The organism is Sphingobacterium haloxyli (assembly GCF_002980525.1).
GTDB classification, from domain to species: Bacteria; Bacteroidota; Bacteroidia; order Sphingobacteriales; family Sphingobacteriaceae; genus Sphingobacterium; species Sphingobacterium haloxyli.
The window spans coordinates 173014-229747 of the sequence record NZ_PVBQ01000006.1 but is presented as its reverse complement, the minus strand read 5'-3'; the positions used below and the strand labels follow the sequence as shown (position 1 = coordinate 229747).

At 39.9% G+C, this 56734-nt stretch carries 69 protein-coding genes (2 of these 69 running past the window's edge); 45 read left to right on the top strand and 24 right to left on the bottom strand.

What is annotated here, in order from left to right:
• The 4 genes in view from C5745_RS09945 to dndC are tightly spaced (at most 29 nt apart) and all read right to left on the bottom strand, a layout consistent with a single transcriptional unit that may run on beyond the window.
• Positions 1–356 carry the beginning of a hypothetical protein gene (locus C5745_RS09945; protein ID WP_105716842.1) on the bottom strand. The gene continues 2446 nt to the left of window position 1, outside the view, so the window shows 356 of its 2802 coding nt (coding positions 1–356); the start codon lies at positions 354–356; its stop codon lies off the left edge, out of view.
• A 29-nt stretch (positions 357–385) separates the two neighbouring features.
• Complete coding sequence (locus C5745_RS09940; RefSeq protein WP_105716841.1) at positions 386–787, bottom strand: DndE family protein; 402 nt, start codon at positions 785–787, stop codon at positions 386–388.
• Positions 771–2858 (bottom strand): DNA sulfur modification protein DndD, encoded by a 2088-nt coding sequence (gene dndD, locus C5745_RS09935; protein WP_105716840.1) that lies wholly within the window; start codon positions 2856–2858, stop codon positions 771–773. Before dndD ends, C5745_RS09940 begins: the two co-directional genes overlap by 17 nt.
• An 8-nt stretch (positions 2859–2866) precedes the next feature.
• Positions 2867–4231, bottom strand: a complete 1365-nt coding sequence (gene dndC, locus C5745_RS09930) for a DNA phosphorothioation system sulfurtransferase DndC (RefSeq protein WP_187444081.1) — start codon at positions 4229–4231, stop codon at positions 2867–2869.
• A gap of 335 nt (positions 4232–4566) precedes the next feature.
• Between dndC and C5745_RS09925 the strand changes: the two genes are divergently transcribed.
• Together C5745_RS09925 and C5745_RS09920 are read left to right on the top strand one after the other, a co-directional pair.
• A complete protein-coding gene (locus C5745_RS09925) occupies positions 4567–5205 on the top strand; it encodes a DUF1281 family ferredoxin-like fold protein (RefSeq protein ID WP_105716839.1) in 639 nt (212 codons plus the stop codon).
• A 30-nt stretch (positions 5206–5235) separates the two neighbouring features.
• Positions 5236–5631 carry a (deoxy)nucleoside triphosphate pyrophosphohydrolase gene (locus C5745_RS09920; RefSeq protein ID WP_105716838.1) on the top strand — a complete coding sequence of 132 codons (396 nt, stop codon included), beginning with the start codon at positions 5236–5238 and terminating at the stop codon, positions 5629–5631.
• A gap of 132 nt (positions 5632–5763) precedes the next feature.
• Here C5745_RS09920 and C5745_RS20225 read toward each other — a convergent pair whose 3' ends face one another.
• Positions 5764–5919 (bottom strand): hypothetical protein, encoded by a 156-nt coding sequence (locus tag C5745_RS20225; protein ID WP_165793061.1) that lies wholly within the window; start codon positions 5917–5919, stop codon positions 5764–5766.
• A 62-nt stretch (positions 5920–5981) separates the two neighbouring features.
• On the opposite strand from C5745_RS20225, the gene C5745_RS20465 reads away from it, so the two are divergent.
• Positions 5982–6269, top strand: a complete 288-nt coding sequence (locus tag C5745_RS20465; protein WP_105716837.1) for a hypothetical protein — start codon at positions 5982–5984, stop codon at positions 6267–6269.
• Positions 6270–6842: 573 nt separating this feature from the next.
• Here the strand turns inward: C5745_RS20465 and C5745_RS09905 are convergent.
• Positions 6843–7184, bottom strand: a complete 342-nt coding sequence (locus C5745_RS09905; protein ID WP_105716835.1) for a hypothetical protein — start codon at positions 7182–7184, stop codon at positions 6843–6845.
• Positions 7185–7323: 139 nt separating this feature from the next.
• On the opposite strand from C5745_RS09905, the gene C5745_RS09900 reads away from it, so the two are divergent.
• From C5745_RS09900 to C5745_RS09890, 3 genes are all read left to right on the top strand, one after another.
• Positions 7324–7665 carry a hypothetical protein gene (locus tag C5745_RS09900; RefSeq protein ID WP_105716834.1) on the top strand — a complete coding sequence of 114 codons (342 nt, stop codon included), beginning with the start codon at positions 7324–7326 and terminating at the stop codon, positions 7663–7665.
• Between the two features lie 82 nt (positions 7666–7747).
• Complete coding sequence (locus tag C5745_RS09895) at positions 7748–8230, top strand: very short patch repair endonuclease (RefSeq protein WP_105716833.1); 483 nt, start codon at positions 7748–7750, stop codon at positions 8228–8230.
• A 68-nt stretch (positions 8231–8298) separates the two neighbouring features.
• Complete coding sequence (locus C5745_RS09890; protein WP_243403302.1) at positions 8299–8481, top strand: NUDIX hydrolase; 183 nt, start codon at positions 8299–8301, stop codon at positions 8479–8481.
• Positions 8482–8494: 13 nt separating this feature from the next.
• Here C5745_RS09890 and C5745_RS09885 read toward each other — a convergent pair whose 3' ends face one another.
• From C5745_RS09885 to C5745_RS09865, 4 genes are all read right to left on the bottom strand, one after another.
• Positions 8495–9409 carry a DNA-directed RNA polymerase subunit alpha C-terminal domain-containing protein gene (locus C5745_RS09885; RefSeq protein WP_133166333.1) on the bottom strand — a complete coding sequence of 305 codons (915 nt, stop codon included), beginning with the start codon at positions 9407–9409 and terminating at the stop codon, positions 8495–8497.
• Between the two features lie 238 nt (positions 9410–9647).
• Positions 9648–10025, bottom strand: coding sequence for a nuclear transport factor 2 family protein (locus C5745_RS09880; RefSeq protein ID WP_105716830.1), 378 nt, complete (start codon positions 10023–10025; stop codon positions 9648–9650).
• 337 nt (positions 10026–10362) lie between these two features.
• Positions 10363–11037, bottom strand: a complete 675-nt coding sequence (locus tag C5745_RS09875) for a DUF2490 domain-containing protein (protein ID WP_105716829.1) — start codon at positions 11035–11037, stop codon at positions 10363–10365.
• Positions 11038–11298: 261 nt separating this feature from the next.
• Positions 11299–11499, bottom strand: coding sequence for a DUF6965 family protein (locus C5745_RS09865; RefSeq protein WP_105716828.1), 201 nt, complete (start codon positions 11497–11499; stop codon positions 11299–11301).
• Between the two features lie 25 nt (positions 11500–11524).
• On the opposite strand from C5745_RS09865, the gene C5745_RS09860 reads away from it, so the two are divergent.
• Together C5745_RS09860 and C5745_RS09855 are read left to right on the top strand one after the other, a co-directional pair.
• A complete protein-coding gene (locus tag C5745_RS09860) occupies positions 11525–11782 on the top strand; it encodes a hypothetical protein (protein ID WP_105716827.1) in 258 nt (85 codons plus the stop codon).
• Positions 11783–11986: 204 nt separating this feature from the next.
• Positions 11987–12625 (top strand): hypothetical protein, encoded by a 639-nt coding sequence (locus tag C5745_RS09855; protein WP_105716826.1) that lies wholly within the window; start codon positions 11987–11989, stop codon positions 12623–12625.
• Between the two features lie 318 nt (positions 12626–12943).
• Here the strand turns inward: C5745_RS09855 and darG are convergent, their stop codons facing one another.
• Both darG and darT read right to left on the bottom strand, forming a co-directional pair.
• Positions 12944–14011 (bottom strand): type II toxin-antitoxin system antitoxin DNA ADP-ribosyl glycohydrolase DarG, encoded by a 1068-nt coding sequence (gene darG / locus C5745_RS09850; RefSeq protein WP_243403301.1) that lies wholly within the window; start codon positions 14009–14011, stop codon positions 12944–12946.
• The gene (gene darT, locus C5745_RS09845; protein WP_105716825.1) at positions 13992–14630 is read right to left on the bottom strand and encodes a type II toxin-antitoxin system toxin DNA ADP-ribosyl transferase DarT; all 639 of its coding nucleotides are present in this window, start codon (positions 14628–14630) and stop codon (positions 13992–13994) included. Before darT ends, darG begins: the two co-directional genes overlap by 20 nt.
• Before the next feature lie 317 nt (positions 14631–14947).
• Between darT and C5745_RS09840 the strand changes: the two genes are divergently transcribed.
• The 6 genes from C5745_RS09840 to C5745_RS09810 all read left to right on the top strand — a co-directional run bounded on the left by C5745_RS09840 (position 14948) and on the right by C5745_RS09810 (position 19923).
• Positions 14948–15094, top strand: coding sequence for a DUF559 domain-containing protein (locus C5745_RS09840; RefSeq protein WP_105716824.1), 147 nt, complete (start codon positions 14948–14950; stop codon positions 15092–15094).
• A gap of 1043 nt (positions 15095–16137) precedes the next feature.
• Positions 16138–16821 carry a 2'-5' RNA ligase family protein gene (locus C5745_RS09830; protein ID WP_105716823.1) on the top strand — a complete coding sequence of 228 codons (684 nt, stop codon included), beginning with the start codon at positions 16138–16140 and terminating at the stop codon, positions 16819–16821.
• Between the two features lie 369 nt (positions 16822–17190).
• A complete protein-coding gene (locus C5745_RS09825) occupies positions 17191–17643 on the top strand; it encodes a hypothetical protein (RefSeq protein WP_105716822.1) in 453 nt (150 codons plus the stop codon).
• Between the two features lie 504 nt (positions 17644–18147).
• Positions 18148–18747: a DUF6088 family protein gene (locus tag C5745_RS09820; protein WP_105716821.1), complete on the top strand. Its 600-nt coding sequence runs from the start codon at positions 18148–18150 to the stop codon at positions 18745–18747.
• Positions 18737–19093, top strand: a complete 357-nt coding sequence (locus C5745_RS09815; RefSeq protein WP_105716820.1) for a nucleotidyl transferase AbiEii/AbiGii toxin family protein — start codon at positions 18737–18739, stop codon at positions 19091–19093. The genes C5745_RS09820 and C5745_RS09815 overlap by 11 nt, the downstream gene beginning before the upstream one ends.
• Positions 19094–19377: 284 nt before the next feature.
• Positions 19378–19923, top strand: coding sequence for a very short patch repair endonuclease (locus C5745_RS09810; RefSeq protein WP_105716819.1), 546 nt, complete (start codon positions 19378–19380; stop codon positions 19921–19923).
• A 150-nt stretch (positions 19924–20073) separates the two neighbouring features.
• On the opposite strand, the gene C5745_RS09805 is transcribed toward C5745_RS09810, so the two are convergent.
• Complete coding sequence (locus tag C5745_RS09805) at positions 20074–20964, bottom strand: Rpn family recombination-promoting nuclease/putative transposase (RefSeq protein ID WP_105716926.1); 891 nt, start codon at positions 20962–20964, stop codon at positions 20074–20076.
• A gap of 465 nt (positions 20965–21429) precedes the next feature.
• Here C5745_RS09805 and C5745_RS09800 point away from each other — a divergent pair, with 465 nt between their 5' ends.
• Positions 21430–22263, top strand: coding sequence for a hypothetical protein (locus tag C5745_RS09800; RefSeq protein WP_105716818.1), 834 nt, complete (start codon positions 21430–21432; stop codon positions 22261–22263).
• 348 nt (positions 22264–22611) lie between these two features.
• Here C5745_RS09800 and C5745_RS09795 read toward each other — a convergent pair whose 3' ends face one another.
• Positions 22612–22791: a hypothetical protein gene (locus C5745_RS09795; RefSeq protein WP_207795765.1), complete on the bottom strand. Its 180-nt coding sequence runs from the start codon at positions 22789–22791 to the stop codon at positions 22612–22614.
• On the bottom strand, positions 22782–23456 hold the full coding sequence (locus tag C5745_RS09790) for a DUF2490 domain-containing protein (RefSeq protein ID WP_105716817.1): 675 nt from the start codon (positions 23454–23456) through the stop codon (positions 22782–22784). Before C5745_RS09790 ends, C5745_RS09795 begins: the two co-directional genes overlap by 10 nt.
• 131 nt (positions 23457–23587) lie before the next feature.
• Between C5745_RS09790 and C5745_RS09785 the strand changes: the two genes are divergently transcribed.
• The 3 genes from C5745_RS09785 (at position 23588) to C5745_RS09770 (ending at position 24972) form a co-directional block, all read left to right on the top strand.
• Positions 23588–23734 carry a DUF559 domain-containing protein gene (locus C5745_RS09785; protein ID WP_105716816.1) on the top strand — a complete coding sequence of 49 codons (147 nt, stop codon included), beginning with the start codon at positions 23588–23590 and terminating at the stop codon, positions 23732–23734.
• 68 nt (positions 23735–23802) lie between these two features.
• Positions 23803–23988 carry an NUDIX hydrolase gene (locus C5745_RS09780; protein ID WP_243403300.1) on the top strand — a complete coding sequence of 62 codons (186 nt, stop codon included), beginning with the start codon at positions 23803–23805 and terminating at the stop codon, positions 23986–23988.
• Between the two features lie 384 nt (positions 23989–24372).
• Positions 24373–24972 (top strand): KilA-N domain-containing protein, encoded by a 600-nt coding sequence (locus C5745_RS09770; protein ID WP_207795764.1) that lies wholly within the window; start codon positions 24373–24375, stop codon positions 24970–24972.
• 96 nt (positions 24973–25068) lie between these two features.
• Here C5745_RS09770 and C5745_RS09765 read toward each other — a convergent pair whose 3' ends face one another.
• Both C5745_RS09765 and C5745_RS20215 read right to left on the bottom strand, forming a co-directional pair.
• Positions 25069–26397, bottom strand: a complete 1329-nt coding sequence (locus tag C5745_RS09765) for a MutS-related protein (RefSeq protein WP_105716813.1) — start codon at positions 26395–26397, stop codon at positions 25069–25071.
• A gap of 77 nt (positions 26398–26474) precedes the next feature.
• Entirely contained in the window at positions 26475–26636 is a 162-nt protein-coding gene (locus C5745_RS20215) for a DUF6965 family protein (RefSeq protein ID WP_165793059.1), read from the bottom strand.
• A gap of 25 nt (positions 26637–26661) precedes the next feature.
• On the opposite strand from C5745_RS20215, the gene C5745_RS09760 reads away from it, so the two are divergent.
• Together C5745_RS09760 and C5745_RS09755 are read left to right on the top strand one after the other, a co-directional pair.
• Entirely contained in the window at positions 26662–26919 is a 258-nt protein-coding gene (locus tag C5745_RS09760; protein WP_105716812.1) for a hypothetical protein, read from the top strand.
• A 279-nt stretch (positions 26920–27198) separates the two neighbouring features.
• Entirely contained in the window at positions 27199–27717 is a 519-nt protein-coding gene (locus C5745_RS09755; RefSeq protein WP_105716811.1) for a DUF4269 domain-containing protein, read from the top strand.
• A 61-nt stretch (positions 27718–27778) separates the two neighbouring features.
• Here C5745_RS09755 and C5745_RS09750 read toward each other — a convergent pair whose 3' ends face one another.
• On the bottom strand, positions 27779–28270 hold the full coding sequence (locus tag C5745_RS09750) for a PD-(D/E)XK nuclease family transposase (RefSeq protein WP_105716810.1): 492 nt from the start codon (positions 28268–28270) through the stop codon (positions 27779–27781).
• A 150-nt stretch (positions 28271–28420) separates the two neighbouring features.
• On the opposite strand from C5745_RS09750, the gene C5745_RS09745 reads away from it, so the two are divergent.
• Together C5745_RS09745 and C5745_RS09740 are read left to right on the top strand one after the other, a co-directional pair.
• Positions 28421–28858 carry a nuclear transport factor 2 family protein gene (locus C5745_RS09745; protein ID WP_243403299.1) on the top strand — a complete coding sequence of 146 codons (438 nt, stop codon included), beginning with the start codon at positions 28421–28423 and terminating at the stop codon, positions 28856–28858.
• Positions 28859–29251: 393 nt separating this feature from the next.
• Positions 29252–29869 carry a potassium channel family protein gene (locus C5745_RS09740; RefSeq protein ID WP_207795763.1) on the top strand — a complete coding sequence of 206 codons (618 nt, stop codon included), beginning with the start codon at positions 29252–29254 and terminating at the stop codon, positions 29867–29869.
• 33 nt (positions 29870–29902) lie between these two features.
• On the opposite strand, the gene C5745_RS09735 is transcribed toward C5745_RS09740, so the two are convergent.
• The 4 genes from C5745_RS09735 to C5745_RS09720 form a co-directional block, all read right to left on the bottom strand.
• Entirely contained in the window at positions 29903–30367 is a 465-nt protein-coding gene (locus C5745_RS09735; RefSeq protein ID WP_105716808.1) for a PD-(D/E)XK nuclease family transposase, read from the bottom strand.
• On the bottom strand, positions 30324–31514 hold the full coding sequence (locus C5745_RS09730; protein ID WP_105716807.1) for an ATP-binding protein: 1191 nt from the start codon (positions 31512–31514) through the stop codon (positions 30324–30326). Before C5745_RS09730 ends, C5745_RS09735 begins: the two co-directional genes overlap by 44 nt.
• A gap of 222 nt (positions 31515–31736) precedes the next feature.
• Positions 31737–32045 carry a nuclear transport factor 2 family protein gene (locus C5745_RS09725; RefSeq protein ID WP_262508126.1) on the bottom strand — a complete coding sequence of 103 codons (309 nt, stop codon included), beginning with the start codon at positions 32043–32045 and terminating at the stop codon, positions 31737–31739.
• Between the two features lie 369 nt (positions 32046–32414).
• A complete protein-coding gene (locus C5745_RS09720; protein WP_105716924.1) occupies positions 32415–33329 on the bottom strand; it encodes an Rpn family recombination-promoting nuclease/putative transposase in 915 nt (304 codons plus the stop codon).
• Between the two features lie 262 nt (positions 33330–33591).
• On the opposite strand from C5745_RS09720, the gene C5745_RS09715 reads away from it, so the two are divergent.
• The 8 genes from C5745_RS09715 (at position 33592) to C5745_RS09680 (ending at position 40221) form a co-directional block, all read left to right on the top strand.
• Complete coding sequence (locus C5745_RS09715; protein ID WP_105716805.1) at positions 33592–34092, top strand: DinB family protein; 501 nt, start codon at positions 33592–33594, stop codon at positions 34090–34092.
• A 150-nt stretch (positions 34093–34242) separates the two neighbouring features.
• Positions 34243–34446: a DUF1304 domain-containing protein gene (locus C5745_RS20615; RefSeq protein ID WP_105716804.1), complete on the top strand. Its 204-nt coding sequence runs from the start codon at positions 34243–34245 to the stop codon at positions 34444–34446.
• A gap of 246 nt (positions 34447–34692) precedes the next feature.
• Positions 34693–35694 (top strand): BtrH N-terminal domain-containing protein, encoded by a 1002-nt coding sequence (locus tag C5745_RS09705; protein WP_105716803.1) that lies wholly within the window; start codon positions 34693–34695, stop codon positions 35692–35694.
• 191 nt (positions 35695–35885) lie between these two features.
• Complete coding sequence (locus C5745_RS09700; RefSeq protein WP_105716802.1) at positions 35886–36389, top strand: DinB family protein; 504 nt, start codon at positions 35886–35888, stop codon at positions 36387–36389.
• Positions 36390–36524: 135 nt separating this feature from the next.
• Positions 36525–37529 (top strand): aldo/keto reductase, encoded by a 1005-nt coding sequence (locus C5745_RS09695; protein ID WP_105716801.1) that lies wholly within the window; start codon positions 36525–36527, stop codon positions 37527–37529.
• A 24-nt stretch (positions 37530–37553) separates the two neighbouring features.
• Positions 37554–38453 (top strand): helix-turn-helix domain-containing protein, encoded by a 900-nt coding sequence (locus C5745_RS09690; RefSeq protein ID WP_105716800.1) that lies wholly within the window; start codon positions 37554–37556, stop codon positions 38451–38453.
• A 191-nt stretch (positions 38454–38644) separates the two neighbouring features.
• On the top strand, positions 38645–39262 hold the full coding sequence (locus tag C5745_RS09685; protein WP_105716799.1) for an alpha-ketoglutarate-dependent dioxygenase AlkB family protein: 618 nt from the start codon (positions 38645–38647) through the stop codon (positions 39260–39262).
• A gap of 530 nt (positions 39263–39792) precedes the next feature.
• Positions 39793–40221, top strand: coding sequence for a nuclear transport factor 2 family protein (locus tag C5745_RS09680; protein ID WP_105716923.1), 429 nt, complete (start codon positions 39793–39795; stop codon positions 40219–40221).
• A gap of 254 nt (positions 40222–40475) precedes the next feature.
• Here the strand turns inward: C5745_RS09680 and C5745_RS09675 are convergent, their stop codons facing one another.
• On the bottom strand, positions 40476–41114 hold the full coding sequence (locus tag C5745_RS09675; RefSeq protein ID WP_105716798.1) for a hypothetical protein: 639 nt from the start codon (positions 41112–41114) through the stop codon (positions 40476–40478).
• A 35-nt stretch (positions 41115–41149) separates the two neighbouring features.
• Positions 41150–41623 (bottom strand): YkvA family protein, encoded by a 474-nt coding sequence (locus tag C5745_RS09670; protein ID WP_105716797.1) that lies wholly within the window; start codon positions 41621–41623, stop codon positions 41150–41152.
• A 792-nt stretch (positions 41624–42415) separates the two neighbouring features.
• Here C5745_RS09670 and C5745_RS09665 point away from each other — a divergent pair.
• The 15 genes from C5745_RS09665 to C5745_RS20610 all read left to right on the top strand — a co-directional run.
• Complete coding sequence (locus C5745_RS09665) at positions 42416–42805, top strand: VOC family protein (protein ID WP_105716796.1); 390 nt, start codon at positions 42416–42418, stop codon at positions 42803–42805.
• Positions 42806–42981: 176 nt separating this feature from the next.
• Complete coding sequence (locus C5745_RS09660) at positions 42982–44610, top strand: hypothetical protein (RefSeq protein ID WP_133166332.1); 1629 nt, start codon at positions 42982–42984, stop codon at positions 44608–44610.
• A gap of 26 nt (positions 44611–44636) precedes the next feature.
• Positions 44637–44792 (top strand): hypothetical protein, encoded by a 156-nt coding sequence (locus C5745_RS20210; RefSeq protein WP_165793053.1) that lies wholly within the window; start codon positions 44637–44639, stop codon positions 44790–44792.
• Positions 44793–45294: 502 nt separating this feature from the next.
• Positions 45295–45870 carry a Crp/Fnr family transcriptional regulator gene (locus tag C5745_RS09655; RefSeq protein ID WP_105716794.1) on the top strand — a complete coding sequence of 192 codons (576 nt, stop codon included), beginning with the start codon at positions 45295–45297 and terminating at the stop codon, positions 45868–45870.
• Positions 45871–45990: 120 nt separating this feature from the next.
• Positions 45991–46566: a Crp/Fnr family transcriptional regulator gene (locus C5745_RS09650; RefSeq protein WP_105716793.1), complete on the top strand. Its 576-nt coding sequence runs from the start codon at positions 45991–45993 to the stop codon at positions 46564–46566.
• A gap of 118 nt (positions 46567–46684) precedes the next feature.
• Complete coding sequence (locus C5745_RS09645; protein WP_105716792.1) at positions 46685–47338, top strand: hydrolase; 654 nt, start codon at positions 46685–46687, stop codon at positions 47336–47338.
• 280 nt (positions 47339–47618) lie between these two features.
• Positions 47619–49922: a cation:proton antiporter domain-containing protein gene (locus C5745_RS09640; RefSeq protein WP_105716791.1), complete on the top strand. Its 2304-nt coding sequence runs from the start codon at positions 47619–47621 to the stop codon at positions 49920–49922.
• Between the two features lie 31 nt (positions 49923–49953).
• Positions 49954–50532 carry a Crp/Fnr family transcriptional regulator gene (locus C5745_RS09635; RefSeq protein ID WP_105716790.1) on the top strand — a complete coding sequence of 193 codons (579 nt, stop codon included), beginning with the start codon at positions 49954–49956 and terminating at the stop codon, positions 50530–50532.
• A gap of 225 nt (positions 50533–50757) precedes the next feature.
• Positions 50758–51288 (top strand): YceI family protein, encoded by a 531-nt coding sequence (locus C5745_RS09630; protein ID WP_105716789.1) that lies wholly within the window; start codon positions 50758–50760, stop codon positions 51286–51288.
• A gap of 27 nt (positions 51289–51315) precedes the next feature.
• Positions 51316–52005 (top strand): hydrolase, encoded by a 690-nt coding sequence (locus C5745_RS09625; RefSeq protein WP_105716788.1) that lies wholly within the window; start codon positions 51316–51318, stop codon positions 52003–52005.
• 66 nt (positions 52006–52071) lie between these two features.
• A complete protein-coding gene (locus C5745_RS09620) occupies positions 52072–53841 on the top strand; it encodes an amidohydrolase (RefSeq protein WP_105716787.1) in 1770 nt (589 codons plus the stop codon).
• Between the two features lie 24 nt (positions 53842–53865).
• Positions 53866–53991 carry a hypothetical protein gene (locus C5745_RS20735; RefSeq protein WP_262508123.1) on the top strand — a complete coding sequence of 42 codons (126 nt, stop codon included), beginning with the start codon at positions 53866–53868 and terminating at the stop codon, positions 53989–53991.
• Positions 53992–54123: 132 nt separating this feature from the next.
• The gene (locus tag C5745_RS09615; RefSeq protein ID WP_105716786.1) at positions 54124–55491 is read left to right on the top strand and encodes an alginate export family protein; all 1368 of its coding nucleotides are present in this window, start codon (positions 54124–54126) and stop codon (positions 55489–55491) included.
• A gap of 627 nt (positions 55492–56118) precedes the next feature.
• Positions 56119–56445 carry an ArsR/SmtB family transcription factor gene (locus tag C5745_RS09610; RefSeq protein ID WP_105716785.1) on the top strand — a complete coding sequence of 109 codons (327 nt, stop codon included), beginning with the start codon at positions 56119–56121 and terminating at the stop codon, positions 56443–56445.
• Positions 56442–56734 carry the beginning of an SRPBCC domain-containing protein gene (locus C5745_RS20610; RefSeq protein ID WP_105716784.1) on the top strand. It continues 670 nt past the right edge of the window, so 293 of the gene's 963 nt are visible here — the first part of the coding sequence; the start codon lies at positions 56442–56444; the stop codon falls past the right edge of the window. The genes C5745_RS09610 and C5745_RS20610 overlap by 4 nt, the downstream gene beginning before the upstream one ends.

Here is a 56734-nt window from a genome sequence, read left to right as displayed (position 1 = left end):
TCAGTACAGAGTCTAATCAAATTGTGAGGATGATGGGAAAAAGAATCGGACCAAGAATTAATATGAGCATTATCTAACCGATGTCCGCTTCCACATCTTGCGCATTTTCCATTACTTTCAACCTTTAAATACTCTCGAATAGATAGGGGGATATCAGGTCTTTTCTCTCCTTTTTTTATCAAAGGGGTATGCAAAAAAGTATTCCACTCCTGAAGATCATTGATATCGAAGAAATTATTGCTTATGTCCGAATTTACTTTTAGCGTTCTTCCATTATAGCCTGATTTCACAAATGAGAATAGAAGCTCTTTCGAGATACCCAGATAAACAGCTGCCTCATTCTCGTTTATTAACATCTTTTACGTTTTTTTTAAAAGAGTTAGGATTATATAAAAGCGGAATAATCTAAAGCGCTATTAATTTTTTCCAGCAGAAAATCAAACCCATCAATATTATTAACCTTCTGAAAATCTTCATTCATCAGCCGGAGACCATCATCCAAATGAAGTTTAACATATTTAGCTAAATCCTTATCCGTCTTATAAATACCATAATGCACGCATAACATACCGATATAAACATCGTAATGATCTCCAAACAAAACAGAACGAGAGTATTCCTTACCGCCTGAATCAGACAACTCATTCAGATCTAACTTGCGATCTAAGGACAATGAATAAGTAAAAGCCATTCTCGCAATGATATTCTCCGTACCCAGATTAAGCTTACGGGTAAGCTGTGCCACTACATCTTTGTTTTCTTTGCTCGTCTTAACCTGCGTAAACATGCTGCTCACTTTCTATTTCATTAAACAATTTATCTACCGGCACTGCCCTAAACTGTGAATGCCCCTCCATATTGTCAATAACATACACATTATTTACATTGTCTTTCAAACTGTCATATTCAATCTCAGAAAGCTCTTTTTCGAGGAGTGGAAATAACACAACTTGCTCAGAAATAGAGGGGTAAAACTCTTTGATGATATTTTGCGAGTGAAATTTATCGAATTTCTGCAGAGGACTATCAATAAACACTGGGAACTGGATACCAGATTCGTCCACCAGTGCTTTTAATAGAGCCGTTGCATAAAGTTGCTGTTCGCCCTTGGATAGCGATTCTTTATCAATAACATGACCATTCTTATCCAGCAAATCAATATCCATCACATCACCTTCGACATTAACCTTAACATCTTTGACGAAATCATTCTTATGCATGATCCTTCGTAAACCCAATAGAATAGATTTTTGCAAAGAATATTTTTTGTCTTCCTTGATTCGCTGTATAATCAGGTTGATCCGAGCCAAGAGCTGTTGCGTGACTTCACTCTTGGCTCGATCAGCATCAATCAGTTCAAACTTCTTTTCATATTCGGAAAGAACCCTATGATTGACAGCCAACTGTATTTCAAGGTTATTCGACTCTTCTTCAAGCTTACCTTTGTCAGTAGCCAACTGAAATATGCGTTGATCTATCTTTTCTTTATCCTCTCGAAGTTTTTGAGCCAAAGGATTGTCCTTTCTAGCCTCCGCTTGCTTAAGCTTGTAATAAACTCTAGATATAGCTAAGCGGTTGTTTTTATCCTCCTGTACAATATTGGTAAACTGGCTCCTAAAACCATTCTGAATATTGAATAGAATTGCTTTGAACTCTCGATATTGTTCGGGGCTATAGTCTAACAGTATCTCAGCTTTATCACCCTCTTTATGACCTATTCCCTCCGTCAAAACTTGTTTGAATAGGTTACCAATACTTTCACTTTTTTCATTGGGAATTTCAAGTAACCTTAATCTTTCGATAAACTTCCTCTGGAAGTCATCCAATTGTGCCGGACTCACATAATAATCTGTAGAGGCCTGTTTTTCTATATCTAGTTGCCTATCCAGTTCAATCAGTTTTTTCCCTGCCATCACCAACGGTACGAGATCAAACATTTTCTTTAACCTAGACCGAATGCCATCACCAATATTTCGGAGTTCAGCATGTTCTTCTTTAAGCTCTTTTAATTCCTCTAAAGTTATACCATTGCCCTCGCGAATCAACTTTTCTTGCAACGCATCAGACAGCATCGTTAGCTTTAAGAACTCTTCCTTTACGTGTAATTGCTCTTCTAAATTATGCGCTATCAAAGAATTTATCTCTTGATCCTTATCAAGTAATTCTTTTAACTTCTTCTCTTCGTCTGGCTTAGCACCATTACGACGAAGTTTTATCAGGAGGGTTTCGAGATTCTTTTTTAAATCTTCGTATTTCTTAATCCCTAAAACTTCAGCATATGCACGGCTTAAATTTTTTAGCTCGGCTTTCGATTTGGCTTCAGCTAATGTGACGATCTTCTCTGCATCAAAGAAAAAGAATTTGGCAATTTCCCTAGGTAGTATAAAATCATTTATAAAAACTTCATAGCCTACCTCTTTTGTTAACTCGTTTTCTAAGCCATCAATCAAAACGATGAGATTTTCTGACTCTGTACCCAAATCATAGGATCTTCTGATAGTAACCGAGTTACAAGGAATTGAGGGGATCGATAGATTCTCAATATCAATTTCTACAGAGAATTTAGCAGACAAAGCAGGATCATTCTCGAATGCCGCCTTCACGTCGCGATTTAACAACGTAATCAAAAACTTCTCATATCCTCCTACATTCTTAATATCTCTTCTGTATTTATCTTCGACCTCTGCCATCATCTTTCCATAAAACACCCAGATAAGTGAAGTGAGAAAAGTGGTTTTACCAAAACCATTTCTTCCCGCAATGATACTGATGTTCTTTTCAGATGAGGGATTGAATTGGACTTGGTTTTCTCCCTTGTAAATTCTGAAATTATGGAATTTGATTCTTCTAATCTTCATGTTAAAATTTATTCCGCTGTTTCTTTCGCGAACTTTTCTATCCTATTTTCTATGTCATTATGCAGACCATATTTACTAATGAGCAAAGTTTTAGTCTCTTGTAACGATATGAGATTATCAATGAGGTTAAAGTATTTCATATCATCCTCACACACTTCACGCATAATGCGTTTCTCGGTATTATCTAATGACTTAATATTATTTGTACTGAAATCTCGATCATAGATTGTCCGATATAACTCACCCACGGTATGGTCAAAATACATATCGCGATTCCATATCACCTGAATAGCTATCAATTCTTGATTGTTAATTAGCGTGACATCAGGTCTTTCTTTTTGAATCTCTTTCTGAACCTCAAGCAATCGCTTTAATATTTTATATCTGTAGCCGGCTGTATATGTTCCGTTGTTTTCGCCGTCCTCGTTAACGGCTTTCATTCCATTTCTACGTTGATCCATCCTATTTTCCGGAAGGTTTCTTTCCTCAACCAACCAGTTTCTAAAATCCAAAAGAGGCTGCATCCAATCACGGCCATTATTGACTAAAGAAGTCATGGATTTATCGTTCTTAACTACAGTACACGTCCAACAACCGAATCGGCTCTGCCCACATGAAGTATGATTTTTGTCCGTCACCACTGTTGGGCACTCGTAATCATCTGAACTGGCGTCAGCATAAATTTGGAACAACACATTATTGTCGAATCCCCATGGAGAAGGTACCGCGTTAATAATATACCATACCTCTTCTAGCATCAGTTCTTTAATCGGCGCGTAGGTATACGTATTTGGCGACGTTTGGTGTTTGGATAATCGTCTTCCAGTGACCTCATGTCTTCTGATAGAACGTTCGCGCGTTGCACTCTCGTCATATCTTGTACCAAGAAGTACAATGGCCTCTCCCATTTCGTCTATTTGCTCTAACAGAAAGTTAGATGTTGGTTTAATTTTCAACTTATCGGTGCACCAGCGAAATGAATTATTAGGAACAGGATACCCCTTGCCAATGACATTAATCCAAAATGTTTCTTCTAACTTTGGAGTGGTCTTCTTCACAAAAATTGGAAGATCCTGGTTTCTCGCTTCGGCTTCTATCTTCTTTAAAACTCCTTCCACATAAAAAGCTATAATCGGATTTTCAACCATAGTATCATTACAAACTACATAGACCTTTCTCCGTAACTGGAATGGATATGGCATTTTTTCTCTAATTCGCAATAACGCTATCCAAACTAATGTAAGTACAACCGTAGAATCTTTTCCACCACTAAATCCGATAATCCAAGGTTTATCTGATCTATCAGCGTAAGCGTACTGATCTATAATATCATCGATAATAGCTTCTATTCTTTTGCTTTTTATTGTGTACATACTACCCTATAGAGATGAAAATAATTTTTATTCAAAATTAGCTATTTATTATCGTTAAAAATAGGAAAAATACGACTATTACCTTAACATGATCAATTAAAAAGTTATAGACACTGACAGCTTTTTTCAACAAATATCTCTCTGAATTTGAAACAAGAAATAAGACCATAGATTAAAAATCAAACAATTAGCACGCAAACTATCATTGCGCCATTATTTGCATTCTTTAATATTTCATTTAACTTTGCAAGAACAGTACACGCCACGTTACCCATCAGAACAGCGTCCCAGGGCGTGTCCTTTGCTTTTAACCAACCCAAAATATGAGAATTGACATGGCTAACTACTGTTACAACCACATTATTTTTGATGGAACTGCCGAGAGCCTCTATGAACTAATAAAGTTCATCAACGAATCGATTAAGCAACACGGATATGACGATACAAGTCGCCTCGACTTAAAACGCCTAAGCCTATCACAGGTGAACGATGACCTGATAGCGGTATTTGGCGCACGAAATTTTGAGGTCTGTATCCTAGAATACAATAGTGGCGAAGGAAACCGAGTCAACGTCTTGCACAGCATTCCTACCGACACAGATAGTCTAGCGACTTGCGGCCAGCTAATCCTCACGGGAGAATCGCCGTGGTCACCGATTCATGGCCTGATAAGCATCTTATGTAAAAAATTCAGCCTTCGAGCCGAATATGATTATGAAGAAGGGCGCAACTACCTGGGGCGCGCTTTCTTCGATACAGATGGCTCGCTACGCGAACGTGAATACGATAACTATTGGGAGGCATTGGCTGCACTTGAACCAGACTGCTATCAAGATACCGCCATGGAGGATTTTGAACAATTCGAAGATGCTGCGGAGTTTTCGGATTCGGAGATATTTCTTTATGCTCCGATTGCGATAAAAGATAAATTGCTACACGATTATGAGCAGTACTATAGCTTTGTTGATAGGTAGCACGACGATTTTTGCTACATTTAATGCATTATGCTTCACGTAACCTGTGCCATCATAGAACATGATAACAAAATCTTAATCTGTCAACGATCCGAGCAGATGAAACTTCCACTGAAATGGGAATTTCCCGGTGGAAAGATCGAGGATGGAGAAAGCAAAGAGGATTGCCTAAAAAGAGAAGTCTTCGAGGAACTCGGATTGGAAATTGAAGTCGGAACCGAGCTTACTGTAGTAGAACACCACTATCCTGAATTTTCGCTCCGCCTCTACCCTTTTATTTGTAAATGGACAGGTGGTTCGCTGGCTATTGCCGAGCACGTGCAAGCTATCTGGGTTGATAAAAGTGAAATACAAGATTACGATTGGGCGGAAGCGGATGTGCCGATTGTCAGGGAATTATTAGATATTGGGCCAGGCGCTTGTTAACATCTGTTAAATGCACACTTAATAAAAACGAAATGGATGCTTCAGTCGTTATATTTGTAATTCATAAATTAGGTTTATAATTGGTTAGTTAGTAAAAATCCTGAAGCTCCCCGCTTCAGGATTTTTTTGTTATTATTTCAATTTTTCTATTTCTTCAGCCGATAAACCAGTAGCTTGGACGATATCTTCCACAGCCATATCCATGTTTTTCAATTTTAAAGCAATGGCAAGAGCGCGTTCTTCTCGGCCCTCTGCTCGGCCCTTCTCTCTCGCCTTTTTCTGTTCCAAAATGGCTGTCTGGCGGATTGACTCCGCATCCCACTTATTCTTCTAATGTGGATAGTTCTAATATGGATAGTTCCAATGTGGATAGTCCTAATGTGGATAGTTCCAATGTGGATAGTTCTTCTACAAGCGACTTAAATACATCGAAACGAATGCATTATAACCAACTAGCAGAAGAAATTATCCGGTTTTGCTCACTAGAATATAAATCTTCGGAGCAAATCGCTACGCACATCAAGCGATCCGAAAAATATTTAAAAAATAATATTCTAACTAAAATGATCAGGGATGGAAAACTATTAAAATTGTACGCTGACAATCATCCTAACCAAAAATACACAGCAAAGAAATAACCTTTTAATAGAAAAAGCCTTACTATTTTACCTTAAACACTTCCCTTCTATGCCACTGCAGATTCTCCTGCGCAGGTTGATATTAAATTTATTTTTGCAAAATAATTAGCTTTACAGAAAGCATGTTTAAACTATAAGGATGTTCGATATCTTATTCAATATGCGAAGAAACCAAAACCCTATAATTTTCATCGACGCTCACCAATCCACTATCAGCGCGCGGTGCACCTATATTAGGATTAAAATTCGTTGGTCGTTGTTTTAAAGATAGGTAATCTTACCCGAGATTTCTCATAATACGTCTTGCACATAAATATGCCCTCCTTTGGTACTGCATAAAGGCCACTGTTCCAAAAAATCCCACCAAACATAAAATTATCGCAAAAACTTTTGGTAATAAGTTTGCATCCTTTTCTAGCATGACCGAAGCGATCATCAGACTAAACAGAGTCAAAAATAATAAAGCAGGGACCGCGAAAACTATATGAAGGAAAAAATCCTGCAATCTGTCCCATTTACTTATAGAAACCCTATATCCTTGCTCCGTCAATTTAATATAGGACATAGCTGTCTTTATATGGGGCCATAGAAAGCACCATTGGATTTATTCCATAGCACAGTCAGTGCATCTATTCTATCAGGATGCAGATAAATTCCAGTAAGTTCCTTAAACTGTTGTTGTCTCTCTATGTTTTTAGCGGTGGAATGGAGCACTGGATCTGCAAAGCTACTAGTTGTGATTATAGATTTTCCTTTTAGTCTTTTTCCTAAAATCCATCTTCGCAATTGATGTTGTAAGTCAAAATACTTAACTACACCAAAAAGGGTGGATGCCAATGCAGCGGCTAACACAATGATTTCAGAAATTCTCTCGATACCGAGGAGATCGAGCGTTTGCTTTAAAAGGTTCATCATAACTAATGTATTAAAATGTCAATTATATGCGGCTTGAATTACTATATAAATATTCGTAAAGGTAGAGAAATGCATTGTTTTGAACTAATATTTTTAGTATATTTATATTATAAAACAAGTTACTTAATTATGATTCGTTATGACTAAACACTACTACGCCCACCGCCCCTATCCTATCGTACCCGAAGACCAGCGGGACAACGACTGGCGGTACCAACTGATGGAATTGTCGGAAGACGCGTTATTGGAGAAAGTAAACGCTATGCCTCGGGAGCAACTTATCGAATGGCTTGCTTGGAACGATGTGCATGGTGTCTTCCGTGATGAAGACAGCATCGCAGAAGGTTACGAACCGCTCTCAAAAGAGCATGCAGCCATCTGCGTTTTTGTGGTGGTGATGCGGAGTCGTGAGGGCTGGGATGGCAATATGGGCGAGATTTACGTAAAAGATATGTCGTTAGCGGTGAGTACGGAGGTTTAACGGCAACAGATTTTAGCGAAAAACAAAATAAGCGTTAGGTCCGTTCTTCCATTACATACTAGTTTTTACATAAATTTACGTCATGCAAAGCTACGATGAGAAGGAACATAGAATAAAGGTTCCGCGTTTTGAGGAATCGGCCGGCTTCTATACCAGTAAGCAGCGTAGCCATATCATGTCCCGCATCAAGGGTAAAAACTCGAAGCCCGAAATGATCCTACGACGTGCGCTGTGGGCAAAGAATATCCGCTTCCGCCTGCACGACAAGAACCTACCGGGTTCTCCTGACATCATTATCAAGAAATACAAGCTTGCCATCTTTGTGGATGGCGAATTCTGGCATGGTTTCGAATGGAAGAAAAGACAGGCACAAATCAAATCCAACCGCCAGTTCTGGATTCCAAAAATTGAACGCAACATGCAGAAGGATGAGTTGGCGAACCGTGCCCTGCGGAACATGGGGTACACGGTGTTCCGCTTCTGGTCGCAGGACATCCTGAAAAACCTACCGAAAGTGATCAACCAGATTGAGCTGTTCTTGGAGACGAGGAGGGTGTATAGGTAATGCTCCACGTAACCTGTGCCATCATAGAACATGATAATAAGATTTTGATCTGCCAACGTTCCAAGCGGATGAAGCTTCCGCTAAAATGGGAGTTTCCGCTCTGCCTCTACCCTTTCCTTTGCAAATGGACAGACGGTTCGCTTGCTATTACCGAACACGCGCAGGCCGCCTGGGTTGATAAAAGCGAATTACAAAATTACGACTGGGCTGAAGCAGATTTGCCGATAGTAAAGGAAATTACCTCCTTCTAGTTAGTTTATACACTCACTGCGCATCCTTAAACTTGATGTTATATTTGGAAGCTATCTTCAGTACTTCCTCGAAAGAGTACTTGCCCAGATTGCGCGCCCTTAAAAGCTCCATAATGGTTAGATTTTGAAGATCTGAAAAATAATACACGCCAAGCGTGTCTAGAACGTTCAGCGCGCGTACGGATATCGGAATATCTTTAAACGCAATTTTAGGTACAGTATCTGCATATTTAACGAGCCGTGCATCCAATAATTTTTTGCTAACCTTCTTATGCTTTAATGTAAGGCGATCCAACTTTTTTTCCAATGCACTAACGCTCCGCTCGTAATCTGCTATTTTATCCTCGAATTGCTTGTATTTATACCTCATGGAGTTTAAACCGTTTCGGAGCTTTCTGATGGCTTCGGTGACTAGCTGAATATCTTCTCTATTTTCAAGTTTCGGATAAATGCCATTTGAATCTTTGCTAAAAAAACGCTTAACCAACTCCATTTGATCTTCGTCTAATAGCTCGCTGCAGAGTCCAAAGATTACGCCCATCAGACGCAACATACTGGAGTTGTTGTACGATATTACTTCCAGGTTTTCGTGCATAACCAGTTCATTGTACACATCTACCGGAAAGATATATATCTTACCGTCTCTTTTATCTCGGAATGAATAAATGGATTGCCTGTCAATTAGCTGCTGGACAACGTCCGGCGAAAAGCCGTATTCCTCACAAAACCGGTCTAAGGAAATTACTGGTTCCCGCATGATCTTATCCGTAAGGACGGGATCGGTGTGTAATGCCTGGATTTCCCAAGGTTCTCGCCCCATATAGCGGGCTAACTGGACCATGGTGTAACTTAAATTTTCTTGCAGTGTTTCGCGTAGTTGTTTACTACTAATTTCAAATGGCTGAATGGATTTCTTAGTCTTTTTCACAAACTTAAGTAGTTATTTATTAGTGCTTATATTAGTTTAATATTCCTAAGATAAGGATTTAATTTCGAAAAAAAGACACGGCAATGGGGTAACTGAAGGTTTATAACTGGTTAGTTAGTTAAAAATCCTGAAGCTCCCCGCTTCAGGATTTTTTTGTTCATAACCGGCGCAAGTTGTCGCGCTAGCGAACAGCTCTCATTAAAGACAAAGCAGTACGCTGATCGACCTCTGTCCCATTCTATATTTCGATCACATAAGAAGTCATGCTCTTAATGATTATGCCCGTCGTATTTTTAAATTCATAAAAATCTGCAAAAGCATATTGTTTGCCGTCGTTCATTTTCATGATACCGTTCACGGCACCCTCCTTGCCGTGTGTTACTACGTTCTCGATGGTTATTTCGGCAACCTCTTTCTCTTTCATCTCGTTGATCGCTTTGGAGAAGCTGTCTTTTCCTTCGATAATTCGTTCACCTATCAACTCCCAAACGATATCATCTGTCACGTGGGCAATAATAAAATTAGCATCTCCCTTTCCGAAAGCTATATTAAAATCTCGTAGAAACATGCGTTTCGGAGAATGTCCACAGTCTGTTTTTACATTTATTTTAAGCATCGTTCATATAGTTTACATATTCTAAGATCGACCCCAAATTAACGATTTCTGCGGCTGTATAACTTTTCATAGGTCAAGAAATTTGTCTCAATACGGAACATTTGGTGAGATCCACCCCGAATGAAGGACGTTACCAATTTAACATAATTGGTACTTCTACCACTGAATCTTTCTTAGATAAAACACCTTTATTGACCAAACCTGTAGTATCACGCAGAGCCGTATCGGCAGAAACTTTTGTCATCTTTGCCCATTTTGATGAAGTGAGGTTTCCTTCAAAATTATCTATCAATTTATAAGGCAAGGAGGGCTGGGTATATTTGGTCCGCAGGGATCCTTATTTCCATTTGAGCTGGTGATGCGCCGACAACATCGCGTGATTCGTTCCCCTTGCTTTTCCTATGTTTTGGTACATATATCCCATCTGCACTCCTACAGCATCAGATATTCTATAACCTATACCAAGATATGCTCGGTTTCTGTCAAAAAAATCCATAGTGCCATCGTCCGATAGGTTTAGGAAGATCTCATTGTATAGTGCAGCGTACCATCCCTTTGCCCCCATCCCATACTGTGTAAATGGAATATCAGCAAAGAGGCAATAGCGAAAACGTCCTGAGAAATCCTTATTTTCTACAAAACGTTCCTCCAGCCGAATCCGATGTCTGATGTTACTGCGCATCAAATTATGTGAAAAAAGCGCTTCCTGATAAATTCTGTTTTCATGAAAAGGTTCATTCGGGCTTCCAGGCAGTTCGCTATATATAAACCCGTAGCCAATTGTCGTTAATAGGTAGGGTTTGACTCGATACTGGAGTCCCACACGAAGAAGCGTCTGGTTGTGATCCCCCATCAACTGATGATCCCGTAACTGGAGTTCATGATGGATCGCAAATTTAGTCGCTTTTATTTTAGTTTGGCCAAAATACATAAGCCAGCCCTGTGGGTCTTTTTGTGCAAAAGAGAACGATGTTAGAAATACACCGATTAAGGTTAAGAATAATAATCTCATCCAATAAAAATAGTGGATATACTCAAGAAACCTGTCCACTGTAGAGTAACAAAAACGTGAAGATCTAACTGGAAAATAGTGAATTTATTAAATCTAACCGTCAGCTTTGGATTCCGAAAATTGAACGCAACATGCAGAAGGACGAACTGGTGAACCGCGCACTACGGAATATGGGCTACACGGTGTTCCCCTTCTGGTCGCAGGACATAGCCATATCAACAAAGTTTCCTGTATGCATAAAAATCCTGAAGAATCTTTGTATCATTTTTTCACCTCCTCGTAAAACTTAACCAGCCTCAAATAAGCCGGGCACTTTGTTATTTCTTTTTTCCAAAGGTCGACTTCGATAAACTGGATCTTAAGAAATGTATCCACATCGGTTACGGTCATATGCGAAGCAAGTTCAACCGGAGATGCGAAGGTCTTGCCAAGCAATGCGTTTCTTAATTCATCTACTGTCATTATGCAAATGTAGTATATTTGTAATGTGAAAGAAAAGCGAATATCGATACGCGGCAAATCCACAACAATACGATATATAGTCGTCGATAACGGCGGCTTGGTGTATGCTCGCGTAACGTGGGATAAAGGTACCGAAACGCTATTTTACAAAGGGATGTACAACAAACCCGAATGGTTTGCGAAGGGAATTCCAGCCGACCTTATCATGATGCTATCGCCTATATTTGACCTGGAGCAGCCACTAAAGATTGAGCCGGAAACAAATCACTGGCATGTGCCTTAATAGGCTGCTGAATTTCGGGTTTATTGGTATCTACTCCACGTGCGGAAAACGAAACGTAATCTCCACTATTTTGTAAATGGTATTGTGGTTTTGTTCTTTTTGCAATGCCATTGGCTGGTATATGGCTATTTTATTATCAATAGTTGAAATTGCAACATTTACATCTTAACTTTACTGCACCAGCGTACAAATAAGCCGAAATATATGCAAGAATTTATTCAACGAATTATACGGTCCTGGAAAGGCACCGAATTAAACCTAACAGAAGAAAGGAACGTTAGTAGTCTTGAAGATTACACCGAGAAAAAGGAAGAGATGATCAGATCTGCTGCTACTTTTTTACCAGAAAATTATCCAATTGATGAATCATTGCTGGTAGAGGCGATAAACGAGCCGATGTTTGCATCCGTCGTTAGCGCATACAGGTATCTGCTCTCTAGAGCTAAAAAAATAAAGTCTACACGAAGACCTCTGCCTATAAAAGAGAAATACAGTTATTTTTTATGGCAGACCTTTTGTGAAAACAAGAAAGGATTGATCGAGATGTTCTCGAAAGACAAACGTTTGACTGAGATAACAGAAGAAACAATGGAATTATCCGCCGCAAAAGCAGATATACTGATATTGTCCAGCGGAGGGGACGATTTCGATGTAAACGATCTACTTTCCAAAATCGATTTGACGGATAAATGTGTTATTATCTGTTCGATATTTTCAGAGAGCAAGATTAGGGAACATGTACTTTATCGAGTAGATAAAACAATTAACCCGTATAAAATTAAACGCGAACTAGCTAACTTTGATTTTATTGAAGAGATAATCAAAGAAGCACGCAAGGCCTAACCACCGCCATCACAGAACAGGATGTTAAATCTTAATCTGCTAAGGTTCGGCGTAGATAATTTACCTAATCGCCGCTGAAAATCTAGGATTAACTGTGAACCAGGTATTAGCGGATACACGCAGTACAACTGTAAATAAAATAAATGGAGATTGATTTTAAAGATATAAGCTATTTACCAAAGGGAATGCAAGACAACGTCGGGCCTGGTTAGTTAGTTAAAAATCCTGAAGCTCCCCGCTTCAGGATATTGTATTTGGCGGCTCCTGGTGCTCGCCTCTTAGATACATATTTGAATCCACTAGGCAGGTTAATAACAACTACACAAGCATCATTCGATAGTCATCTAAATGTTGACTAGCCAGCGCAATATGTTCCGGTTTAAAAAGATTTGCCTTCCGTTGATTCCATTGTTGGATGTGCTTCTGTATATCCTCAATCGATGCCACTCCTGGTTGTTTGGCTGCATAATCGACAGATGCTAAAAGTTCTAACGCGTATGTTGATTCGAAACCACGGATAAGGGCCAGTACAGACTCAACACGGTCGAGCTGGGCAGGATTCAGCTGCGTCTTCACAAAACGTTCGACTTCGTCGTACCGTTCGTAGTTGAGCCGAAGAGGTTCAAATGCCTTTGCTTGGTTCTGCTCTAACCCTTGGAGATAGGTACCGTTCAAGCTATACAGCACATGATTTAGCTGCACTGTATATGGCCCATAATGGTGGGCAGTAAAACGCAACCGTAAATTCTCGCCACTCTCTTGCAGAAAGTAAGCTAACTTATTTGCGGCAAACAAACTACTAATATCGCCTACTGACTCATAATGAAACATCAGATAAAGAAGCATAGCTTTAGCTGGCGTCAATTTCTGCTCTTGTTTTTTGCTATCTTCTGCTTGAAGTAAACTTTTTATTTCACTGTTTGGCTCATAAACATAAATATCGATGTTTAATCCCCCGAGTGCTTCCGTAATCATGGGCTTTACCATATGCCAGTCCAGCCCTCCGTTACCGCAGCCTAATGGTGGAAGTGCTATGCTTTCTATATGGTGTTCTTGTATGCTTTCCCTAAGCGCTTTAAGGCCATTTTCGATATATTCGGTTTTTGAGGGTGACTTCCAGTGGGCCTTGGTTGGAAAATTAATGATATATCGGTCTCCAACGAGATCGGGCTCCTTCACGACCAACATCTCCCCTACTTGTAAGGTTCCATTTTTACATGCTTCTTTATAAACCTTATAGTTATACGGGAAACGCTGCTTAAATTGTAAGGCAATACCTTTTCCCATTACGCCAACCGTGTTGACGGTATTAACCAGCGCTTGAGCGCTGGACTGCAGTAAATCACCTTGCAAAAAATAAATCATATCAATAATACAATTTTCCATCCGGCGCAATACTTACCGGAATATCCAAATCTAATTTACGAACTATTTCTTCAATATCACGCCTGCGCTCATCGTTTTTTACAATAAGGCGATTAATAAAATGGGTAGGTATATGGTGTCTGACTAAAAACTCAGCTTGCTTAAAATCCATGCGCTGAAAATCATCTTCCGTATTATCCCACTGCTTAGATTTAATAATATCCCAGCGTAATAATTGCAAATCATCTGGCTGGTTAAAAAATTTAGCCAGCTTTACTTTGGCATGTCTATCCGTAAACACATACTGGAAGTCGGCCTCCATAATCTGTTTACTATCAATAACGAGATAGACAATATCCTTCTGCGGATACTGGGTCACGCCCTTGAAACCATGCATAATTAGATATAACATCGGGGAATGCCCCCAAAAATAGAAGGGAATGTATTCTCCCAAATTGCCGTATCCCTCCAAAGGAATCGGATACTCGTCTCTGTCTGCTATAAGCTGAGGATGACCTATATTGATATATTGGGGATCTTTTAAAACGTGACTGTTACTGCACAGCCCGTGTCTCAAAATATATTCAATATTCTGCCAATGTATTATCCGAAAAAGGTATACTGGATTCGGGATCATCATAGCGCACAAATTTAATGAATTAATCTCTAATTGCAGTTTGTATATAAAACCCTTTCATACTGATCTACTACATTTCCTTAAACACTTCCCTCCTATGCCATTACAGATTCTGCTGTGACGGGTGATATTGAAGTTGTTCCGGGAATACAATCGGTTTTCCTTCAAGCTTACGCAAACTATAAGGCTGCGCAGTATCCTCCTGTACTAGTTTTTACGTAAATTTACGTCATTCAAAGCTACGATGAGGAGAGTGGAAGAAAAGACAGGCACAGATTAAATCTAACCGACAGTTCTGGATTCCAAAGATCGAACGCAACATGCAGAAGGACGAACTGGCAAACCGTGCACTACGGAATATGGGCTACACGGTGTTCCCCTTCTGGTCGCAGGATATCCTGAAAAACCTACCGAAGGTGATCAACCAGATTGAGCTGTTCTTGAAGACAAGGAGGGTGTTTAGGTAATGCTTCACGTAACCTGTGCCACCATAGACCATGGTAACAAGGTCTTATTATGCCAACGCTCCCAACGGATGAAGTTGCCACTGAGATGAGAATTCCCGCTCCGCCTCTACCCTTTCCTTTGTAAATGGGCTGGCGGTTCGCTGGTTGTTGCCGAACACACGCAAGCTATCTGGGTAGACAAAAGTGTACTAAAACACCACGACTGGGCGGAAGCGGATGTGCCTATTGCCAGGGAAATAGCTGAACTATGATTCCCTTAACCGTTTAAGCGTATCTAAAAGTAACCTTAAATACAATTACCGATGTCACCGGATAATCGATGTATATCGAACGAACGAATAATCTTGGTTAGTAATACTACGTATTGGGTCGCTCTCTTGTTAATATGTGTTAAATATACACCTACTAGAAACGAAATGGGTGCTTTAGTCGTTATATCTGTACTTCATAATTAGGTTTATAATTGGTTAGTTAGTTAAAAATCCTGAGGCTCCCCGCCTCAGGATTTTTTTATGGCGGCTCCTGCTCCTCTGTTATTAATAGCGTTTGTTTACACTTTGTATCATGCTGTTACCAATAAAAATTTAACCCCTTACCAGTGCCCACTCTGGATACTGATTATTGTATTGGGTGACCTTCTGGGATGACTCCTATATTGGGCTATTGGAAAAAATGGGGATGCGAGGTCGAAGCAAAGGGGGAATGTGGGTTGACTTGATCTCGTATAATTGGATAACTATCAGGTATGAATATTAACCTAAAATTGACGAAAAGGGTAACTGTCTTAAGAGACCGGCGCAATTTGTCTCTTATAGCTAGCATTTTCTCATTTACCGAAACAATCACTCAGACCAGTTACTGTACTAGAAAAGGTTAAAACATTTAACTGGCAAGATTTTCCAAAAAGAAATGGTTGGGAAGATGGTTTGGGGTATGATGATTTACTAAAACTAGTGAATTATTGGGAAGATATGTAAATTACCTGTTCCCGCGCAAAGTCTAGCTTGGGCTTAGTATATTAGCAAGCGGAATATTGATTTTGTATGAACTTGACAGAACTTTATAATAACCTATATAAAAGATCGATTGACGACATCCGAAATGGAAACAATACAATAGATTGGTTAATAGACGACAAAAATGATAAAAGACGAGGCCTAACAGTCTTGATCAGACCCAACGATAACGTTATGGAAGCGATTGCTCGCTTTCAGCATGAGTTGATGCTTATCGATAAAGAGCAGTATTATCAACCGCTGGCAGATATGCACATAACCGTGCTATCCATTATTTCGTGTGACGACGGTTTTGATCTTGGGCAAATAGATACCTCAAAATATATCCGTCTCTTTGAGGAAAGTGCCAAAAACATAATGGATATTGGTCTACACTTTCAGGGTATATCTACTTCTCCTGAGGCAGTGATGATCCAAGGGTTTCCGCTGAGCGCAGGTCTTGAGAGATTCAGAAATCAGTTGAGAAAAAACTTTAAAGCTTCTGCATTACAGCAGACGATCGACGAAAGGTATAGGTTAATTACTGCGCATATTACGGCCGTCCGGTTCCGGAAGCAAATAAGGGTACCCCAGGAGTTTGCAGAACGGTTGGAAAGCTACAGAGATGTTGATTTTGGTTCTTTTAAGCCGAAGGAGATCGAGCTCGTGTACAACGACTGGTATCAAAAGAACCATATTGTAAAAACACTTCATAAAATCTCGCTACAATAAATTCAACTAATTGCTGTCAGGGCTACTGCAAAACCTGATGTGACTTCTGGAAGCTAGGGAAAGGTACCTTCCCTTGGATAAATAAATTACAAATGTTAAATAAAATCGCAAAACATGATCATAATTTAGGTTAATAATTGGTTAATTAGTTAAAAATCCTGAAGCTCTCCGCTTCAGGATTTTTTTTTTAAAAGACCATTTCAGCGCTTCTGTTTCCTTTTGCTGCAAGTTTTGTGAACGGAATAAGAAAGATTGACGGAGATAATGAAAGCTATCTTAGCGGCATGCTTAATAAGCAAAACCATTACTTGCCATATGACAATTTAATATTCGGCTTTACTGGATAATTTAGCCTAAAATGAATATGAAATGGAAACAATATTTGACAAAGATGTTCGAGGTCAATTAATAGATAGAATTGGACAAATCAATGAATTCCAAAAACCTGAATGGGGAAAAATGAATCTAATCCAGATGCTCAAACATAATACATACTGGAATCGATGGATTTTGGGAAAAGACAATCACTCGTATAAACAAGTGTTCTTGGGTAAATTATTTGGAAAAATAGCACTGAAAAGGATGATAAAGAACGGAAAGCCTTTTGATAAAAATATTCCTACCTCTGACCAATTCAAAGTAAAAGAATCAACTGGAGATATCGAATCCGAAAAAGCAGACTGGATTTTATTGATTAACGAATATGAAACCTTTAGTCATCCGGAGTTTATACACGATTTCTTTGGTAAAATGACAAATGAGCATATCGGTATATTAGTTTACAAACATACTGACCATCATTTGAGGCAATTTGGTGTATAATATTAAAAAGTGAAAAAATTTTATAGTAAAATATGAATATGGAACTAAAGGTCTATCGAAAACACCCATGCTATTACGTCCGAGCAGATAGGGCATCTAATTGGGCTGGAACGTAAAGACGTGGCTCGGCTGATGGACCCCATACGACTAATTGCCTTTATCGAAGAAAAAGGTGTTGAGCTCGAACGTACCATAGAGAGCTAAGATAAAACGCAATATGCAGAAGGATGAACTCGCAAAGCGCGCCCTGCGGAACATGGTACTGAGGTTCCCTACTGCAGATTAGAATCGTTTGACAAGTAATAGTGACCCAGTGTCTCGAGATCAGTTGGAAGATCGTTCGACAAGATATTTGAAGATATATAATATATTTTAATTCATTTAAGAATATGATTTATAGTTAGTTGAACTTGTAAAGTGCATGAAATTTAGATTGTAATTCTTGCAATTTATCTTCTTGTCTCGTATCTTTGTATAAACATAACTGATAAAGGAGGTCTTGCTATGAATAGAGTAGTTGAATTGAAGCAACAATTAAAGCGGGGTAAAGTATATCGTAGAGAAGATTTGTCTAAATATTCTAATGCGGTGGATAGGCATTTGGCACAATTGGTCACAGAAGGAGTGCTTGAAAAGATAGCACAAGGAATGTATTATTACCCCAAGCAAACAGTATTTGGACCGGTACCTCCTGAGGATGAAGTGTTGGTACGAAGCTTTCTTAAAGATGATCGTTTTTTATTAACGTCGCCTAATAGTTATAACGCATTGCATTTGGGTACTACTCAGCTATATAATAGACGGGTCGTATATAATCACAAGCGCCATGGGGAAGTCGATTTAAATGGGAAGAAGTTTTTCTTTCACAAAACACCCTATTTTCCCCAAAAGGTTACTTCCGAATTTCTTTTGGTTGATTTGATTAATCACCTTGATACATTGGCAGAAGATCGGGAAATGGTTTTAAAAAACGCTTTCACCAAGGCAAAGGCTATGGACCTTCATAAATTGAGGCTTGCAGTAGGGCGTTACGGACATACGAAGACGAAAAAATTATTTGAGCCGGTTTTGGAACAAATGAAATCGAAGGTATATGTTAACTAACTATCTGCATGAGCGCAAAGATTTTCCAGATCTTTTACGGTTACTCGAACAGGAGACAGGAATATTCGCGTACCTAATCGAGAAAGACTATTGGATTATGCACGTACTGTATGGTCTAAAGAAGATGGGATTGAAATTTGAACTAAAAGGGGGAACATCGCTCTCTAAAGGACATCAAATTATCCATCGTTTTTCAGAAGATATCGATATCCACATCCATCCGCCACAAGAGTTGAATGTCAACACAAATCCAAAGAAAATCAAACCTAATCAAATCAAAAGCCGCAAAGAATACTATGACTGGCTAGCCGAAAACCTGAATTTGATGAGCTATTGGGGAGAATAGCTCAGTATATTGGTAGATTATAATATCAGATTAATCCTCATCATTATTAATGGTACTTTCGTTCCATCATTTAAACCCTGGGGAACGAAGCGATAAATTTTTCAGGCTCAGAATTACTTTGATGGTAGCAGCTCTGTACATGGTATCTTCCTTGACGAGGATAGCATCGCAGAAGGGTATGAACCCCTGTCAAAAGAGCATGCCGCCATCTGCGTTTTTGTCGTGGTGATGCGGAGTCGTGAGGGTTGGGATGGCAATATGGGCGTATGATGTAAATTTGTGCTATGCAAAGCTACGATGAGAAGGAATACAGAATAAAGGTTCCGCGTTTTGAGGAATCGGCAGGCTTCTATACCAGTAAGCAGCGTAGCTTTAATATGTCCCGCATCAAAGGAAAGCACTCGAAGCCCGAAATGATGCTGCGGCGCGCGCTCTGGGCAAAAAACATCCGCTTCCGTCTGCACGACAAAAGCCTACCGGGTTCTCCCGACATTGTTATCAAGAAATACAAGCTTGCCATCTTTGTAGATGGGGAGTTCTGGCACGGCTTCCAGTGGAAGAAAAGACAGGCACAGATTAAATCCAACCGCCAGTTCTGGATTCCGAAGATTGAACACAACATGCAGAAGGACGAACTGACAAACCGCGCCCTGCGGAACATGGGATACACGGTGTTCCGCTCTGCCTCTACCCTTTCGCTTGTAAATGGACTGGCGGTTCTTTGGCTATTGCCGAACACGCGCAAGCTATCTGGGTTGATAAACGTGAACTACAAGATTACGACTGGGCGGAAGCGGATTTACCGATTGTTAGGGAATTACTGGATATAAGATAAAGCTCTTGTTAATATGTGTTAAATATACACTTACTAGAAACGAAATAAGTGCTTTAGTCGTTATATTTGTACTTCATAATTTAGGTTTATAATTGGTTAGTTAGTTAAAAATCCTGAAGCTCCCCGCTTCAGGATTTTTTTGTTGTTATTTCAGTTCTTCTATTTCTTCAACCGTAAGTTTTGTAAATTTTGCTATTTGATCTACGGCAATGCCATCTTTTTTCATATCACGGGCAATAGCAATGGCACCTTCTTTCCGACCTTCTGCTCGGCCTCGCTCTCTCGCCTTTTTCTGCTCCAAAATGGCCGTCTGTCGGATTGACTCCGCGTCCCACTTATTCTTCAAACTTGCATCGTACATATCGCGTTCCTCCTTGTTTAGTTTACTGTATGCTGCAATGGCGAACAGCTTCTCAAAAACTGGCTTTCGGATATAGGTAGGCAGCTTATCCATCTTGGACATGTTCTTCAGAACATGTAGCCACCTGTCAAGATCAACGGCCAGTTCCTGTTCGCCTTTGGTAAAATTAACCAATTCTATGTAAATAAACCCAAGATGTTCGTAAAAAACTTCGCCTGAATCTCTGTTACATAGACAGATGTCATGGAGGTAGTCCGTGCTACTGTTGCCGTCAGGCATGGGAAAACCGTCCAGCAGCACGATCACATAGACCTCGCTGATTGTATAGCCCCATCCGCGTCGGTTACCTTTGGGTGCCTGGTCTGCAATCAGTTTGCTGCCGTAGTACAGCATCCGCTTTTTTAGATTCGTCTGCGGGGTCCGCTGGACCTCGATAATGAACTGTTCGCCGTCGCTTGCCGTGCACGTCAGGTCAAAAATTACCGTGCCGACTTCTTCGGTGTCCCCTACGTGTTCGTTCTTGTTGTAATAGAGGTCCTCGATGACCTTCCGCCCCCGGAACAGCTCATTGAGAAAGGAGATCAATAGATCTTTGTTCGCCTCGGTCCCGAAAATGCGCTTAAAACCAAAGTCGGTCGTCGGATCAATAAATACAGGTGTTGCGCCTTGCTTCATAATGATTAAAGTTTGATGTACATAATTCTGATAACTGTGAAGCAAAATTAGGTAGTCCCAAATCTGAAAGCCGGTAAACAAACGCTTATAGTCGCTTATAAGCGTTTAAAAACGGCTATGGATTGTCGGGGCAGAGGACTTCCTGTACAGCAACCTGGACAACAACGACCGTGCGGGCAAAAAGGAATATATCAAGTTCCTAAAGGCCAACAAAGATATGCAGTACAACTGCGAGAGCAGCTACGAAATATTATCGCAGGACGGAAAGGTATGCCTAGCCAAAGCAACGATGGCATTCGATAATTTTACCCGTTAAGCAAGGTGGAAACCACCTATCCGTAATAGACTTTTGTTTAGTGGGGACATGTTGTGAAATATTTCCCGATGTTTAGTTTACCAATTGTCCCCATAGGACGAATTTAAAAAATGTAAACAGGGAAACATAAAATAATATACATTTGAACTATGATTATCGATCCCAACGACTTGAGTGAATTTGATGATACACCTGATGAGAATTTATTAGGACTCTCCTATCGGGATTTACTGGCACTACAGATATTTCCTTTTGCACAGACTTCACCACTGAAAATCAGAAAGTATATCCCAGTGGAGGTGCTGGACAAGCTGCCTTTCTTCAGGCTATGTGAAGATTTACTGACGGTAGTTGCCCGTGAAAAAAGCCTTAAGCTCACACCCAAAGGTAGCCTTCCTTTGAAGTTCGTTAGAGAATTATACGAGAATAGCGCCATTCCAGATGAAGCTATTGAACTGGGGATCAGTAAAAGCTTCAGGGAAAATGAAATTATATCGATATATGCTGCGCGACAGGTTTGCACCTTGGCAGGGCTCATTAAGAAAAGAAATAACGCGTTAAGCCTCACCATAAAGGGACAAAAATTACGAACAGACCGAAGTGCACTTTTTGCCAAGATTCTGTACGCCCATGTGTGGGATTTTGATACCTGGCAATTTGATGGATATCCTGATCGTGCAACTGGCATGGGAAACCATATTATCTGGTATATGCTACTCAAATACGGCCAGGAAGAGAGATCTACGATGTTTTATGCAGATAACTACCTGTCGTTTTTCCCCGAACTGATCGATGCCTTCGGAAGTGATTACGCTCCTCCAATCTTACAGTTTTTGAGATGCTTCGAAGTTAGGGTGTTCTACCGTTTTAATGACTGGTGGGGATTTACGGAAACGACCAACAATAGGCATTCCGAAGCCAATACCACGAAAACAACATCGCTATTACCGGCTGTTTTAGAGTTTGCTCGACGAGGTTCTTAACGGCCTCCATACCAAATTGCTTAACTCCGGAATCTAACGAAGCATCCAACCGACAGTTCTGGATCCGAAAATAGAACGCAGCATGCATTTACCGATTGTTAGGGAACTATTAGATATTGGGCCGGGCTCTTGTTAACATCTGTTAAATGCACAATTAATAAAAACGAAATGGATGCTTCAGTCGTTATATTTGTAATTCATAATTTAGGTTTATAATTGGTTAGTTAGTTAAAAATCCTGAAGCTCTCCGCTTCAGGATTTTTTTGTTCATAACCGGCGCAAGTTGTCGCGCTAGCGAACAGCTCTCATTAAAGACAAAGCAGTACGCTGATCGACCTCTGCCCCATTCTATATTTCGATCACATAAGAAGTCATGCTCTTAATGATTATGCCCGTCGTATTTTTAAATTCATACAAATCTGCAAAAGCATATTGTTTGCCGTCGTTCATTTTCATGATACCGTTCACGGCACCTTCCTTGCCGTGTGTGGCTGGGTATATTTGGTCCGCAGGGATCCTTATTTCCATTTGAGCTGGTGATGCACCGACAACATCGCGTGATTCGTTCCCCTTGCTTTTCCTATGTTTTGGTACATATATCCCATCTGCACTCCTACAGCATCAGATATTCTATAACCTATACCAAGATATGCTCGGTTTCTGTCAAAAAAATCCATAGTGCCATCGTCCGATAGGTTTAGGAAGATTTCATTGTATAGTGCAGCGTACCATCCCTTTGCCCCCATCCCATACTGTGTAAATGGAATATCAGCAAAGAGGCAATAGCGAAAACGTCCTGAGAAATCCTTATTTTCTACAAAACGTTCCTCCAGCCGAATCCGATGTCTGATGTTACTGCGCATCAAATTATGTGAAAAAAGCGCTTCCTGATAAATTCTGTTTTCATGAAAAGGTTCATTCGGGCTTCCAGGCAGTTCGCTATATATAAACCCGTATCCAATTGTCGTTAATAGGTAGGGTTTGACTCGATACTGGAGTCCCACACGAAGAAGCGTCTGGTTGTGATCCCCCATCAACTGATGGTCCCGTAACTGGAGTTCATGATGGATCGCAAATTTAGTCGCTTTTATCTTAGTTTGGCCAAAATACATAAGCCAGCCCTGTGGGTCTTTTTGTGCGAAAGAGAACGATGTTAGAAATACACCGATTAAGGTTAAGAATAATAGTCTCATCCAATAAAAATAGTGGATATATTCAAAAAACCTGTCCACTGTAGAGTAACAAAAACGTGAAGATCTAACTGGAAAATAGTGAATTTATTAAATCCAACCGTCAGCTTTGGATTCCGAAAATTGAACGCAACATGCAGAAGGACGAACTGGTGAACCGCGCACTACGGAATATGGGCTACACGGTGTTCCCCTTCTGGTCGCAGGATATCCTGAAAAACCTACCGAAGGTGATCAACCAGATTGAGCTGTTCTTGGAAACGAGGAGGGTGTTTAGGTAATGCTTCACGTAACCTGTGTCATCATAGAACATGATAATAAATTCTTAATCTGTCAACGCTCTGCTTCCATGAAGCTTCCGCTGAAATGGGAATTTCCGCTCCGCCTCTACCCTTTCCTCTGTAAATGGACTGGAGGTTTGCTGGCTATTGCCGAACACGCACAAGCCATCTGGGTTGATAAAAGCGAATTACAGGGCTACGATTGGGCAGAAGCGGATTTACCGATTGTTAGGGAATTATTGGATATAAGATAAAGCTCTTGTTAATATGTGTTAAATATACACTTACTAGAAACGAAATAAGTGCTTTAGTCGTTATATTTGTACTTCATAATTTAGGTTTATAATTGGTTAGTTAGTTAAAAATCCTGAAGCTCCCCGCTTCAGGATTTTTTTATGGCAGCTCTACTCCTCGCCTCTTGGACGTGTCCCGGAAGGATATAAAACTAAAAATATTTCGATGCCGCGGCATAATTGGGCAGAAGTCTTTCTTCCTGAGTTTGGTTGGCTGATAGTTGACGCGAGGAAGTCTTCTTTCCAGCAATGAGATAACGACTATGTAAAGCTATCGCAAGCAGGAGCAGTTTGTTTTTCAAAGTTGTTTTCGTATTTTTGATATATAACCAACTATAATATGCCATGGCTAAGAATAAAACAATAAACGTCAAAGGGGTTGATATACTATTGTATCAAAACAATGATGAAGATTTCATTTCTCTTACTGATATCGCAAGACATAAAGACGCTTTACATACGGACTCTATCATTCAAAATTGGATGAGAAATCGTAATACCATTGAGTTGTTGGGTTTTTGGGAAACGATTTACAATACAGATTTTAAACCCCTCGAATTCGAGGGGTTTAGAAAACAAGCCGGATTGAACAGCTTTGTAATGACTCCCAAACGATGGATTGAAAGCACAAACGCCATAGGCATAGTTTCAAAATCTGGTAGATACGGAGGAACATTTGCTCACAAGGATATTGCCCTAGAATTCGCAGCATGGATTTCCATTGAGTTTAAATTGTATGTCATCAAAGAGTTCCAACGCCTTAAAGACGAGGAAAACGACCGATTAAAACTGGACTGGAATCTACAACGGACATTGGCTAAAGTCAATTATCACATCCATACCGATGCTATCAAAGAAAACTTGATACCAAAGGAAATCACAAAACAACAGGCTGGATTTGTCTATGCTACCGAAGCGGATCCGCTTCTACCCTTTTCTTTGTAAATGGACAGGAGGTTCCGCGGCGCTGTGTCTTACTTCCAAATATATCAGAAGCAAGAAGATGAGCAAGTTCTTATTTGGATGTAAGGTGGAAACCAGCTATCCATCATAGCTTTTTTGTTTAAAAAGATCAAACACACCTTCCCGTTCCAATATCCAAAGACCGACGCGGTCACCTGATACGCCGTCCTGAAGCTGATAATCGAAGCTAAAGTTGTTATCACGAATGCTCGTCTTTAAGTGTTTGAAAGAAATACTTTCAGCGTCTGCGAGTTCATCGGCGATTTCTAATATATGTGTAGATACAATAAAAAACGAGGTTTTGATCGGGAGCAGCGCTTGTATAATACGGAGCGAACCGTCGTATGCATCTTTTACATTTGTGCTTTTAAAAAGTTCGTCAAAAATAGCTAATATGCGCCCTGATCCAGAGAGTTTCTCTCCTACCAGCTTTATTCTTTTTACTTCGCTATAAAAATGGCTGTAACCGCTACGCAGATTATCGGGAAGATTGATAGCGGTTACCATACCTTCCAGAACGGAAGTCTTCATCGATATTGCCGGTACTGGAAAACCCAAGTGCGCAAGATAAACCGCAATGCCAACAGCTTTCATTAACGTAGATTTTCCGGACATATTGGCTCCAGTGACGAACAGAATATGCTGGGAAGAATCTAACGCTACATCGTTCGCTACCGGATCCTTTAATAACGGATGAAATAGCCCTCTCAGGTCGAGTTGGATAGATTTTGCATCGGAGTATTGCGGAAAAGTAAAATCTGATTCCTGAGCGGTTATAGCGATAGAACGGTATGCATCTGATTGATAGAGAAAATTTAACAGGGACCTGATTTCCTCATGATATCGCTTCCGAATCAAAAAGTAAACTTTTTCGGTGGTATACTTTCCTAACTTTTGTAAAGGTCGTTCTATACCTTGTGCGAGTAAGGGATTTTCCATGATTTTTTCCAGATGCTTTTTCGCATCCCGAATCAATGGTATATCGGTTTCCGTTTGATATTTGTTAATGATATTGCTGAGAATATGCAGATTCGAAAATAAGTCTTTTGCTCCTTGTGTTTTAACATAGGACATCTCATCAGGTCTAAAAAACTGTTGGAAGGTGTTCTTTAGCATCGTAAATGCGGAAAAAGTTTGTGGCTGATTTAGCTTTTTCAGATAATGCTCCACGAAATCGACAGACTCCCGGTTGAATTCGATATGCCCGCAGTCCATAAAAAAACGAATAGTTGCTTGCCTACGCTTGATTTCCTCAAGGTTTGTTATTGGATCTCTGAAAATATCAAATAATGCCTCCTCACCTCCTTTGGTGATCGTCTGATTGAAAAAGTCGAAAACGCCGTCGCCGTCTTTATCGAGCAGGTGCAAATCTGTTAGTGTATCTCGATCTATATAAAAGTTGCTCATCAAAGGTTTTTAAAGTTCATGCGCTATTTCGTGAAATTACGAAAAATCACACAGTTGTTCCTTAGATCTAGAGAAATTCAAGCCGGGCACTTTGTTATTTCTTTTTTCCAAAGGTCGACTTCGATAAACTGGATCTTAAGAAATGTATCCACATCGGTTACGGTCATATGCGAAGCAAGTTCAACCGGAGATGCGAAGGTCTTGCCAAGCAATGCGTTTCTTAATTCATCTACTGTCATTATGCAAATGTAGTATATTTGTAATGTGAAAGAAAAACGAATATCGATACGCGGTAAATCCACAACAATACGATATATAGTCGTCGATAACGGCGGCTTGGTGTATGCTCGCGTAACGTGGGATAAGGGTACCGAAACGCTATTTTACAAAGGGATGTACAACAAACCCGAATGGTTTGCGAAGGGAATTCCAGCCGACCTTATCATGATGCTATCGCCTATATTTGACCAGGAGCAGCCACTAAAGATTGAGCAGGAAACAAATCACGGGCATGTGCCTTAATAGGCTGCTGAATTTCGGGTTTATTGGTATATACGGTCCTGGAAAGGCACCGAATTAAACCTAAAAGAAGAAAGGAACGTTAGTAGTCTTGAAGCTTACACCGAGAAAAAGGAAGAGATGATCAGATCTGCTGCTACTTTTTTACCAGGCAAAAAAAATAAAGTCTATACGAAGACCTCTACCTATAAAAGAGAAATACAGTTATTTTTTATGCCAGACCTTTTGTGAAGACAAGAAAGAATTGATCGAGATATTCTCGAAAGACAAACGTTTGAATAAATGGAGATTGATTTTAAAGATATAAGCTATTTACAAAAAGGGAATGCAAGACAACGTAGCGCCTACGATGTCATAACGAAATATCAAATTCTCGAAAAACTGAAAAGCTACCGCCCCCTTGTTGTTGGAACGATTCCTATCAATATTGATATTGAAAGAAGTGATCTGGATATTATCTTACAAACAGAAAATTTTGAGTCGTTGGAAAAGCTATTGATCCGACTGTTTGCAACGCATACAAAGTTCGCCATAAGACATACTGACAAAAATCTGGTTTGCAACTTCGAAATCGATAACCTTCCTCTGGAGATCTACGCTTCAACTACGGAGACAGAGAAACAGACAGGATATCTACATATGGTTAAGGAGCATCAAATTATCAAGTCAAAAGATGAAAAATTCATCGAGAAAATAAGAGATCTGAAAAGAAGGGGTAGAAAAACCGAACCCGCCTTTTGTGAATTGTTGGGGATAAGCGGAAATCCATACGTCGAGATATTCAACTATAAAATTATATAGGTTTATAATTGGTTAGTTAGTTAAAAATCCTGAAGCTCCCCGCTTCTGGATTTTTTTGTTATTATTTTAATTCTTCTATTTCTTTAACGGTAAGTTTTGTAAATTTTGCTATCTGTTCTACGGCAATGCCCTCTTTTTTCATATCACGGGCAATAGCAATGACACCTTCTTTCCGACCTTCTGCTCGGCCTTCTGCCCGCCCATCTTCAAGCCCCCGCTCTCTCGCCTTTTTCTGCTCCAAAATGGCCGTTTGGCGGATTGACTCCGCATCCCACTTATTCTTTAGACTTGCATCGTACATATCGCGTTCCTCCTTGTTTAGTTTACTGTATGCTGCAATGGCAAATAACTTTTCAAAAACCGGCTTCCGGAGGTAGGTGGGCAGCTTATCCATTTTGGACATGTTCTTCGGAACATGCAGCCACCTGTTCAGATCAACGGCCAGTTCCTGTTCGCCTTTGGTAAAATTAATCAATTCCACATAAATAAATCCAAGATGTTCGTTCTTGTTGTAATAGAGATCTTCGATCAGCTTCCGTCCCTGGAATAGCATTTATCGTTCACCGATTTTTTCACCCCGGTTACCGAGAAATGCGGGAGCTTGGTCTAATCGTTATTCGGTAAATCCGCATGCTGTCATACCTTTGAAATATCAAATAGGAAATAGAAAAATAATATACATAACACATTAAAAACTACAGATATGAAACCGACATTGAAAACGACATGGAGAACTATCGCAGCAGCATTGATCATGGTAACATCCCTAAGCTCCTTTGCTTCGGAAAAGGCCAACCCTTTGAAAGACGTGGAATCGGCCATGATTCTGAATACGTACCTGGAAGCGGTTACCGTGGGCAGCATCGACCTGAACAAATTCCTTTTTGCAGAGGATTTCCAGTACCGCAACTTGAACAACAGCGACCGTGCGGGCAAAAAAGAATACATCAAGTTCCTAAAGACTAACAAAGGTATGCAGTACAACTGCGAGAGCAGCTACGAAATATTATCGCAGGATGGAAAGGTATGCGTGGCCAAGGCAACGATGGCCTTCGATAAGTTTACGCGCGTAGATTACATCACGCTGAACCAAGGAAAAGACGGCTGGAAGGTAAGTAAGGTGGAAACGACTTATCCTTAGAATACTTTAAATTTTTGTTTCAATATGGGACATGTTGTGAAATATTTCCCGATGTTTAGTTTAGTTAGGAAGCTGTCTCAAAAGTAATGAGACGGCTTTGTTGTTTAATTTATTTGACTTTTGATAGATGCCTTGGTTTGGAAGCATTCTTTGATTTTAGGGAGGTTCGTCAGGGGAGCCTGGGGGCAACAGGTATTTTACCCGCCCTACAAGCGGGGTGGTATGCTTGAGCTGAACTCAAGGTTATATTTTACGGGATTTTCTGTTAACTTTGTAAGAACAACAATTAATTGGTAAATCCACCTACAGTATGAAGCATAACATCTCCAAACCGAGCCTGTTTGATATCCGCCCGTGCGTTGAGGCTGAAAACAATGGGAAAACAACTGCATAATGAGTGTTTTCAATATCGTTATAGCACTGTTGTCGATTTTCAGTATTATCCTGCTGTCCATTACATTCTTCATTCCTTCTGATTCGGAAGTGTATCGCTTGATTGGATACTTCGATTTTTCGCTATGCGCGATATTTTTAATCGATTTCTTTCGGCAGCTCTTTCGGGCCGAACGTCGGTGGCGGTACTTATACACCACAGGCTGGTTGGACTTGTTGTCGTCGATCCCGATGGTTTCCGAATTTAGGTATATCCGGATTTTCAGGGTTTTTAGGGTCTTGCGCATCATCAAGTCGTTTACATTGTTGCTGACGTTTATCCGGGAAAACCGGGCAGCGACCTTATATGGCTTCGTTGTGTTTATATCGTATACTACACTTGTGTTGGCCACCACAGGGGTGTTGTATGTGGAGAAAGACGTAGGTAACATCCAGACCGCGGAAGATGCATTATGGTGGAGTTACATTACCATCACGACCGTAGGCTACGGCGATTATTATCCGGTTACCTCAGGCGGTAAGGTATTGGCCTCCATCCTTATTTTTTGTGGCATCGCTACGTTTGGCACGGCAATATCATACATCAATGAAAAGGTCGAATCCTTCAAACGGGAATAGCAGCTGTAAACTACCTACTCACGATCTTTTTAGTTACAACTGGTTGAAAAAGAGATCCCTGTTGCATAGACAGATGTCATGGAGGTATTCAGTGCTGGCTCTGCTATCAGGCATCGAAAATCCGTCCATCAGCACGATTACATAGACCTCGCTGATCGTATAGCCCCATTCGCGTCGGTTACCTTTGGGTGCCTGGTCTGCAATCAGTTTGCTGCCGTAGTACAACATACGCTTTTTTAGATTCGTCTGCGGGGTCCGCTGTACCTCGATTATGAACTGTTCGCCGTCGCTTGCCGTACACGTCAGGTCAAAAATGACCGTACCGACTTCTTCGGTATCGCCCACGTGTTCGTTCTTGTTGTAATAGAGGTCCTCGATAAGCTTCCGTCCCCGGAACAGCTCATTGAGAAAGGAGATCAATAGATCCTTGCAGGACGGTAGTAGGGCTGTCTGTTTAATACATAAAACCAAAAAGCCAAACGGGAATAATATTACCAAAACCTATTTCTATCCCGTCTTTCGCTACGAACGCATTTTCTGTACTAAGAATCTGTTTTTTGGTTTTGTTTTTACCTCCTATTTCAAATGTATAGCTTTTGTCGATCACAAAATCTGCAGTTTCAGAAAGATTTATTTCGTGCAATCCCTTGAATTGGTTGAGGAAAAATGTTTCTCTTACATTCCCTATATTTGTATTATCTTTTGCAAGTGCATACATCAGGTTGCTATTGTTTAGGTATAGCTTTTCGGGTTTCGTAAGTACGCCGATGCCGGAATTATCTCTGTATAGTTCATTTACTAATCCGGCACGTTCTAATATTTTTATGCTTTGCACCAACATGTTTCGGGATACGCCTATTTTATCACTCAATTTTGTAATATTCGGCGTAAAGGGAACACTTGAAGCTATGGTTATAAGGAGTTTTTTCAGCTTTAGTAACGTCTCGTATTGAAGTTCTTCAACTGCATTGATGTCTATCTCAATAATAAGATTAATGGTATTTTGTAATTTTTGGATGTATACGTTTTCGTTTTCTTTGTAATAAGGATAAACGCCTATTTTTAGGTATTTTTCAAATAAAGGGATGGGTTTTATTTCAGCCAATATTTGGGTTGCAATACGATTATGATCATCCAAAATTTCGGTAAACGAATAGGCCGAAAAAGTCTTCTTCGTTTCAAATAATACAAATTCTCTGAAGGACAATTCTTTCAAGTAGTACGCAATGGCTCTTCTGCTCAAATCAGACTCCGACTTATAAATTTCAAGCATAGAAGATGAAGTAAAAATAAGGTTGAGTTCGGGAAAATTGTCATAGATCAGTTTTATTTCCCTAGACCAGTTCGGATATTTATGCACCTCATCTAATAATAAATGAGTGCCTCCAAATTGTGAAAACTGTTTCGCTAACTCATAAAGTTTGTTATCAAAGAAATAAATATGATCTAAACTCACATACAACGTAGATTTTACCGGTAAATGCAGCTTTGCCACTTGCAGAAGTAGTGTGGTTTTTCCAGAACCTCTTGCACCTTTTATTGCAATCAGTCGGTTATTCAAATCTATTTGATGTACAAGATAACGTTGTATCTCGAGTGATATTTGGGATATTTTCAATTGAAATTCCAACAATAAGCTTTCCATATTTGCTTTTTATAAAAAGCAAATATACATCATTTATGTTAAATGAAAAAAGCAATTTTATGTAATTTATGCTTTATTCATGAAGCGATTGCTATTTCGAAGTTTGACTGTTCAACATCCCTAAGCTCCTTTGCTTCGGAGAAAACCAACCCATTGAAAGATGTTAAATCGGAGATGATTATTCATACATATCTAGAAGCCCTTACCTTAGGCAGCATCGACCTAAACATTGATCACATAAGAAGTCATGGTCTTAATGGTTGTGCTCGTCGTATTTTTGAATTCATAAAAATCTGCAAAAGCATACTGTTTGCCGTCTTTCATTTTCATGATACCGTTCACAGAACCTTCCTTGCCGTGTGTTACCACTTTCTCTATGGTTATTTCGGCAACCTCTTTCTTTTTCATCTCGTTGATCGCTTTGGAGAAGCTGTCTTTTCCTTCAATAGTTCGTTCGCCCATCACCGCCCAAACGATATCATCTGTCACTTGGGCAATAATAAAATTAGCATCTCCCTTTCCGAAAGCTATATTAAAATCTCGGAGAAACGTGCGTTTTGGAGAATGTCCACAGTCTGTTTTTACATTTATTTTAACCGTCGCATATAGTTTACATATTCTAAGATCGATCCCAAGTTAACGATTTCTGCAGCTGTATAACTTTTCATTGGTCAAGAAATCTGTTGCAATACGGAACATGTCGTGAGATGCTTGAGTTAAAGCACCTATTGTTAGGGAATTATTACTCACTGGCGGTCACTTGTTAAGATGTGTTAAAATGCTGTTATAAAATTAAGAAAGGCACACGAATTGATAGTATTTCAGTAATTCATAATTTAGGTTAATAATTGGTTAGTTAGTAAAAATCCTGAAGCTCCCCGCTTCAGGATTTTTTTGTTATTATTTCAGTTCTTCTATTTCTTCAGCAGATAAACCGGTAGCTTGGGCGATATCTTCCAAAGCTATATTCATCTTTTTCAGTTTTAAAGCAATGGAAAGAGCGCCTTCTTTTCTGCCTTCTTTTCTGCCTTCTTCCCGACCCTCGTCAAGACCTTGCTTTCTCGCCTTTTTCTGCTCCAAAATGGCCGTCTGGCGGATCGACTCCGCATCCCACTTGTTCTTTAAACTTGCATTGTACATATCACGTTCCTCCTTATTTAACTTAGTATATGCCGCAATGGCAAAAAGTTTCTCAAAAACTGGCTTCCGTAGGTACATGGGCAGCTTATCCATCTTGGACATGTCCTTCAGAACATGCAGCCACCTGTCCAGATCAACGGCCAGTTCCTGTTCGCCTTTGGTAAAATTAATCAATTCAACATAAATAAACCCAAGATGTTCGTAAAAAACTTCGCCAGAATCTCTGTTACATAGACAGATGTCATGGAGGTACTCACTGCTGCCACTGCTATCGGGCATGGGAAAGCCATCCATCAGTACGATCACATAGACCTCACTGATCGTATAGCCCCATCCTCTTCTGTTCCCTTTGGGCGCCTGGTCTGCGATCAGTTTGCTCCCGTAGTACAGCATACGTTTTTTTAGATTCGTCTGCGGGGTTCGCTGTACCTCGATAATAAACTGTTCGCCGTCGCTGGCCGTACACGTCAGGTCAAAAATGACCGTACCGACCTCATCGGTATCGCCTACATGTTCGTTCTTGTTGTAATAGAGGTCCTCGATGACCTTCCGTCCCTGGAATAGCTCGTTGAGAAAGGAGATCAATAGATCCTTGTTCGTCTCGGTTCCGAATATACGCTTAAAACCGAAGTCGGTCGTCGGATCGATAAATACAGGTGTTGCGCCTTGCTTCATAATGATTAAAGTTTGATGTACATAATTCTGATAACTGTGAAGCAAAATTAGGTAGTCCCAAATCTGAAAGCCGGTAAACAAACGCTTATAGTCGTTTATAAACGTTTAAAAACGGCTATGGATTGTCTCGGGGCAAGCGTTCTGTGCGAGAAAAGGCAGATGCGCTGGTAGGATAAGCTGTAAACTAAAATCAACTGTGACGGGTTCAGTCAAAACATTCCAAGATCAGATGTGTTTACATGATAGTAAATTATCACTTAATATGATACTAAAAAATTGGATTCAAGAGTTTGAGCAAGAATCAGAAAATACGCGTAAACTGCTTCAGTCCGTACCACAGAAGGATCTTAATTACCGGCCATCCGATATCTCGTGGACAATGGGCGAACTTGCACAACATATCGCTACCATATACTATTGGTACGTAGGAACGCTCACACAGGACGTCTATGATGTTGCAAGCGATTATCTAGAACGAGGCAGTCCGAGCGACATAAACGCAACATTGACACTCTTTGAAGATAATGTACAAAAAGCAAGGCAGGCGTTAACATCACTCACGGAAGAGCAGCTTTCAGACGAATGGACGATGAAAGCTGGAGGTAAAGTTGTTCTTGGGCCCATGCCTCGTGGAATAGTCGCTAGGAGCTTCCTTTTTAACCACCTCTATCATCATCGAGGAGAAATGATCGTGTATCTGCGCGCTACGGGCAATAAGGTTCCGGGGCTATACGGACCGACTTATGAAAACAGTATAGCTTAGGAATTGATTAAGCCTACAACACTTCGGTGACGGCTAATCCTTTGAAAAACGTCGAATCAGGCATGGTAACAGCCACCGCAGAAACTTTTGTCATCTTTGCCCATTTTGAAGAAGTCAGATTTCTTTCAAAGTTATTTTTAGGGGAGTTATATATTAATATTTTACACTTGTAAGATCTGGTCTTTTCTGATCCAAGATCCGGCGTGGTCGTTCAATATAAGGGTGTTTTTTCTTAGCTGCGTTATTGTAGCTGCTCTCTATGGTGCAGCCACGGCCTCAAAAAGTATCCTTTTGAAACAGGGGATCCCTGCAATCTTAGCGTTAATTTTTGTTCTATTAGCTAGACCCATATAATGATGTCAACATCTGTAAGAATGCGTAGCGCCCATATGTTAAGAGGTATTATTTATAATTGGTTAGTTAGTTAATATGATATAATAGAGCCCTTCGGGGTTCAACATAAATAAACCTAAGATGTTCGAAAAAGACTTCGCCTGAATCTCTGTTACATAATGGGGCGATTATCTGCTAACAAAAATTTATACCTTAGTAGTTTCACGAACGAAAAAAATAAAGCTAAAAACAGCATCGCAGTAACCAATGAAAATAGAAAATATAAAAACGTTTGACGGTCAACATTGCGAAACGACAGCAACAGGAACTCTGTTAAGCCAACTCGGTATTGAACTTTCTGAGCCGATGCTTTTCGGACTTGGCGAAGGACTAGGTTTCATTTTTTGGAATATGAAAACAATGAGTTTCCCTTTTATAGGTGGACGAATCAAAACTGACCTTCTAACTCAAAATATTGCGAGAAATCTAAATCTTGAATTAACCGTTAAAGAAACTACATCGAAGCAAAAAGCGTGGACCAATGTAAAGGAACTTCTTGACAGCGGGCAAGCGGTTGGGCTAAAATTAGACTGTTTCCATCTAGACTATTTTTCACGACCATTTCATTTCGCAGGACACTATACAGCAATTTACGGCTATAATAACGAAGACGCCTTTTTGGTGGACACAAAGCAACAAGGCGGTCAAGTAAAAACGAGTTTGAAAAGTTTGGAATTGGCAAGGGCCGAAAAAGGCCCAATGTCTTCAAGAAATTTGTACTATACGCTGAGTAAGACTGATAAGAAAACGGATTTAGAGGCTTCGATTATTATGGCAGTTAGAAATAATGCGACTGACTATCTTAATCCACCGATAACGAACATAGGCTACAAAGGTATCGTAAAAACAAGCAGAGAAATAGTCAAATGGTTTAAACATAGCGAAGACATTGAAAACGAGTTCAAGACATCTGCAATGATGATGGAAAAAGCGGGAACTGGCGGAGCATTATTCCGAAATTTATATCGTGATTTTTTGAAAGAAAGTTACGACCTGCTGAAAATAAGCGAATTAAAAGAAGGACACAAAGCATTTGTAGAGATTGCAGAACTTTGGACTTCGGTTGCGCAACTATTTGAAAGAGTAAGCCAAACCAAAGGCTTTAAGTACATCCAACAAGCATCTGACATTCTAAAAGCCATATCCGACAAAGAAAAAAGAACAATGGAAATGTTGGAGGGAATAAAGCCAAGCCGCTTGAAACTTTAAATTCATAAATGATAATATTTATAGTAGCCTCGCCTTGCGTCATTAATTTCATTTCCTGTCTTATGCGAAGTCGATTAAAAATGAATACACGTAAAATTGTAATGCAATAAACGATGTATGATAACAAGAGCAACTCAAATAACACTCCTGGTCAAGGATGTAGAAAAAGTGAAAAAATTTTATAGTAAAATATGAATATGGAACTAAAAGTAGTTTTTCAAGAAATAACCGACGATTTCATTGCAGTAATGGAGATGTTGGATGAAAATGAACTCAATACGAAGCCTACGAATAGAGGCTGGTCTCCTGGACAGATTGGTGACCATATATACAGATCCTATGCTTCTGCGGAAACAATGGTCGGACGTACAGAGTTGACTGTCCGCGAGCCTGATGAAAAGATACAATCCATCAAAGAGGTTTTTACGGACTTTACGATACAGATGGAATCGCCTATCGAGATATTACCATCGGAGCAGCGCCTTGACAAATCGGTTTTGCTATTGAATTTGCGAGATCGTATCGCACAGATTAAAGAAATTATCCATACAAGGGACCTTTCCAAAACCTGTCTCGATTTTGTTATCCCTGAATACGGTGCGTTTACTCGGTTGGAATGGGCTTGGTTTAACACCTACCATACACAACGGCATTTACATCAGTTAAAAAACACTATTAACGCTATCCCTGTATAATACAGGGAACTACTCCGTTCTCCCTACCTCCTCTTTTTCGTAGAAGCTAATCCTTGATTTGCATACAACTTTCAGGGCTTTGCATACAGCTATTAAAATGTTCTTGACGAACTTTGACCTATTAAAAATTATAATATGGTAACGAAGAAAATAAATCTGGGAAGCGAAGGTTTGGTTGTACCGATTGTAGGTCTGGGCTGTATGGGTATGACAGGTTTTGAAGAGGGAAATATGTATGGAGAGGCAGACGAGCAAGAAGCTATCGCCACGATTCACCGATCGCTCGAATTAGGTGGCAATTTTTTAGATACGGCCGATCTGTACGGACCCTTCGAAAATGAGCGGTTGATTGCTAAAGCAATAGATGGTAATAGGAATAAATATATTATCGCGACAAAATTTGGCTGGGAAATAGATGATAACAACAAAGTGACCTGGGCTATTAATGGCAAAAAAGAATATGTGAAAAAGGCGGTGGAACGTTCGCTAAAAAATCTGAACACCGAGTATATTGATTTGTACTATATGCACCGACTTGATAAAAATACGCCTATCGAAGAAACTGTTGAGGCAATGAGCGAACTGGTGAAGGAAGGAAAGGTGGGCTATCTCGGACTGTCAGAGGTATCATCAGAAACAGTAAAAAGAGCGCACGCGGTTCACCCGATTACGGCGGTACAAAGTGAATATTCTTTATTTGAACGTACTGCAGAAGAACGCGGCATATTGAACACTTTGAACGAGCTTGGGATAGGCTTTGTTGCTTACTCCCCATTGGGACGTGGTTTTTTATCCGGACAGATCCGAACCATAGACGACTTACCGGAAAATGATTTTCGTCGGGCAATTCCCCGTTTTCAGGAAGGTCATTTTTACAAGAACTTGGACTTGGTTAAGGCAATTGAGGCAATGGCCGAAGAGAAAAAAATAACCCCATCACAGCTGGCTCTGGCTTGGATTATAAACAAGGGCATCTTACCGATTCCGGGCACCAAACGAAGAAAATATGTAGAGCAAAATATAGCGGCTGCCGGAATTGAACTAAGCGAAGCTGATCTGTCGAAACTCGAGAGCATTGTGCCCTTGGGAACGGATACCGGTGATCCATACGATGAGTTTAGTATGGGACTTATTGATTAAGCCTTGAAATGTTTAAATTAGCATATGAACGCCATTAAATCAGTCTCAGAATTCCATCGGTTGCTCTCTTTGCCCGAGCCTCGCCATCCATTGGTTAGTGTGATTAACCTCGCCGAAAGTGTTTTCCTGCAGGATGAAGTATGGAAAGGTTTTGTGAATAGATTCTATTGTGTTGCCCTCAAAAGGGAAGCCAAGGGTAAAATACGATATGGTCAGCAGCATTATGACTACGACAAGGGTGTTCTGAGCTTCACTGCACCTAATCAGGTTCAGTACTTAGACCTTGAGGATGTAGAATGCGGATCAGGCTACCTGCTTATTTTTCATCCCGACTTTCTGCTGGCTCATCCTTTGGCAAGCAATATCAACCGTTACAGTTTTTTCTCTTACGCTGTAAATGAGGCGTTGCATCTTTCTGCTGAAGAAGAAAATGATCTAATTACAATATTGACCAAGATCGATAAGGAATGTCTTCATATTGATAAATATACGCAGGAAATTATCCTATCGCAAATTGAGTTGTTACTTAATTATTCCAATCGATTTTACGAGCGGCAGTTTATTACCCGGAAAAACCACAATCATCAACTGCTTGCCAAGTTTGAACGGCTTGTTGATGGGTATTTTAATGGCAGCGCGACAACGCAACCGGAACTTTTAACGGTACAACGCATGGCCGAACTGATGAACCTGTCTCCAAACTACCTGAGCGATCTACTGCGCATGCATACTGGGCAGAATACACAGCAGCATATACATCAACGGTTGATTGAAAAGGCGAAGGAAAAGTTGTTGACTACCAATTTATCGATAAGCGAAATTGCTTATACATTGGGCTTTGAACACGCACAATCGTTCAGTACGCTATTTAAGAAGAAAACCAGTTTGTCACCAATTGAATTCCGGCAGGCATTTAACGGATAATTAAGATGCGCCTGCAGCCATCAAACTACTTAGAAGTGACGGGGCATATGATCCGAAGGAACATGAATTTGGACCTCGGACGCTGAAGATGTCCCTGGAAAAACAAGAATGGTACTGACTACGTTCTATAGGAGCCGAGGGTTTATCCGGCACGGGTTATCAAAAGCAGGTAATCAATTAGATATAAGGCAATGGCATTATTTGACGATACGGAGATGTTTACTACCGGTGCTTCTGAAAGAAGGACGTTTGATCTGCCGGATATGGATCTGACGCTGTACGGGGGTTTCATCCCGAAAGAAGAGGCTGATCATTATTACTCGACGTTACTGCATACTACGCCGTGGCAGCAGTACCAAATGCCGATGTACGACAAGATTGTTACTGCGCCCCGTATGATAGCCTGGTACGGAGAAAAAGACCTAGCTGGAAAGGATGCCCTTCCCTGGACGCCGGAATTAACTAGCTTGCGAAAAAAGGTCGAGGAAGAAACAGGCATTGCGTTCAACGCAGTCCTCTTAAATCTGTATCGGAGTGGTAGTGACAGCGTGGCTTGGCACTCCGACAAGGAACACCGTACCGGCAAAAATCCAAGCATAGCCTCCGTTACTTTCGGACAAACGCGTCCTTTCAAGTTTCGTCATAAAACCAAAAAAGAAGTCCCACAGCTGGAAATCCCGTTGCACCATGGCGCATTGCTCCTGATCTCAGGATCCACATATACGTTCTGGGAACATCAAGTACCGAAATCCGCAAAGCAACTACTGCCGAGGATTAACCTGACCTTCCGAAAGCTTAAACCGGCCTAAGACCAGAAAGGTCTTAGGCAAAGAACAGCGTCCTCGGGTGCGTCTTTTGCTTTTTTGTAACATACGCCACCACAAAACAGAATGACAAAATCTTGATCCAATGGAGCACTTGTTAATATGTGTTAAATATACACTTAACAGGAACAAAAAGCATCCAATTCTCGTTATATTTGTACTTCATAATTAGGTTTATAATTGGTTAGTTAGTTAAAATCCTGAAGCTCCCCGCTTCAGGATTTTTTGTTCAGTACTGAACACCTGCTGTTCGCCGGCGGACAGCAGAAAATCCCCCTAGAAAACACAAATACCTCTAAAACAGCACATTGATCACTTTGGCAACCGGCTTGCATTCCTTTTGGCATGAACAAACAAATACACATATGCATTCACCGATTTTTTTACCACAGTTACCGAGAAATATAAGAGGTTGGTCTAATCGTTATTCGGTAAATAAGTCTGCCGCCATACCTTTGAAGTATCAAATAAGAAATAGAAAAAATATTATACATAACACATTAAAAACTACAGATATGAAAACGACATTGAAAACTATCGCAGCGGCATTGATCATGGCAACATCGCTAAGCTCTTTTGCTTCGGAGAAGGCCAACCCTTTGAAAGACGTGGAATCGGACATGATTCTGAATACGTACCTGGAAGCGGTGACTGTGGGTGCCACCGACCTGAACAAATTCCTTTTTGCAGATGATTTCCAGTACCGCAACTTGAGCAACAACGACCGTGCGGGCAAAAAAGAATACATCAAGTTCCTGAAGGCTAACAAAGGCACCCAATATGACTGCAAGGGCAGCTACGAAATACTATCGCAGAATGGAAAGGTGTGCGTGGCCAAGGCAACGATGGCATTCGAGAATTTTACCCGCGTAGATTATATTACGCTGAACCAGGGAAAAGACGGATGGAAGGTAAGCAAAGTGGAAACCACCTATCCGCAATAGACTTTAGACTTTTGTTTAGTGGGGACATGTTGTGAAATATTTCCCGATGTTTAGTTTAGTTAGCAAAGCCTGCGGTTGCAGGCTTTGATTTTTTTTCTTCATCTCGTTTTGGTAAGAAGAGTCAAATGTAAAAGAGGGTTTATGACTTAAAAACGGAAACTCCAAGAGAACGATCCGGAATTGAAGAAATTCTGAAAATCTATTTCGGGATTACACAGAAAACATTAGCTAGGATAAGACGATTTCGATTTAGATCAAAAAATGGATATATCGTTTTTGGCTTTTTTCAATATTTGCTCAGCTTTCAGTCTTATGTCTTGAGGCAATAACCTGAAATTCGTGTCTTTCGCTTCGCGGTACTGATCTTCTGACTGAAACGGTATCCAAGCGGTTATTTTTGATTTTGAAAACTTATCCCCTCCCAAGCGCGTATACACAATCACTTTCAAAGGCTTGGCGTCTAGTCCATCTGACTCTTCAAAATAAGTCAGGTAAAACTCAGGAAAGCCATCGTTATTGGCGTCTTCGATTTCACACGAGTTAATAAGGTATTTGGGCTGTGCCAAACCTGCAGCAAAATCGTTAAAGGCTATCTGCGGAAGGATACCGCCATGATCTTCCAAAAAGATACCAGCGTGTAAATCTTTTGGGTTGTCATCATAATAAGCGGAGTTTTTGGCCTTACTTTCATTGAGAAACCACACGTAGCTCCCGTGTTTAGGGACAAAAGTTTTGACAATCATCACTGGATTACCTGGTAGTGGATTGCCAAGGTCCTCTATGATCTCGGTGAATTTTTTATCTGAAGAAAAATAAATTCCGGTCTGTAGCTGTGCAAAAGATGGTACGCTTATCATAAAGGCAGCAACCAGTATTAATGTTCTAAAAATCATGGCTATCGTGCTTGTGTAATTGGCGTCAATGCTATCTAGCGAACTTGGTTGACAGAACGATCTATTCCTTTCTCGGTGCTTGCGACCCATTTTTGGTACTTGATCAGTTCGGACTTCAGCCGGCCGAGGGCGTAGCCAATAATCGCAATATCGTCTACCCACCCTAAAACCGGTACGACATCAGGAATGGTATCAAGCGGAGAGATAACATACACGATAGTCGCTACGATAATCCCAAGGTTTAGGCTTCCTATTTTGTAACGGCCTTTAACCGAATCGTTAGCCATTGCTAAAATAAGTTTAAATTCCGCTCTTCTATCGGATAGATGTTCCGTTAAATTATCGGCATCGGCTATGTCTTTCTCCGTAAGGCTATATGTTTTGAAAACTTTGAAAAGTGCCACCGCTTTTCCCAAATACTTCAGTTTTTGCAATACCATTGATCGAATAAATTTATTAACACGAATTCCATAAGACCAAATTTCGATCCACTTTTTTAGCTCTGCCATCTTTACATGCCTGTAGGCTATTTAAGTTCAAAAACGGCCCTTCGGTCACGAATGACGTCGACCTGAGCGAATGTTCTTTCGCAGCCTACTTTCCTTCCGAAGACGTTTTGCTGCTGGAATGCGGCCACACAATGGATGTAAGCCTAGACCTGAAATCAGGACAGAGGACGAACGAGATTGGGAACCTGAGCCTTGCAACCACATCGTCTTCGGGAAAATACAGGCTGAACAAGGTTTTTTGAGGGGCAGGAATGTTTTTATCATTTCATCCAGGAAAAGAAAAATGGTGGCTATAAAAAGATTGCGGAGCTAAATGATATTTTTGACAAGAAAACCGACAATGGCTTTGTGGGGCGATATTACCAAACGCTAGCCATCTGGGTGGATACAAACGATTTACAAGGTTGCGACTGGGCAAAACAGATCTGCTGGTTTTTAGCGAATCATTGCATACAAGGCGAACCCTCTGTTAATAAGTGTTAAATACACACTTAATAGTAGCGAAATACAAGCATTTGTTGTTATATTTGTATTTCATAATTAGGTTTATAATTGGTTAGTTAGTTAAGATCCTGAGGCTCCCCGCCTCAGGATTTTTTTTGTTATTATTTCAGCTCCTAAGAAACTGTATATGCACTTTCGACACTCGTTAAATAAAAAATCTCTATCGATATTTGGTTGGTAATGATTTATGAAATAGTAACCTCTCTTGCGTCATTAATTTCATTTCCTGCCTTATGCGAAGTCGGTTAAAATTGAACACACGTAGAATTGTATTATAATAAACGACGTATGATAACAAAAGCAACTCAAATAACAGTTCTGGTCAGGGATGTAGAAGAAGCGAAAAAATTTTATGCGGAAAAACTAGGGTTCAGCGTATGTACAGACAAGATGTTTTCTCCAGACTGGCGCTACCTTACGGTTGCTCCGCAACAAGACAACGCCACGGTTTTTGAACTTGTTAAAGCTGAAACTCCCGAACAGCAGAAGCTAGTTGGCAATCAATCAGGAGGACAAATCTTTATCATGTTTCAATCTAACGATATCGAAGGCGATTATATAGCGATGAAAGAAGAAGGTGTCGTCTTCCACGGAACGCCAGGGATGGTACCGGGAGGCAAAGGGGTTGGTTTCGAAGACTTGTATGGAAATCAACTTGATTTATATCAGCCGGAATGAAATAAAACGAAATTTTAATCGAGCACTTTCCGATGACTGAAAATTGCCATAATAGATTTTTTGGAAAATGTCTTAGATTAATAATGAATATTATTATCTTAGCTCACGACTACTAATGGAGTGATCCGACTTGAAATCTTGTAATACTTCGTATGATATTAACTAACTTCCTTAATTTGAAATTAACAACAACTATATTGGTCGTATTGACACTTTTTATGCTGTCAAGTTGTTCTAAAACAACGGAAACCGAGACCATAGCGCATAATAACATCAAATTAAACGTCCGGGTTCTCGGAATTGCCGATATGAAGATCAATCAATCGGTCAAATCAAAAGCTAGCAATAGCAGCCAGGGTGCTTCCCAGGAACCGGAGCTCATTTCGGAGAAAATTGTGTCATTCCCGTCCTTTGACACGCAGCTTTCGCTGCGACAGGCGGATACCGATAATCGGCATTCCGTAGGGGGATCCCGCATGTCGGGCAGAGGAGCTACTGAAGGCAAGCGATCCGCCGCTATGGAGGGTGGTATTACTTATCGATTATGGATTTACGATGAGGATGACGCTTTGGTGAGTTCGACTCAACTAACTGCTGACGGTCCTAGCGAGATAACGCTCCCAAGTGGTGAAACGTACAGTTGGTGTGCAGTGTCTTACCACAACTCCGACCCTATTCCCGAAGTAGATAGCAATAATCCTGTATTGAATGTTCCGGAAAACACAGACCTATTATACGCCTCTGGTATTATAGAGGCTCCTGTCCAAACGCCCGGAGAAAACTTGTCTGTAGGAATCGTTTTTGCACATAAATATGCCCGTATAGCCCTAGAGTTAAACACCATGGGCATGTTTGGAAATATGAACAATGTGGGACTAACTATATCGGGCGCCGCGGGAACAAAAGCCAGCATAAATTTAAAAGATGGATCATTATCTAACATTTCATCTGACCCCGCCACAATAAGCTTTGACGATTTTCAAGATGTCGACCCTCTTCATGCCGATCGCAAGATAGCCTATGTATATACGGCTGTAGAGAGTTCAATGGATTTAAAGGTAAATATCAACGCGTTAGATATTCAGTTGGGTAATGGTACAAATCGTGTATTTTCCAATCTCGCGGAAAATCCCGCTGTATTCGAATTCAGCTTTACACCCCAAATAGGCGCAAGTTATACAGCAACCATGAATTTCATTGAATCCTTTTTGCTTGTCAATTCGGTCAGGTTTGCTCGCACCAACCTTTACTACCACGGCGGGCATAACCCCTACCGTTTTCTTCCCACAAATGAACATACAGACGCGAGCAATACCTATTTTGCTTTCCGTGGAGTTCTTCCCGGTCATTACGGAAACAGCTTAACCAGCGGGGATCCTTGCGGATTGGTTTATCCCGAAGGCAGCTGGAAAACCCCCGGGTTTAACGACTTCTCTATGATTACTCCTGTATATCCGGTTGAAACCTATAAAACCGAAAATGGACTGGGTTATTTTGAGTACGAAGATACTCAAGGGACGGGTGCTCCCTATCCGAGTGACAAATTGCGTCTTAACTTCAATGGGTATGGTACTGCAGTAGGCGATGAAACGAATGGACTAATTGTTTTTGATCTGAACGACACATATGGAAGAAGCGCAAGCCTCTGGACGACATCTTCAGGCGGTTTTAACGGACTGGGTGTATACTATTACAATGGTGCTTTGACGAGTGGAGATAATGTTAACAGAGAATTGATTGACTATCAGGGAACAGGCTATGTGCAAACTACTTTTAAGAATATACGGTGTATTCGCACGAGGTAATTAAATCTTATAAAATAATTTGATCGATGAAACAAGATAAAAAAATGATATACGAAACACCAACTATTGAATTGGTTGAAGTCGAAATGGAAAATGGTGTTGCTGGGGGTTCGGCAGCAGGTCAACCTCAAATTAACGACTGGCAGGACGGGGGATCGGACGTAAACAACGTGGATTTTTAATGGTGGTTTTTTCCATTGTTAATGAAGTAGAAGTGAATTAGGTTTGTTAGTCTTCGTATACCCATAACGCCCTACTATACCGTGAGAACATAGATAGGAACAAATTATGATAAGAAGATTTGTTATATATATGTTGATCATGGCGACAGTTACTATAACGTATGCCCAGACTGGGCTTCAGGAAGGCAACTTATTTATCTTACCTAAAGATAAAGACCACATTCCGTCAATATTTGGGAAGAAGAACAGATAAAAGAGATCCAGTCGTTGAAGATCTCCCCTCACGCCATTGATGCTAACGATTAGAAAATGAGGGTGGTTATTGTAGATACAGTAAAATACAGCATACGTCTATACAATTTCCCCCCGTTTCAAACGGGTAAAGGCATGATATAGACATCATCTTCACCACACGCATTAGGGACTATCGGGTATATGTCTCCATTGGAAACTAGGTCCTTATACGAAAAATAAGTAACTTTGAACATCTCAAATAGTTTATATGCATCCACTTTTCCAATATATAAACAGATATGCCATAATTTCCGAAGGAGATTTTAGCGTTTTTGTAGACCACTTTACTGAGAAAAAGATTAGAAAAAAACAACTTCTGCTTCAGGAAGGGACCGTATGCGAACACATGGCCTTTATTGTCAAAGGCTCCTTGCGTAAATACTATATTGACGAAAAAGGTGTTGACCATACCGTTGATTTATATATCGAAAACTGGTGGGCAGGTGACAGGGAAAGCTTTGTTAAACTCACTCCCAGTGTGTATAATATAGACGCGTGGCAAGACTGTGAACTGCTTCTTATTTCGAGAGAAAATACATTAAAATTGCGTAATCAATGCCCTGCTTTTAATGAATTGTTATTGAAATTGGATGAACACAATACGATTGCAACGCAAAGAAGAATCACTTCTTCGATTAGTGCTACAGCGAAAAAACGCTATGAAGACTTTGTTGATTGTCATCCCTATTTTATCCAGCGTTTTCCTCAACACATCATCGCTTCCTACTTGGGTATTACAAAAGACACGCTAAGCCGAGTGCGTAAAAAAGCGCTTAGAAGGTAACGCTGTCTTTACTCCCCCTTTCTCTAATTTCGCTGCTCTCTGTGCTTTTATAGGCATTTGTCTACGTTTTCTTTTCTGCCTTTAATATAGCTTTGCTGTTAGAACAGACAATCCATTTATATGCATCCACTATTTCATTATATTAATAAATATACTATAATTTCCGAAGATGACTTTAAAGTCTTCTTAGGCCATTTTACGCAGAAAAAAATAAGAAAAAAGCATTTTTTATTGGAAGAAGGCGAGATAGCTAAACATATGGCCTTCATCGTAAAGGGAGCTATGCGTCAGTACTATATAGATGAGAAAGGTGTTGAACATATCGTTAATTTATATGTTGAAAACTATTGGGCAGTTGATCGGGAGAGCTTTGTATTTTGCACCCCCAGTATTTATACTATAGATGCGTGGGAAAACTGTGAAGTACTGCTGATATCAAGGGAAAATACATTAAAACTGCGTAATCAATGTCGTGCCTTTAATGAATTGTTATTAACGCTTGATGAACTTAATACCATTGCTACACAAAAAAGAATTACCTATTCAATTAGTTTTACAGCGGAAATACGTTACAAACACTTTGTCGACAATTATCCATATTTTGTTGATCGTTTTCCCCAACACATCATTGCCTCCTATTTAGGCATTACAAAAGACACACTAAGCCGGGTGCGTAAAAAGATACTTAAAAAGTAACCTTTTCGGAGAACGACGGATAAAAATTAGAGTCGACTGATTTTATAGATATTTGTCTACGTTTTTTCTTTTCCATTTGATGCACCTTTGAAGTATTAACTTTTAAATCAAAAAGAAAATGGAAAAATCACCGAAAATTGGTCTTCAAGGTCTACTTCGTCCGGAAGACAGTATTGTAGTGCTAATCGATCACCAACCGTTTCAAGTTGCCAATTTGCATAGCCATGAACCTACAATGATTATTAACAATACAGTAGGGCTTGCTAAAGCTACAAAGATATTTAATGTACCAACTATTCTTACCACCGTTACGGAAGAACGAGGAGGCTTAATTATTAAAGGCATTCAAGACGTTTTCCCAGAACAAAAACCTATTAACAGAACATTCATCAATACTTGGGAAGATCCTGCAGTTACTGATATCGTAAAAGAAAGCGGTCGCAAGCAATTGGTTCTAGCCGGGCTGTGGACAGAAATTTGTGTTGCAATGCCTGCAATTCAAGCTATGGGAGAAGGTTATGAAGTATTTGTGGTTACAGATGCATGTGGCAGTGTAAGCGCTGAAGCTCATGATATGGCTGTCCGTAGAATGGTTCAGGTAGGTATCGTGCCAATCAATTGGTTGGCTGTAGTTTCAGAATGGCAACGCGATTGGGCTCGTACCGAAACAGCATCTCAATTGGGTCCTCTCCTATTTGAACATGGCGGAGGAAGCGGTGTTGCTTTAGCCTGGGAATTGCAGTTACTTGCTACTACTCCTCCGCAACACTAATTGGAAGTCTGGATTTTTAGTATATATTGCTATTCGATATAAATTAAATACAATTCAAGCGTAATCCGGAAGTATATGCGGATGTGTGGTTAAAGAAAGCGACATAGAAATCAGGTGATGTATGATATATATTAGAAAGACCGATAAAAGGATTCAGAGGTTTAATCATTTCAGAAATTGAAGTTGAGGCTAATATCTCAACCGAGTCCAATGTATAAAACACATACTCTTCTTAAAGGAAGTGATAAAACTTCAATTATAAATCAATAAAGAATTTAATATGGCTCATTTGCCCGAATTGATACAAGACATGGCACTGATACTTCTGGTAGGTGCATTGGTGACTATTCTTTTTAAACGAATCAAGCAACCCTTAGTGCTGGGCTATATCATTGCCGGTTTTTTGGTCGGTCCGCATTTCGATTACCTACCCACTATTGTAGACCACGAAAACATAGAGACTTTTGCCGAGATTGGTGTTATCCTGCTATTATTCAGCTTAGGTTTGGAATTCAGTTTCAAAAAGCTGGTGAAAGTAGGCGGTTCAGCGTCCACTACGGCAGTGGTCGAAATTATATTTGTGGGTCTAGGTGGGTATCTTACAGGATATTTACTGGGTTGGAACCAGATGGACAGCCTCTTTCTCGCAGGAATGTTGGCAAGCTCTTCCACGACTATTATTCTAAAAGCGTTTGATGAACTGGGGTTAAAATCAAGGCAGTTTGCCAAAGTGGTTTTTGGCGTATTGGTAGTAGAAGATATTATTGTTATACTCTTAATGGTTCTACTTTCTACCGTGGCCATAACACAACAATTTCAAGGCTCCGAAATACTGTTTACCATACTGAAGCTTGGTTTTTTTATGGTTTTATGGTTTCTGGTAGGAATTTATCTGCTCCCTGTATTTATAAAAAAGACCAAAAAATGGATGGATGACGAAACAGTTCTTATCCTTTCAATAGGGCTCTGTTTTGGTATGGTGTTGCTGGCTACACAGGTTGGTTTTTCTGCTGAATTAGGCGCTTTTGTTATGGGGTCTTTAATTGCCGAAACGGTATTGGCAGAGAAAATTGAACATCTAACACTTCCGATTAAACAACTTTTCGGCACTATATTCTTTGTTTCAGTGGGTATGATGATTGATCCGCAGGCTATGTATACTTATGCTGGGCCTATATTCGCCATCACGCTGCTCACTATTGTTGGCAAATTTTTCTTTAGCGGACTAGGAGCTTTGATCTCCGGACAAACTTTAAAACAATCGATACAAATCGGTTCCAGTATGGCGCAGATTGGCGAGTTTGCGTTTATCGTTGCGGCTCTCGGGTTGTCACTTGGTGTTATTTCGGAATTTCTGTTTCCTATAGCCGTAGGCGTTTCGGCAATTACCACATTCACGACTCCATACTTCATAAAACTTGCAGAACCATTGTATGCTGCTATTATAAAAATTCTTCCTGATAAATGGATAGCGCGTTTGGACGCCTATACTTCCGAAACGCAGAAAAATAAAAATAACCCTCTCTGGAAAAAAATGTTGCAAGAATACAACAGAATCCTTGTCATTAATAGTATTATACTTGTTGCCATTGCTCTGCTCTTTAAATATATATTTATTCCGTTTTTGAGTACGCAGATAGAAAGCTCACTCTGGCGAAATGTACTACTCATTAGTGCGGCAACGTTACTGGCATCGCCTTTCCTATGGGCTATCCTTAATAAAAACATCACGATAAAAGAAGGTAACAAAACCGTGAATCCGTATTACCTGAATTATTCGCTGACTGGCATTTTTCTACATGCCATCAGGTTTCTTGTAGGTATTGTCCTTATCGGTTTTTTCATTGACCAGATTACAACAACCAGATATGCATTGGTAATCGCTGTTCCTTTAATTGCGGCATTGCTTTGGTTTTTCTCCGCCAAGATTCAGAAAATTCATCAACGAATCGAACAGCAGTTTATATCGAATCTGAACGAAAGGGAACAGCTGGAATATATCCGAAATAGAGGCACTATTGAGCTACAGAAAAAAAATAAGGAAGCAAATAAACATTTTCAGGAATGGAATGCGTATGTCGCAGAATTGGAGGCAAGCGATACGATTTCCTTTGCTGGAATGTCTTTATACGAGCTTAACTGGAAAGAGAAATTCGGGATCAATATTGTGTATATACGTAGAAACGACAGAACCATTCATCTACCCAATGGCAAACAACGGGTATTACCGAATGATAAAGTAGGTGTTTTGGGAACGGAGGAACAGATTTCTCAGTTAAAATTTGTTTTCAGTCAAAAAGACGCGACAAAAGAGAACGAAGAAGATATTGATATCAATGATATACAGCTTATTAAAATTCGACTCGCCGAAGCCAATCCGTATTGTAATAAAACAATAAAAGGCTCTGGTATTCAAAACGATTTGCATAGCCATGTGGTAGGTATTGAAAGAAACGAAGGTCGTATCCTGAACCCTGGTTCGTCAGAAATGATATTAGCTAATGATATTATATGGCTCGTAGGAGATACACATAAAATAAAAACGTGTTTAAAAAATTATCAGGAGAACTTTATGGAAGTATAAGTAATCCGCCCTCTTAAATACCGAAAAGCTTATGTATTCAAATATTTTAAACAATGTATCGAAATTCATTACGCTAACGGAAGCAGAACAATCGTTGTTTACAAGTATGTTGGATTTTAGGACTATACCTAAAAAAACAACGATGCTTCGCGAAGGTGAAATATGTCAGTTTGAGGGTTATATACAAAAAGGGTGTGTGCGTGTTTATTATATCAACGAAAATGGATGCGAAGTTACTTTGTCTTTTGCCGTAGAAGATTGGTGGGTAAGTGATGTCAGTTCATTTTACGAAAAAAGACCGTCTGATTTTTTTATAGAGACATTGGAAGATACGGATATATATATGTTCTCTCTGGATAACAAAGAGAGATTATTAGCTGAGATCCCAAAATTTGAAAGAATATTTCGTTTACTGGTACAACGAAACTTATCTGCCATACAAAACAGATTAGTCAAAACAATTTCAAAACCTGCAACGGAACGATACCTCGAATTTATCAAAAGGTATCCGTCACTTCCAATACGTGTACCACAATATTACATCGCGTCTTATCTTGGTGTCTCGCCCGAATTCGTAAGTACGATACGGAAGAGACTATCATCTAAATAATGTCTTAATGCAATACGAAATAATTATGAAGTGAACGAGGTGCACAAAGTGTTCGAAGTATCGTGCAGGTGATTTAAGTCATTTCTTAAACTAGTTAAATGAAAAGAAAATTTAGTTGTTGCAACTTTACAGTATAATAAATAACCAAAAACAATGAACAAAACAGAAGCTTTAAAACAAGCACTCGCTTGGGACAGAAATAATCGTAATTAAAACTTAAAAAAAATGGCAAAATCAAATTGGACAATAGACCCCTCACACTCTGAAATAGGATTCAAGGTAAAACATATGATGTTTACCAATGTTTCAGGAAAATTCAACGACTTTCAGGCAACGATTACAAACGAAGACGACAAGTTTGAAACTTCACAAATCGCATTTTCAGCACAGGTAGATTCCATTGATACAAACAATGTAGATCGTGATACCCATCTCAAAAGTCCTGATTTTTTTGATGCGGAGAACTTCCCTATTATTTCTTTTAAATCAACCGGTATCAATAAGCTTAATGAAAATGTATTTGAAGTTTCAGGAGATCTCACCATCAAAAATGTAACCAAGAACATAACCTTGGAAGTAGTATACAGCGGATTAATGAAAGATCCTTGGGGGAACACAAAAGCCGGGGTTTCCTTATCTGGAAAAATTAACCGAAAAGAGTTTGGACTAACTTGGAATGCTTCTCTTGAAGCCGGGGGGGTATTGGTAGGAGAAGATACCAAACTAGCTGCAGAAGTTCAGTTAATCAGAGAATAATTAATAACAATTTAAATTAATATAAAAATGAAAAAAGTTATCCTATCTGTTGTATTAGGTTTGGTCTCAATTGCCACATTCGCTCAAAAGCCAAGCCCTGAATTATTAAGTCCAACCAACCATTCATTACTATTGATTGATCACGAAGGACAAATGGCATTTGCAACGCACAGCATCTCTACAACTGAGCTAAGAAATAATACGGCACTTGTGGCCGGAGCTTCTAAAATATTCAAAGTTCCCACTGTGGTTACTACCGTTGCTGAAAAATCGTTTAGCGGGCCGGTATTCCCTGAAATTCAGGAATTTTATCCTGAAGCTACATCTGGTTATGTTGACAGAACTACCATGAATACATGGGAAGATATCAATGCTCATAAAGCCATCACAGGTAAAGGTAAAAAGAAAATCGTAATGGCTGGTTTATGGACCAGCGTTTGTATTGTAGGCCCCGTTCTTTCTGCTATCAGTGAAGGATATGATGTTTATGTAATTACCGATGCTTCGGGAGATGTGACAAAAGAAGCACACGACCAAGCTGTAACTCGCATGGTTCAGGAAGGAGCAAAGCCTATCACTTCTTTGCAATATTTATTGGAATTACAGAGAGATTGGGCGCGTCAGGAAACATACAAACCGGTTAATGACTTGGTCGTAAAATATGGTGGCGCATATGGAATCGGGGTTCAATATGCTCGGGAAATGTTGAAGCACTAAAAAGTATTGTAATAACCTAAAGACAGGATTATAATGTCCTGTCTTTTATTAAATAAATTGTGAGGTATGAAAATTATCAACAATATAATATTAAGTGCTATCCTGTCGGGCGTATCGTTGGTATATGCACAGAAAGCAGATATAATTATTACTAACGGGAAGATTTCCACGCTGGATACAGAGAACAATGAAGTGCAGGCAGTGGCCATCTCCGGTAATAAAATTCTGCAAACAGGAACCAATGCACAAATCCTAAAAATGAAAGGTAGCAAGACCACTATGATTGATGCCGACGGAAGCCGTGTAATTCCCGGATTGTTTGACAGCCATATGCACGTGATTCGTGGAGGCCGCTTTTATAATACTGAATTGCGCTGGGATGGGGTCACATCACTAAAAAGGGCTCTTCAAATGCTAAAAGAACAGGCACAACGTACACCTGAGGGACAATGGGTACGGGTTGTTGGCGGGTGGAATGAGTACCAATTTGAAGAGAAAAGACTTCCTACGCTTGAGGAAATCAATGAGGCTACCGGAGATGTACCAGCTTTCATTCTCTACTTATATGGAAAGGCATGGTTAAATAAAGCTGGTCTGGATAAATTGGATATTACAGGTGACACACCGAATCCACCGGAGGGATTGATACAAAAAGACAGTAAAGGAGATCCGACTGGATTATTGGTTGCCGAGCCTAATGCATTCATCTTATATTCTACGTTAGCTAAGTTACCGAACCTTAATAGAGAGGAAGAAATAAATTCCACCATCCAGTTTATGAGTGAAATGAATCGGCTCGGGGTAACCGGTGTGATGGATGCCGGCGGTGGTTTTCAAAACTTTCCTGACGATTACAGTATAACAGACGAGTTGAACGAGCAGGGAAAAATTACTGTTCGTTTACCTTATTTTTTATTTGCACAAAAAAAGGGTTCTGAATACGAGGATTATGCGCGATGGATCGGTATGGTTGAACTGCATGCGGAAAAACCAACTAATAAAATAGATTATCGTGTAGAGGGTGGCGGGGAAAATCTTGTTGGAGATGCAGCTGATTTTGAGAATTTTTTATTTCCCAGACCAGAGCTGTCCCCCGTTATGGAGTTTCAATTGAAAAGAGTGATTAAATTATTAGTGAGCAATCGTTGGCCTTTCCGCTTACACGCCACCTACAATGAAAGCATCAGTCGATTTCTAGACGTTATCGAAGCAGTCAATCAAGAAACACCTCTGAATGGTTTGACCTGGTTCTTTGACCATGCTGAAACGGTAAGTGAAGAAAATATGCAACGGATCAAGGCTCTTGGTGGCGGCATTGCGATCCAGCATCGAATGGCCTATCAGGGAGAAAGTTTTGTGCATCGTTACGGTAAAAAACCGGCATGGACTTCCCCTCCTGTGAAACGAATGTTGGAGTTGGGAATTCCACTAGGGTTAGGAACCGACGGAACACGTGTAGCTTCCTACAATTTGTGGGTGGCTCTTTATTGGATTACTACAGGCAAAACCATTGGGGGAAGCCAAATAATGGCACAGGAAAACACATTAGACAGAACAACTGCTTTACGATTGGCGACACATAAGGGATATGAGTTGATCAAAGAAGAGAAGAAAGGTAAAATAGAACAAGGATATCATGCCGATTTGGTGATTCTGGACAAAGATTATTTTGCAGTTTCAGAGGAAGAAATAAAAAAGATTACAAGTAAATTAACCGTTGTAGACGGCAAGGTAGTATATGGGGACGAAGATTTTCAAGCCGTTTCACCGGCACCGCTTGAAGTAATTCCTTCATGGTCACCTGTGAAATACTTCGGAGGCTATCAGAAAAAATAGCTATCCTATTAAATCTCTAAAGCAATGAAAAAAATTATCCACACTATTACCAATCCTAGTCCATCTGCTGCGCTTTATCATACAGATTTATTGGGTTTCTGGGTATTGTTGTCGGAAGAAATGGCTTATGCACATGGCCTTAAAAACTAGGTATAGGTGTAGTAAAAGCAGAATAGGCGTGAAAGATGCCTCCTTTATGTGTAGTTTATCGTATTTGGTGATTTTATTTTTAGGTGCGGGAAGATATTCATTCGACCATTATCTCTTTAAGAGGTTCAGCAGATGAAGCTATATCTTATCGCACTGGTGGGGATGTTGTTTATAACGCAATTCGCTACGGGACAAAACTTTAAACTAATGCGTTTTGATGAAGATTATTTAGGGTTGAAAGATAGTACGAAAACTCTTTATAATAAGATAAAATATATCCAACTTTCAGGAAACAACCAAGTTTATCTTTCGCTTGGAGGGGAAGCCCGGGGAGAATTAAATTATGCAATAAATGAAGACTGGGGAGAAATAAACGTGGGCCGAGATATTTTTTTCCTTCAGCGGTATCATCTTCATGCGGATCTGCATATAGGTGAGCGGATTCGCATTTTCGGGCAATTACGCAGCGGTTTGGAAGACGGTCGAAAGACTGGCCCCCGTCGCATTGATGAAGATAAACTCAATGTACAAAACCTTTTTGTAGATTTTGTAGCTTATAAAACAGTAGGCAAATCACTGACACTTCGATTGGGGAGACAAGAGCTCCGATACGGCAGTGGTCGTTTGATAGATGTAAGAGAAGGGCCTAACCTTCGTCTGTACTTTGACGGCACAAAAATCGTTTATAAATCACCGAACCTAAAGGTTGATGCCTTTGTCATGGCAGACGCTGTTGTGAATACTGGTGTTTTCGATAATACTTCTACCCGTAAACCTAATCTGTGGGGGATTTACAATACTTACACTTTTCCAAAAAATGGGGACTTTGATATTTATTACATTGGTATCAACCGTAAAAATGCTCGATTTGATGCAGATGTTGCAGATGAATTGCGGCATACTCTTGGTGCACGATTTTGGAGAAACGGGGTTGGATTTGTTTACAATTTCGAAACCGGTTATCAGTTTGGAACATTTGGTTCAGACAATATCAGTGCTTTGGCAATTTCTTCCGAAATCGGTTATGTGTTTAAGCATGCTACGGGGTTGCCAGCCGTAAAGTTGAGGAGCGATTATATTTCGGGCAATAAAAGCCAAAATGATGGTCAACTCGGAACCTTTAATGCTATGTATCCAAATGGCGGATATTTCGGTATGAATCCCCAAGCAGGTCCGGCAAATTTAATATCTATTCATCCTAATCTAATCTGGAATCCTGCTAAAAATTTAACATTAGCATTGGAGTTGGTTTTTAATTGGCGTAATTCTTTGGAAGATGGTGTCTATGGTCCAAGTGGTTCATTAAGATTATTATCATCCGGCTCAAAAGAAAGATACATTGGCACCGCATATATGACGACCTTTTCGTGGAATATAAATAATTTTATAAGTTATAATGCTGGCATGCAATACTTTAAAACAGGTAGTTTTATCAATGACGTAATCCCAATGCACGAAGACGGCTTCTTTGTAGGATCTACAATAGGGATTAAATTTTAATGGTATTGTAAAAAATGCTAATATAATGCCATCCGGTAGCTACTCGAGTCCTGGATACACCAAAGAGTTTTTAAGACCGGGTTCAGGCTCCATATGTTCATACAAAAAGCGTCTATTAGTTTCGAGGAACTCCTTAGGACATGCATCGTGAAGATTATGTCTCCCCCCTATCTCTTGATTATAGAAATTCCGAAAGAAAGATAGGATAGCTGAGTGTTGTCGGTATTAACAAATCCACGATGTCGCTCTTCAAAATCATGAAAAAACTATTTATCGATTTAATATTGTTTATACAATATGCTGTCCACAAATCGCCCTATGCCATAATGCGTCGGAACGAGGATATGTCTATTGTTAGGGAGGTATTGTGTATGAGATGAACTCTTGTTAATAAGTGTTAAATATACACTTAGTAGAAACGAAAAGCATGCTTTTATCGTTATATTTGTACTTCATAATTAGGTTTATAATTGGTTAGTTAGTTAAAAATCCTGAGGCTCCCCGCTTCAGGATTTTTTTGTTGTTATCTCAGCTTGTCTATTTACTTTACCGTAAAAAATCAAATAAAATTTGCGCAACTAAATAATTGCTAATATATTTGCAACCATATAGTAGCACAAAATAAAGATGAAAACACGAAGAGACGTATTTCAAGCCATAGCAGACCCTACAAGAAGAGCAATAATTATGCTTCTGACGGCGGGGGCATTGACACCTAATGCCATTGCTGGGCATTTCAACTCAAGCAGACAAGCGGTATCGAAACACTTACATATTCTTTCCGAATGTGAAATTGTTAGACAAGAACAGCGTGGCAGAGAAATTCACTACCATTTAAATGCCGATAAAATGAAGGAAATAGAGAAATGGTTGGAACAGTTTAAACAACTGCTTACCAAACGATTCAACCAACTTGACAATGTATTGGAACAACTTAAATTAAAAAGAAAATGAACAAAGCAATTTTATTCAACTTCAATGTTGACAAGACAAACAATCAAATCCAGGTAGAGCGTTCGTTCAATGCGCCAGTCGGCTTAGTATGGTCGGCGTGGACAGAAGCTGAAATCCTCGACCAATGGTGGGCTCCCAAACCGTGGACAGCGCAAACCAAATCAATGGATTTTAGAGAAGGTGGTCATTGGCTTTATGCTATGGTAAGCCCCGAAGGAGAAAAACATTGGGCAAAAGTCGATTACATCAAAATCGCTCAACAACAATATTTTTCAGCACTTGACGGATT

Bases quoted from the DNA above. Each gene is read 5' to 3' on its own strand.
- C5745_RS09805 (WP_105716926.1), bottom strand. From the start codon at position 20,964: ATGAAGCAAGGCGCAACACCTGTATTTATTGATCCGACGACCGACTTT.
- dndC (WP_187444081.1), bottom strand. From the start codon at position 4,231: ATGTACACAATAAAAAGCAAAAGAATAGAAGCTATTATCGATGATATT.
- C5745_RS09690 (WP_105716800.1), top strand. From the start codon at position 37,554: ATGAACGCCATTAAATCAGTCTCAGAATTCCATCGGTTGCTCTCTTTG.
- C5745_RS09630 (WP_105716789.1), top strand. From the start codon at position 50,758: ATGGCAAAATCAAATTGGACAATAGACCCCTCACACTCTGAAATAGGA.
- C5745_RS09755 (WP_105716811.1), top strand. From the start codon at position 27,199: ATGGAGATTGATTTTAAAGATATAAGCTATTTACAAAAAGGGAATGCA.
- C5745_RS09875 (WP_105716829.1), bottom strand. From the start codon at position 11,037: ATGAGATTATTATTCTTAACCTTAATCGGTGTATTTCTAACATCGTTC.
- C5745_RS09780 (WP_243403300.1), top strand. From the start codon at position 23,803: ATGAAGCTTCCGCTGAAATGGGAATTTCCGCTCCGCCTCTACCCTTTC.
- C5745_RS20465 (WP_105716837.1), top strand. From the start codon at position 5,982: ATGGATAGTTCCAATGTGGATAGTCCTAATGTGGATAGTTCCAATGTG.
- C5745_RS20215 (WP_165793059.1), bottom strand. From the start codon at position 26,636: ATGACAGTAGATGAATTAAGAAACGCATTGCTTGGCAAGACCTTCGCA.
- C5745_RS09840 (WP_105716824.1), top strand. From the start codon at position 14,948: ATGCAGAAGGACGAACTGGCAAACCGTGCACTACGGAATATGGGCTAC.
- C5745_RS09635 (WP_105716790.1), top strand. From the start codon at position 49,954: ATGTATTCAAATATTTTAAACAATGTATCGAAATTCATTACGCTAACG.
- C5745_RS09640 (WP_105716791.1), top strand. From the start codon at position 47,619: ATGGCTCATTTGCCCGAATTGATACAAGACATGGCACTGATACTTCTG.
- C5745_RS09680 (WP_105716923.1), top strand. From the start codon at position 39,793: ATGAAAACGACATTGAAAACTATCGCAGCGGCATTGATCATGGCAACA.
- darG (WP_243403301.1), bottom strand. From the start codon at position 14,011: ATGGAAAATTGTATTATTGATATGATTTATTTTTTGCAAGGTGATTTA.
- C5745_RS09940 (WP_105716841.1), bottom strand. From the start codon at position 787: ATGTTTACGCAGGTTAAGACGAGCAAAGAAAACAAAGATGTAGTGGCA.
- C5745_RS09695 (WP_105716801.1), top strand. From the start codon at position 36,525: ATGGTAACGAAGAAAATAAATCTGGGAAGCGAAGGTTTGGTTGTACCG.
- C5745_RS09665 (WP_105716796.1), top strand. From the start codon at position 42,416: ATGATAACAAAAGCAACTCAAATAACAGTTCTGGTCAGGGATGTAGAA.
- C5745_RS09715 (WP_105716805.1), top strand. From the start codon at position 33,592: ATGATACTAAAAAATTGGATTCAAGAGTTTGAGCAAGAATCAGAAAAT.
- C5745_RS09670 (WP_105716797.1), bottom strand. From the start codon at position 41,623: ATGGCAGAGCTAAAAAAGTGGATCGAAATTTGGTCTTATGGAATTCGT.
- C5745_RS09815 (WP_105716820.1), top strand. From the start codon at position 18,737: ATGTTAACTAACTATCTGCATGAGCGCAAAGATTTTCCAGATCTTTTA.
- C5745_RS09855 (WP_105716826.1), top strand. From the start codon at position 11,987: ATGCAAGAATTTATTCAACGAATTATACGGTCCTGGAAAGGCACCGAA.
- C5745_RS09905 (WP_105716835.1), bottom strand. From the start codon at position 7,184: ATGATGAACCTTTTAAAGCAAACGCTCGATCTCCTCGGTATCGAGAGA.
- C5745_RS09810 (WP_105716819.1), top strand. From the start codon at position 19,378: ATGCAAAGCTACGATGAGAAGGAATACAGAATAAAGGTTCCGCGTTTT.
- C5745_RS09865 (WP_105716828.1), bottom strand. From the start codon at position 11,499: ATGACAGTAGATGAATTAAGAAACGCATTGCTTGGCAAGACCTTCGCA.
- C5745_RS09920 (WP_105716838.1), top strand. From the start codon at position 5,236: ATGCTTCACGTAACCTGTGCCATCATAGAACATGATAACAAAATCTTA.
- C5745_RS09790 (WP_105716817.1), bottom strand. From the start codon at position 23,456: ATGAGACTATTATTCTTAACCTTAATCGGTGTATTTCTAACATCGTTC.
- C5745_RS20210 (WP_165793053.1), top strand. From the start codon at position 44,637: ATGAAACAAGATAAAAAAATGATATACGAAACACCAACTATTGAATTG.
- C5745_RS09925 (WP_105716839.1), top strand. From the start codon at position 4,567: ATGGCTAACTACTGTTACAACCACATTATTTTTGATGGAACTGCCGAG.
- C5745_RS09705 (WP_105716803.1), top strand. From the start codon at position 34,693: ATGAAAATAGAAAATATAAAAACGTTTGACGGTCAACATTGCGAAACG.
- C5745_RS09785 (WP_105716816.1), top strand. From the start codon at position 23,588: ATGCAGAAGGACGAACTGGTGAACCGCGCACTACGGAATATGGGCTAC.
- C5745_RS09650 (WP_105716793.1), top strand. From the start codon at position 45,991: ATGCATCCACTATTTCATTATATTAATAAATATACTATAATTTCCGAA.
- C5745_RS09890 (WP_243403302.1), top strand. From the start codon at position 8,299: ATGAAGCTTCCGCTAAAATGGGAGTTTCCGCTCTGCCTCTACCCTTTC.
- C5745_RS09770 (WP_207795764.1), top strand. From the start codon at position 24,373: ATGGCTAAGAATAAAACAATAAACGTCAAAGGGGTTGATATACTATTG.
- C5745_RS09740 (WP_207795763.1), top strand. From the start codon at position 29,252: ATGAGTGTTTTCAATATCGTTATAGCACTGTTGTCGATTTTCAGTATT.
- C5745_RS20735 (WP_262508123.1), top strand. From the start codon at position 53,866: ATGAAAAAAATTATCCACACTATTACCAATCCTAGTCCATCTGCTGCG.
- C5745_RS09645 (WP_105716792.1), top strand. From the start codon at position 46,685: ATGGAAAAATCACCGAAAATTGGTCTTCAAGGTCTACTTCGTCCGGAA.
- C5745_RS09615 (WP_105716786.1), top strand. From the start codon at position 54,124: ATGAAGCTATATCTTATCGCACTGGTGGGGATGTTGTTTATAACGCAA.
- C5745_RS09825 (WP_105716822.1), top strand. From the start codon at position 17,191: ATGGAAACAATATTTGACAAAGATGTTCGAGGTCAATTAATAGATAGA.
- C5745_RS09610 (WP_105716785.1), top strand. From the start codon at position 56,119: ATGAAAACACGAAGAGACGTATTTCAAGCCATAGCAGACCCTACAAGA.
- C5745_RS09700 (WP_105716802.1), top strand. From the start codon at position 35,886: ATGAATATGGAACTAAAAGTAGTTTTTCAAGAAATAACCGACGATTTC.
- C5745_RS09830 (WP_105716823.1), top strand. From the start codon at position 16,138: ATGAACTTGACAGAACTTTATAATAACCTATATAAAAGATCGATTGAC.
- C5745_RS09655 (WP_105716794.1), top strand. From the start codon at position 45,295: ATGCATCCACTTTTCCAATATATAAACAGATATGCCATAATTTCCGAA.
- C5745_RS09620 (WP_105716787.1), top strand. From the start codon at position 52,072: ATGAAAATTATCAACAATATAATATTAAGTGCTATCCTGTCGGGCGTA.
- C5745_RS09750 (WP_105716810.1), bottom strand. From the start codon at position 28,270: ATGCTATTCCAGGGACGGAAGCTGATCGAAGATCTCTATTACAACAAG.
- C5745_RS09820 (WP_105716821.1), top strand. From the start codon at position 18,148: ATGAATAGAGTAGTTGAATTGAAGCAACAATTAAAGCGGGGTAAAGTA.
- C5745_RS09685 (WP_105716799.1), top strand. From the start codon at position 38,645: ATGGCATTATTTGACGATACGGAGATGTTTACTACCGGTGCTTCTGAA.
- darT (WP_105716825.1), bottom strand. From the start codon at position 14,630: ATGATGATCCCGAATCCAGTATACCTTTTTCGGATAATACATTGGCAG.
- C5745_RS09765 (WP_105716813.1), bottom strand. From the start codon at position 26,397: ATGAGCAACTTTTATATAGATCGAGATACACTAACAGATTTGCACCTG.
- dndD (WP_105716840.1), bottom strand. From the start codon at position 2,858: ATGAAGATTAGAAGAATCAAATTCCATAATTTCAGAATTTACAAGGGA.
- C5745_RS09900 (WP_105716834.1), top strand. From the start codon at position 7,324: ATGACTAAACACTACTACGCCCACCGCCCCTATCCTATCGTACCCGAA.
- C5745_RS09720 (WP_105716924.1), bottom strand. From the start codon at position 33,329: ATGAAGCAAGGCGCAACACCTGTATTTATCGATCCGACGACCGACTTC.
- C5745_RS09895 (WP_105716833.1), top strand. From the start codon at position 7,748: ATGCAAAGCTACGATGAGAAGGAACATAGAATAAAGGTTCCGCGTTTT.
- C5745_RS09730 (WP_105716807.1), bottom strand. From the start codon at position 31,514: ATGGAAAGCTTATTGTTGGAATTTCAATTGAAAATATCCCAAATATCA.
- C5745_RS09795 (WP_207795765.1), bottom strand. From the start codon at position 22,791: ATGGAAATAAGGATCCCTGCGGACCAAATATACCCAGCCACACACGGC.
- C5745_RS09800 (WP_105716818.1), top strand. From the start codon at position 21,430: ATGATTATCGATCCCAACGACTTGAGTGAATTTGATGATACACCTGAT.
- C5745_RS09675 (WP_105716798.1), bottom strand. From the start codon at position 41,114: ATGATTTTTAGAACATTAATACTGGTTGCTGCCTTTATGATAAGCGTA.
- C5745_RS09745 (WP_243403299.1), top strand. From the start codon at position 28,421: ATGAAACCGACATTGAAAACGACATGGAGAACTATCGCAGCAGCATTG.
- C5745_RS09625 (WP_105716788.1), top strand. From the start codon at position 51,316: ATGAAAAAAGTTATCCTATCTGTTGTATTAGGTTTGGTCTCAATTGCC.
- C5745_RS09880 (WP_105716830.1), bottom strand. From the start codon at position 10,025: ATGCTTAAAATAAATGTAAAAACAGACTGTGGACATTCTCCGAAACGC.